This window comes from Micromonospora parva, from assembly GCF_000718515.1.
GTDB lineage: Bacteria > Actinomycetota > Actinomycetes > Mycobacteriales > Micromonosporaceae > Micromonospora > Micromonospora parva.
On the sequence record NZ_JNZS01000005.1, the window covers coordinates 114,114 to 171,784 of the forward strand.

General features: G+C 67.7%; 50 protein-coding genes and 4 tRNA genes (2 of these 54 cut by a window edge). 47 read left to right on the forward strand and 7 right to left on the reverse strand.

The window, feature by feature from the left end; genetic code table 11:
• A protein-coding gene (locus tag IF22_RS0107495) for a hypothetical protein (RefSeq protein ID WP_030329812.1) crosses the window boundary here: on the reverse strand, nt 1-529 show its 5' portion. Its footprint begins 395 nt before the window's first position; only the first 529 of its 924 coding nucleotides appear in the window; the start codon lies at nt 527-529; its stop codon lies off the left edge, out of view.
• 177 nt (nt 530-706) lie between these two features.
• Between IF22_RS0107495 and IF22_RS0107500 the strand changes: the two genes are divergently transcribed.
• On the forward strand, nt 707-2,023 hold the full coding sequence (locus tag IF22_RS0107500) for a DUF2252 domain-containing protein (RefSeq protein ID WP_030329813.1): 1,317 nt from the start codon (nt 707-709) through the stop codon (nt 2,021-2,023).
• Nucleotides 2,024-2,039: 16 nt separating this feature from the next.
• Here the strand turns inward: IF22_RS0107500 and IF22_RS0107505 are convergent, their stop codons facing one another.
• Nucleotides 2,040-3,086: a glucose 1-dehydrogenase gene (locus IF22_RS0107505; protein WP_030329814.1), complete on the reverse strand. Its 1,047-nt coding sequence runs from the start codon at nt 3,084-3,086 to the stop codon at nt 2,040-2,042.
• 105 nt (nt 3,087-3,191) lie between these two features.
• Between IF22_RS0107505 and IF22_RS0107510 the strand changes: the two genes are divergently transcribed.
• Both IF22_RS0107510 and IF22_RS0107515 read left to right on the forward strand, forming a co-directional pair.
• Nucleotides 3,192-3,950 carry an NADH-quinone oxidoreductase subunit C gene (locus tag IF22_RS0107510; protein ID WP_081883738.1) on the forward strand — a complete coding sequence of 253 codons (759 nt, stop codon included), beginning with the start codon at nt 3,192-3,194 and terminating at the stop codon, nt 3,948-3,950.
• On the forward strand, nt 3,950-4,912 hold the full coding sequence (locus tag IF22_RS0107515) for a complex I subunit 1/NuoH family protein (protein WP_030329816.1): 963 nt from the start codon (nt 3,950-3,952) through the stop codon (nt 4,910-4,912). The genes IF22_RS0107510 and IF22_RS0107515 overlap by 1 nt, the downstream gene beginning before the upstream one ends.
• Before the next feature lie 521 nt (nt 4,913-5,433).
• Here the strand turns inward: IF22_RS0107515 and IF22_RS0107520 are convergent.
• Nucleotides 5,434-6,453, reverse strand: a complete 1,020-nt coding sequence (locus IF22_RS0107520; RefSeq protein ID WP_030329817.1) for a glutathione S-transferase family protein — start codon at nt 6,451-6,453, stop codon at nt 5,434-5,436.
• 89 nt (nt 6,454-6,542) lie between these two features.
• Between IF22_RS0107520 and IF22_RS0107525 the strand changes: the two genes are divergently transcribed.
• From IF22_RS0107525 to IF22_RS0107565, 9 genes are all read left to right on the forward strand, one after another.
• A complete protein-coding gene (locus IF22_RS0107525) occupies nt 6,543-6,971 on the forward strand; it encodes an ester cyclase (RefSeq protein ID WP_030329818.1) in 429 nt (142 codons plus the stop codon).
• Nucleotides 6,972-7,074: 103 nt separating this feature from the next.
• Entirely contained in the window at nt 7,075-7,671 is a 597-nt protein-coding gene (locus IF22_RS0107530) for a NuoI/complex I 23 kDa subunit family protein (protein ID WP_030329819.1), read from the forward strand.
• Between the two features lie 25 nt (nt 7,672-7,696).
• Entirely contained in the window at nt 7,697-8,290 is a 594-nt protein-coding gene (locus tag IF22_RS0107535) for an NADH-quinone oxidoreductase subunit J family protein (protein WP_030329820.1), read from the forward strand.
• A complete protein-coding gene (gene nuoK / locus IF22_RS0107540) occupies nt 8,287-8,649 on the forward strand; it encodes an NADH-quinone oxidoreductase subunit NuoK (RefSeq protein ID WP_030329821.1) in 363 nt (120 codons plus the stop codon). Before IF22_RS0107535 ends, nuoK begins: the two co-directional genes overlap by 4 nt.
• Nucleotides 8,646-10,577, forward strand: coding sequence for an NADH-quinone oxidoreductase subunit 5 family protein (locus IF22_RS0107545; RefSeq protein ID WP_030329822.1), 1,932 nt, complete (start codon nt 8,646-8,648; stop codon nt 10,575-10,577). Before nuoK ends, IF22_RS0107545 begins: the two co-directional genes overlap by 4 nt.
• Nucleotides 10,574-12,082: a complex I subunit 4 family protein gene (locus tag IF22_RS0107550; protein WP_030329823.1), complete on the forward strand. Its 1,509-nt coding sequence runs from the start codon at nt 10,574-10,576 to the stop codon at nt 12,080-12,082. Before IF22_RS0107545 ends, IF22_RS0107550 begins: the two co-directional genes overlap by 4 nt.
• Nucleotides 12,079-13,566, forward strand: a complete 1,488-nt coding sequence (locus tag IF22_RS0107555) for an NADH-quinone oxidoreductase subunit N (protein ID WP_030329824.1) — start codon at nt 12,079-12,081, stop codon at nt 13,564-13,566. Before IF22_RS0107550 ends, IF22_RS0107555 begins: the two co-directional genes overlap by 4 nt.
• Before the next feature lie 116 nt (nt 13,567-13,682).
• Entirely contained in the window at nt 13,683-14,558 is an 876-nt protein-coding gene (htpX, locus tag IF22_RS0107560) for a zinc metalloprotease HtpX (protein WP_030329825.1), read from the forward strand.
• A gap of 137 nt (nt 14,559-14,695) precedes the next feature.
• On the forward strand, nt 14,696-15,955 hold the full coding sequence (locus tag IF22_RS0107565; RefSeq protein WP_030329826.1) for an MFS transporter: 1,260 nt from the start codon (nt 14,696-14,698) through the stop codon (nt 15,953-15,955).
• Nucleotides 15,956-16,134: 179 nt separating this feature from the next.
• Here the strand turns inward: IF22_RS0107565 and IF22_RS0107570 are convergent, their stop codons facing one another.
• Entirely contained in the window at nt 16,135-16,629 is a 495-nt protein-coding gene (locus IF22_RS0107570; protein ID WP_030329827.1) for a YajQ family cyclic di-GMP-binding protein, read from the reverse strand.
• Between the two features lie 147 nt (nt 16,630-16,776).
• Here IF22_RS0107570 and IF22_RS0107575 point away from each other — a divergent pair.
• From IF22_RS0107575 to IF22_RS34240, 4 genes are all read left to right on the forward strand, one after another.
• Nucleotides 16,777-16,860: transfer RNA gene (locus IF22_RS0107575), tRNA-Tyr, on the forward strand.
• A 976-nt stretch (nt 16,861-17,836) separates the two neighbouring features.
• Entirely contained in the window at nt 17,837-19,738 is a 1,902-nt protein-coding gene (locus tag IF22_RS34920) for a Druantia anti-phage system protein DruA (protein WP_167337276.1), read from the forward strand.
• 345 nt (nt 19,739-20,083) lie between these two features.
• Entirely contained in the window at nt 20,084-21,391 is a 1,308-nt protein-coding gene (locus tag IF22_RS34925; RefSeq protein ID WP_167337277.1) for a hypothetical protein, read from the forward strand.
• Between the two features lie 2,193 nt (nt 21,392-23,584).
• Nucleotides 23,585-27,406 carry a DNA translocase FtsK gene (locus tag IF22_RS34240; protein WP_167337278.1) on the forward strand — a complete coding sequence of 1,274 codons (3,822 nt, stop codon included), beginning with the start codon at nt 23,585-23,587 and terminating at the stop codon, nt 27,404-27,406.
• A 206-nt stretch (nt 27,407-27,612) separates the two neighbouring features.
• On the opposite strand, the gene IF22_RS36415 is transcribed toward IF22_RS34240, so the two are convergent.
• Nucleotides 27,613-28,032 (reverse strand): GntR family transcriptional regulator, encoded by a 420-nt coding sequence (locus IF22_RS36415; protein WP_167337279.1) that lies wholly within the window; start codon nt 28,030-28,032, stop codon nt 27,613-27,615.
• 551 nt (nt 28,033-28,583) lie between these two features.
• Here IF22_RS36415 and IF22_RS35830 point away from each other — a divergent pair.
• The 4 genes from IF22_RS35830 to IF22_RS0107625 all read left to right on the forward strand — a co-directional run bounded on the left by IF22_RS35830 (nt 28,584) and on the right by IF22_RS0107625 (nt 30,991).
• Entirely contained in the window at nt 28,584-28,919 is a 336-nt protein-coding gene (locus tag IF22_RS35830) for a hypothetical protein (RefSeq protein ID WP_245233563.1), read from the forward strand.
• A gap of 91 nt (nt 28,920-29,010) precedes the next feature.
• A complete protein-coding gene (locus IF22_RS0107615; RefSeq protein ID WP_030329831.1) occupies nt 29,011-29,256 on the forward strand; it encodes a hypothetical protein in 246 nt (81 codons plus the stop codon).
• 149 nt (nt 29,257-29,405) lie between these two features.
• Nucleotides 29,406-30,227 (forward strand): GntR family transcriptional regulator, encoded by an 822-nt coding sequence (locus IF22_RS0107620; RefSeq protein WP_030329832.1) that lies wholly within the window; start codon nt 29,406-29,408, stop codon nt 30,225-30,227.
• Entirely contained in the window at nt 30,215-30,991 is a 777-nt protein-coding gene (locus IF22_RS0107625) for a glycosyltransferase family 2 protein (protein WP_030329834.1), read from the forward strand. The genes IF22_RS0107620 and IF22_RS0107625 overlap by 13 nt, the downstream gene beginning before the upstream one ends.
• On the opposite strand, the gene IF22_RS0107630 is transcribed toward IF22_RS0107625, so the two are convergent.
• Nucleotides 30,981-31,430 (reverse strand): hypothetical protein, encoded by a 450-nt coding sequence (locus tag IF22_RS0107630; RefSeq protein ID WP_051708246.1) that lies wholly within the window; start codon nt 31,428-31,430, stop codon nt 30,981-30,983. The two genes, IF22_RS0107625 and IF22_RS0107630, sit on opposite strands and share 11 nt — an antisense overlap.
• A 761-nt stretch (nt 31,431-32,191) precedes the next feature.
• On the opposite strand from IF22_RS0107630, the gene IF22_RS0107635 reads away from it, so the two are divergent.
• The 5 genes from IF22_RS0107635 to IF22_RS0107655 all read left to right on the forward strand — a co-directional run bounded on the left by IF22_RS0107635 (nt 32,192) and on the right by IF22_RS0107655 (nt 35,349).
• A complete protein-coding gene (locus IF22_RS0107635) occupies nt 32,192-32,587 on the forward strand; it encodes a hypothetical protein (RefSeq protein ID WP_030329838.1) in 396 nt (131 codons plus the stop codon).
• Between the two features lie 175 nt (nt 32,588-32,762).
• On the forward strand, nt 32,763-34,358 hold the full coding sequence (locus IF22_RS0107640; RefSeq protein ID WP_030329840.1) for an FtsK/SpoIIIE domain-containing protein: 1,596 nt from the start codon (nt 32,763-32,765) through the stop codon (nt 34,356-34,358).
• Complete coding sequence (locus tag IF22_RS0107645) at nt 34,355-34,621, forward strand: hypothetical protein (RefSeq protein ID WP_030329842.1); 267 nt, start codon at nt 34,355-34,357, stop codon at nt 34,619-34,621. Before IF22_RS0107640 ends, IF22_RS0107645 begins: the two co-directional genes overlap by 4 nt.
• Before the next feature lie 3 nt (nt 34,622-34,624).
• Nucleotides 34,625-34,813 (forward strand): hypothetical protein, encoded by a 189-nt coding sequence (locus IF22_RS0107650; RefSeq protein WP_030329844.1) that lies wholly within the window; start codon nt 34,625-34,627, stop codon nt 34,811-34,813.
• Nucleotides 34,810-35,349: a DUF2637 domain-containing protein gene (locus IF22_RS0107655; RefSeq protein ID WP_030329846.1), complete on the forward strand. Its 540-nt coding sequence runs from the start codon at nt 34,810-34,812 to the stop codon at nt 35,347-35,349. The genes IF22_RS0107650 and IF22_RS0107655 overlap by 4 nt, the downstream gene beginning before the upstream one ends.
• A 26-nt stretch (nt 35,350-35,375) precedes the next feature.
• Here the strand turns inward: IF22_RS0107655 and IF22_RS0107660 are convergent, their stop codons facing one another.
• The gene (locus tag IF22_RS0107660) at nt 35,376-35,729 is read right to left on the reverse strand and encodes a hypothetical protein (protein WP_030329848.1); all 354 of its coding nucleotides are present in this window, start codon (nt 35,727-35,729) and stop codon (nt 35,376-35,378) included.
• Nucleotides 35,730-35,824: 95 nt separating this feature from the next.
• On the opposite strand from IF22_RS0107660, the gene IF22_RS0107665 reads away from it, so the two are divergent.
• The 22 genes from IF22_RS0107665 to IF22_RS0107760 form a co-directional block, all read left to right on the forward strand.
• Nucleotides 35,825-37,579: a replication initiator gene (locus IF22_RS0107665; RefSeq protein WP_030329850.1), complete on the forward strand. Its 1,755-nt coding sequence runs from the start codon at nt 35,825-35,827 to the stop codon at nt 37,577-37,579.
• Nucleotides 37,576-37,761, forward strand: a complete 186-nt coding sequence (locus tag IF22_RS0107670) for a helix-turn-helix transcriptional regulator (RefSeq protein ID WP_030329852.1) — start codon at nt 37,576-37,578, stop codon at nt 37,759-37,761. Before IF22_RS0107665 ends, IF22_RS0107670 begins: the two co-directional genes overlap by 4 nt.
• Nucleotides 37,758-38,075 carry a hypothetical protein gene (locus IF22_RS35835; RefSeq protein ID WP_245233564.1) on the forward strand — a complete coding sequence of 106 codons (318 nt, stop codon included), beginning with the start codon at nt 37,758-37,760 and terminating at the stop codon, nt 38,073-38,075. The genes IF22_RS0107670 and IF22_RS35835 overlap by 4 nt, the downstream gene beginning before the upstream one ends.
• Nucleotides 38,027-39,193, forward strand: a complete 1,167-nt coding sequence (locus IF22_RS32920; protein ID WP_245233565.1) for a tyrosine-type recombinase/integrase — start codon at nt 38,027-38,029, stop codon at nt 39,191-39,193. The genes IF22_RS35835 and IF22_RS32920 overlap by 49 nt, the downstream gene beginning before the upstream one ends.
• 738 nt (nt 39,194-39,931) lie before the next feature.
• Nucleotides 39,932-40,435, forward strand: coding sequence for a hypothetical protein (locus IF22_RS34930; protein WP_156057380.1), 504 nt, complete (start codon nt 39,932-39,934; stop codon nt 40,433-40,435).
• A gap of 1,042 nt (nt 40,436-41,477) precedes the next feature.
• Entirely contained in the window at nt 41,478-44,009 is a 2,532-nt protein-coding gene (locus tag IF22_RS0107680; RefSeq protein ID WP_030329854.1) for a putative bifunctional diguanylate cyclase/phosphodiesterase, read from the forward strand.
• Between the two features lie 93 nt (nt 44,010-44,102).
• Nucleotides 44,103-44,175 (forward strand) — tRNA-Thr (locus IF22_RS0107685).
• Between the two features lie 24 nt (nt 44,176-44,199).
• Nucleotides 44,200-44,272 (forward strand) — tRNA-Met (locus tag IF22_RS0107690).
• Nucleotides 44,273-44,404: 132 nt separating this feature from the next.
• Nucleotides 44,405-44,572: a 50S ribosomal protein L33 gene (gene rpmG, locus IF22_RS0107695; RefSeq protein ID WP_007073056.1), complete on the forward strand. Its 168-nt coding sequence runs from the start codon at nt 44,405-44,407 to the stop codon at nt 44,570-44,572.
• A 126-nt stretch (nt 44,573-44,698) separates the two neighbouring features.
• Nucleotides 44,699-45,145, forward strand: coding sequence for a MaoC family dehydratase N-terminal domain-containing protein (locus tag IF22_RS0107700; protein WP_030329856.1), 447 nt, complete (start codon nt 44,699-44,701; stop codon nt 45,143-45,145).
• Nucleotide 45,146: 1 nt separating this feature from the next.
• Nucleotides 45,147-45,539: a MaoC family dehydratase gene (locus IF22_RS0107705; protein ID WP_030329858.1), complete on the forward strand. Its 393-nt coding sequence runs from the start codon at nt 45,147-45,149 to the stop codon at nt 45,537-45,539.
• A gap of 129 nt (nt 45,540-45,668) precedes the next feature.
• A tRNA-Trp gene (locus tag IF22_RS0107710) sits at nt 45,669-45,741 on the forward strand.
• 213 nt (nt 45,742-45,954) lie between these two features.
• Nucleotides 45,955-46,344, forward strand: coding sequence for a preprotein translocase subunit SecE (secE, locus tag IF22_RS0107715; protein WP_030329860.1), 390 nt, complete (start codon nt 45,955-45,957; stop codon nt 46,342-46,344).
• A gap of 38 nt (nt 46,345-46,382) precedes the next feature.
• Nucleotides 46,383-47,105: a transcription termination/antitermination protein NusG gene (gene nusG / locus IF22_RS0107720; protein WP_030329862.1), complete on the forward strand. Its 723-nt coding sequence runs from the start codon at nt 46,383-46,385 to the stop codon at nt 47,103-47,105.
• Between the two features lie 186 nt (nt 47,106-47,291).
• On the forward strand, nt 47,292-47,723 hold the full coding sequence (rplK, locus tag IF22_RS0107725) for a 50S ribosomal protein L11 (RefSeq protein WP_030329864.1): 432 nt from the start codon (nt 47,292-47,294) through the stop codon (nt 47,721-47,723).
• A 78-nt stretch (nt 47,724-47,801) separates the two neighbouring features.
• Nucleotides 47,802-48,518 (forward strand): 50S ribosomal protein L1, encoded by a 717-nt coding sequence (rplA, locus tag IF22_RS0107730; RefSeq protein ID WP_030329866.1) that lies wholly within the window; start codon nt 47,802-47,804, stop codon nt 48,516-48,518.
• Between the two features lie 80 nt (nt 48,519-48,598).
• Nucleotides 48,599-49,474 carry an ABC transporter ATP-binding protein gene (locus IF22_RS0107735; protein WP_036411012.1) on the forward strand — a complete coding sequence of 292 codons (876 nt, stop codon included), beginning with the start codon at nt 48,599-48,601 and terminating at the stop codon, nt 49,472-49,474.
• Nucleotides 49,471-50,160 carry a hypothetical protein gene (locus IF22_RS0107740; RefSeq protein ID WP_030329870.1) on the forward strand — a complete coding sequence of 230 codons (690 nt, stop codon included), beginning with the start codon at nt 49,471-49,473 and terminating at the stop codon, nt 50,158-50,160. The genes IF22_RS0107735 and IF22_RS0107740 overlap by 4 nt, the downstream gene beginning before the upstream one ends.
• Before the next feature lie 340 nt (nt 50,161-50,500).
• Nucleotides 50,501-51,046, forward strand: a complete 546-nt coding sequence (rplJ, locus tag IF22_RS0107745; protein WP_030329872.1) for a 50S ribosomal protein L10 — start codon at nt 50,501-50,503, stop codon at nt 51,044-51,046.
• A gap of 54 nt (nt 51,047-51,100) precedes the next feature.
• The gene (gene rplL, locus IF22_RS0107750) at nt 51,101-51,490 is read left to right on the forward strand and encodes a 50S ribosomal protein L7/L12 (RefSeq protein ID WP_030329874.1); all 390 of its coding nucleotides are present in this window, start codon (nt 51,101-51,103) and stop codon (nt 51,488-51,490) included.
• Nucleotides 51,491-52,060: 570 nt separating this feature from the next.
• The gene (gene rpoB, locus IF22_RS0107755; protein ID WP_030329876.1) at nt 52,061-55,492 is read left to right on the forward strand and encodes a DNA-directed RNA polymerase subunit beta; all 3,432 of its coding nucleotides are present in this window, start codon (nt 52,061-52,063) and stop codon (nt 55,490-55,492) included.
• An 80-nt stretch (nt 55,493-55,572) separates the two neighbouring features.
• Nucleotides 55,573-57,671, forward strand: partial view of a DNA-directed RNA polymerase subunit beta' gene (locus IF22_RS0107760; protein WP_030329878.1) — the 5' portion only. 1,789 nt of this gene lie beyond the right edge of the window; the window shows 2,099 of its 3,888 coding nt (coding positions 1-2,099); it begins with the start codon at nt 55,573-55,575; the stop codon falls past the right edge of the window.

Consider the following 57,671-nt stretch of genomic DNA (forward strand, 5'->3'; position numbering starts at 1 on the left):
CCTGCACGTACGTCTGCGGGCGGGCGAGCTTGCCGTCGAGGGAGCGGAACTGCGCGCTGAACGGAACGGTGCCCAGCGATCCGGTTTCGTACGAGTAGGCGGTGACCAGGCCGCCCGCCGCGATCATCGGGTAGCTCCGGGGGGTGGTCAGCACCTGGAATTCGACAGTTGCCCGGCGGGACTCACCCGGGGCCAGGTCGTTGCCACGCGGCAGGGCGCAGGTGCGGACCAACAGCCCTTCCTCCACGCCGTCGGATTCGCAGCGTGACTCCGCACCCCCGGAGAATGAGCCCGCCACCGCCTCCCGGATCTGGAAGTAGAAGCCCTGGGTGCTGTCGCTGTTGTTGGTGATCGTCACCCGAAGGCTGCCCCGGTAGCCGCGTTCGGTCGGTTCGAGCACCAGCCGGCTCAGCGAGAAGGTGGGCGCATCCGCCGCGGCCGGTGCGGCCGTGGCCGGTACGGCCCAGCCGATCGTCGCGGTCAGGCCGAGCAGTGCGGCGGTGAGCAGGGTCCCCGTTTTTCGGTACATGTATCTGGTCCTCCAAGGTCGACGCCCGGCGAGGGGACCTGCCGCCGCCCGTGGCGACGACACGATCGACGGACGTAACCGTGGAATCCGGGCCCCCGCTCCGTGACCCAGACAGCATCATCGATGGCCGGGTCGTTCGCCACCCCGTTATGGACCCGCCGCACTAGCCTGCGCAGTATGAGCAGCTCAGCTGACCAGCGCTCCGCCCACATCGTCGACGTGCTCACCGAGGAGTTCGGCGCGTCGATGGCGATCGACCCGGCCGCCTTCCGCCGCAAGTTCCGCAAGATGGCGGCTTCGCCGTTCGCGTTCTACCGGGGCAGCGCCGCGCTGTTCTACGCCGACCAGCTCGGCGACTTCGCCGATGACAGGTATCTCGACGAGCGGACCAGCCGGGTGTGGATCCACGGTGACCTGCACGCGGAGAACTTCGGCACCTACATGAACGCCTCCGGGCAGCTGGTGTTCAACGTCAACGACTTCGACGAGGCGTACGTCGGGCCGTTCACCTGGGACCTGCGCCGGCTGGCGGCCAGCGTGGCGCTGCTCGGCTACGGCAAGGCGCTCTCCGACACCGCGATCGGGGAGTTGGTGGCCGGCTTCGCCAGGTCGTACCTGACCGAACTGCGGGCCATCGCCGCCGGCGGTGACGACGCGATCGGTTCGATCACGCTGGACAACGCCGACGGGGTGCTGCGCCGGGTGCTGCAGCGGGCCCGGCTCAACACCCGCGTCGACCTGCTCGCCGCGCAGACCACCATCGACAACTACGAGCGACGCTTCTCCATCGGCGACGGGGTCTTCGAGATCGACGCCGCCACCCGGGACCTGGTCAGCGCCGCCTTCCACGACTATTTGGGCACCCTGCCGGCCGCCTCGACGCAGCTCCGCCCGGTGGCGGCCCGGATCAAGGACGTGGTGCTGCGCAAGGGGGTGGGCATCGGCTCGGCCGGGCTGCCGTCGTACAACCTGCTGCTGGAGGGGCACACCCAGGCGCTGGAGAACGACGTCGTCATCTACATGAAGCAGGCGCAGGTCCCGGCCGTGGCGCGGTACGTCACCGACGAGTCGGTCCGCGGCTACTTCCAGCACCAGGGGCACCGGACCGCCGAGTCGCAGCGGGCGTTGCAGGCGCACGCCGACCCGTGGTTGGGCTTCACCGAGCTGAACGGGGCCGGTCAGCTCGTCGCCGAGGTCTCCCCGTACGCCGCCGACCTGGACTGGTCGGACGTGAACGAGCCGGAGGAACTGACCGGGGTGCTCGTCGACCTGGGTCGGGCGGTGGCCCGGATGCACTCGGTGGCCGACGACGAGTCCAGCCACGACCTGGTGGACTACTCCACCGAGGAGGCCATCGTCGCGGCGGTGGACGCCGACGAGGCGGGCTTCGTCGACCACCTGGTGGACTTCGCGCACGCGTACGGGGTGCGTGCCCGCCAGGACCACCAGCTCTTCGTCGACCTGTTCCGCAACGGGCGCCTGCCGGGCATCTGATCGGGCGCGGCGTCGCTCAGGAGGCGAACTCCAGCACCACCTTGATGTCGTCCGGCCCGGGGGTGTACGCGTCGGCGTACCGGTTCACCGGCACCCGCCGGGTGATCAGTGACTCGAGCCAGACCTGGTCGGCGCGGGCGAGCGCCTGCGCGGCCATGTTCCAGTGCCGCCGGTTCGCGTTCACCGAGCCGAACACCACGTTGTTCTCCAGCACCAGGGACCGGTTGAGCGCCCCGGCGTCGAAGTCGATGATCCGACCACCGCTGGACACCCCGGCCAGGCAGACGATCCCGGTCGGGCCCGCCTTGCACATGACGTCGAGCACCACTGTGGGCGCGCCGGTGCACTCGATCACCACGTCCGGTTCGAAGGGCAGGTCGTTGACCGGCACCGCGTGGTAGGTGGCGCCGAGCCCGGCGACCAGCTCCGGCTTCGGCCCATCGGTGGCCCGGTCCAGCACGTGCACGGCGAGCCCACGTTGGGTGCCGAGCAACGCGGCCAGCAACCCGATCGGCCCGGCCCCGGTGACCAGGACGGTCTGCGGCTGCCACTCGGCCCGGTGCCCGATCCGCTCGATGTGGTCCCACGCCTTCGCCACCACACTTGTCGGCTCCAGCAGCACCCCGACCTGGGCCAGCGCCGGGTCGAGCTTGACCGCGAACTGGGGTTCGATCCGCCACCTGTCGCGGGCGAACCCGGGTAGCGCCTTGATGCCGTGCTCGGTGTACTGGCCGTTGCGACACATGTCCCACTCGCCGACCGCGCAGTTCGGGCAGGGCACCGGGTCGGGATGCCGGACGATCCCGGCCACCAGGTCGCCGGGTTGCACGGTTCCGCTCGGGTCCTCGATCACCCGTCCCAGTGACTCGTGCCCGATGATCAGGCGGTCCGCGCCCGGCGGCGCATCGCCGTACTCCCCGGCGATGATCTCGTGGTCGGTGCCGCAGATCCCCACCGCCAGCGCCTCCACGAGGACAGCGCCCTCCTCGGCAGGCGGTTCCGGCTGATCCTCGACGAGGCTCAGCGAGTTGGCGACCCCGGGTCTCACCGTCACAGCGCGCACGCCCTCATCTTTCCCCGCCGGGACGTGCACCGCGTCCAAAGCCGCGAGATCGGCTGGCGTCGGCGGCGGGCAGGTGCGGGCCCGGCCGGCACTAGGATCAGCGGCATGACTCCCGAAGAGGTCGGCGCTCGACTGGTCGCGCTGCTCGCGCCGGTCGCGGTGACCCCGTCGGTCTCCGGCGGGCAACGGTTCGCCCGGGCCACCGTCGACGTACCTCCGGCGAGCTGGCTGGCCGCGGTGTCCGCCGCCCGTGACGACACTGAGCTGGCCTGCGACTTCTTCGACTGGCTCTCCGCCGTCGACGAGTTGGCCGACGGCTTCGACGTGGTGGCGCACCTCTGGTCGAGCCGACTGCGCCACGGGGTGCTGCTGCGTACCCGGGTGCCGCGCGACGCACCCACCGTCGACTCGGTGGTCGACGTCTACCCCGGTGCCGCCTGGCACGAGCGGGAGACGCACGAGATGTTCGGCATCGACTTCGCCGGCCACGGGGAGTTGCTGCCGCTGCTGTTGCCCCCGGAGTTCGAGGGGCATCCGCTGCGTAAGGAGTTTGTGCTCGCTTCCCGGGTGGCGAAACCGTGGCCGGGTGCGAAGGAGCCGGGCGAGTCGGAGGCCGGCGGAGGGCGCCGACCGATCCGTCCGCCGGGCGTTCCCGCTCCGGGCGAGTGGGGGCCCACGCCCACCCCGGCTGGCGCCGGTGGTGTGGGGGAGGGCCCGCGTGGCGGCACCCCGGCCAGACCGGCCGGTGAGCGTCCGGCCCGGCCCGCCCCGGGGGCCCGTCCGGCGCGTACTCCCCGGCCTGCCGGCACCGCCGACGCCCCGGCTCCCGCCGACCGCAGCGACCGCGACGGGGGTACGCCCTGATGCCGCTCTGGGTGGAGTTGGTGCTCCGGATCGGCGGCGTGGTGGTTGCGTTCCTCACCCTGCCGTTGCTCGTCGGCCAGGCCGAGCACAAGGTGATGGCGCACATGCAGGGCCGGCTCGGCCCGATGTACGCGGGCGGCTTCCACGGTTGGGCGCAGCTCGTCGCCGACGGGGTCAAGTTCGTGCAGAAGGAGGACATCACGCCGCGCGAGGCGGACCGGGCGGTGTTCCGGCTGGCGCCAGCGGTGGCCCTGGTGCCCTACCTGCTGGTGCTGCTGGTCATTCCGCTCGGCCCGAACGACCTGGTCGGGCAACCGTTGGACATCGGCCTCTTCTTCGTGCTGGCGGTGGTCGGCGTCGGTGTGGTGGCGGTGCTGATGTCGGCGTGGGCGTCGGCCAACAAGTACAGCCTGCTCGGCGGCCTGCGCGGGGCGGCCCAGTTGCTCGGGTACGAGCTGCCGCTGGTGCTGGCCGCCGCGTCGGTGGCGATGGCCGCCGGCACGCTCAGCCTGTCGGGAATCGTCGAGGCGTGGCAGCCGTGGTGGCTGCTCTGGCAGGCACCCGCGATGATCATTTTCTTCGTCGCCGGGCTGGCCGAGATCCGTCGGCCGCCGTTCGACATGCCGGTGGCCGACTCGGAGCTGGTCTTCGGCTACATGACCGAGTACACCGGGCTGCGGTTCGCGTTCTTCCTGCTCGCCGAGTACGTCGGCATCGTGGTGATCGCCGCGCTGACCACTGTGCTGTTCCTGGGCGGTTGGCAGGGCCCGTTCGCCGATGACCAGCTCGGCTGGCTGTGGACGCTACTCAAGATCTTCGCGGTCTCCTTCGTGATCATCTGGCTCCGGGTGTCCTACCCCCGGCTCCGCGAGGACCAGCTGCAACGCCTCTGCTGGCTGGTGCTGGTCCCCGCGTCCCTGGCTCAGCTGGTCCTCACCGCGGCCGTCCGCATCGCCCTCTGACCTAGCGCGGCAGTGCCTGGTCTCCGCGCGGCACTGCCCGGCCCTCGCGCGCCGGGTGATCGCGTTCGATCCTGGTTGCAGTGGTGTCGGTCGGCGCGGACAACCACTACATCAGTGATCGAGCGCGATCATCCTGCGCGAGTCGGGCCGGATCGCTCGACGCGGCGCTCTGAGGTGGTCCCGAGAGCCGCTTTCGAGCTGATGTCGTAGACGAATCGTTCGCTGCGGCTGCGGCTGCGGCTGCGGCTGCGGCGGCCGAGATACCGCCCGATGTCACAAACGATTCAGCTCGAAAGCGTCCTTAGCCCACTCCCCGCCCAGGCCCAAGACTGGCGAGCCCGGCCGCCCTCACGTCCCACGCCTGACGACCCCACGCCCCACGCCCGACCCCCGAAGATCCGCGCAACTTCCCCGATGTTGCTGCCTCCGGCAGGCGGGAGACACCAACATCCCTGATGTTGCGCGGATCTTGACGACGAGCCGGGGCGACGAGCGACGAGCCGGGCGGCGAGGTGGGCCGCTCAGCGCAGCGGGGTGTGCGCGGGGTCCACCGGCTCGGCCGGGGGTGGTGGCGGGGTGCCGTCGCCGAAGGGGCGGCCACCGAGCGTTTCCCGGCCGTGCGGGGTGAGCCAGTTGGACAGGTCGGGGCCGAGCGGAACGATGCCGGTCGGGTTGATGTCGCGGTGCACCTCGTAGTAGTGCCGCTTGATGTGGTCGAAGTCGATGGTGTCGCCGAACCCGGGGGTCTGGAACAGGTCCCGGGCGTACGCCCACAGCACCGGCATCTCACTCAGCTTCTGCCGGTTGCACTTGAAGTGGCCGTGGTAGACCGGGTCGAAGCGGACCAGCGTGGTGAACAGCCGCACGTCGGCTTCGGTGATGGTGTCGCCGACCAGGTAACGCTGGTCGGTCAACCGCTCGGTGAGCCAGTCCAGCCGGTCGAAGAGCTGGTGGTACGCCTTGTCGTACGCCTCCTGGCTGCCGGCGAACCCGCACCGGTAGACGCCGTTGTTGACGTCCCGGAACACCACGGCGTTGACCTCGTCGATCTGCTCCCGCAGGTGCTCGGGGTAGAGCTGCGGGGCACCCTCGCGGTGGTACGCCCCCCACTGCGTGGACAGGTCCAGGCTCATCTGCGCGTAGTCGTTGGTCACCACCTGCCCGGTCGGCACGTCCACGATCGCCGGCACGGTGATGCCGCGCTCGTAGCCGGGGAAGCGCTTGAAGTACGCCTCCTGGATGCGCTCGATGCCGAGCACCGGGTCCCGCCCGTCCGGGTCGAGGTCGAAGGTCCAGCTCCGGGCGTCGTGGGTCGGGCCGGCGACCGCCATCGAGATGGCGTCCTCCAGGCCGAGCAACCGCCGCACGATGATCAGCCGGTTGGCCCACGGGCAGGCCCGGCTGACCGCCAGCCGGTACCGGCCCGGCTCGACCGGGTATCCGTCGCGCCCGTCCTCGGTGATCCGGGTGGCGATGTACCGCTGGTCGCGGGTGAATTCGCCGCCCGGCTCGACGTACTTGCCGCCTTTTTCCTCGCCCACGTCAGCCTCCCGGTCGTGTTGCTGCCCTGCACCCCATCCTTACCGATCTCCGACCGATCGACGCGGTGAGCCCGGATACCCTCGCCGGCATGACGGATGTGGAGGCGGCGGCCCGGCGGTTCATCACCGATGTGTGGAACGCCCGCCGAGAGGAGTCGGCGTACGAGTTGGTGGCCGAGGAATGCCCGGGGCTGGGCGGCACCGGCCCGGAGGCGACGTTGGCCTGGCATCGCGAGCGCCGCGCGGCCTTCCCCGACCTGCGCTACAAGATCGTCGACGTGGTCGCGGCCGGTGAGCGGGTGGCCGTGCACTGGCGGGCCGCCGGCACCCACGTCGGGCAGTTCGGGCCGGTGCCGCCGACCGGGCAGGTGGTCAGCTACTCGGGGGCGACGTTCCTGCGCTTCGACCCGGCGGGCCGGATCGTCGAGGTGTGGAGCTGCAACGAGCTGTTCCAACTGCTGCAACAACTCGGTGTCGAGATGCTCCCACCGGCAGCCGTCGGCGGACCCGGGGCGTGATCCGGTTGATCCGCAGCTGACCGTGCTCCTCGGGTGAGCCCTCCGTTCGTGGACCTGTGGGTGGTGGTCGCGCGCGCCGGGGCCACAGGGCAGGATGGTCGACATGAGCGACCCCAGCGAGCGTGGTGACACCAGCGAACGCGGCCTTCCCGGCGCGGGCCTGGTGAAGGGGCTGGCGGTCACCCTCAAGACGATGACCAGCCGTTCGACCACCCAGCAGTACCCGGACACCGCTCCCGACCTGCCGCCGCGCTCGCGCGGTGTGATCGCGTTGTCCGAGGAGAACTGCACGGTCTGCATGCTCTGCGCCCGCGAGTGTCCGGACTGGTGCATCTACATCGACTCGCACAAGGAGGAGGTGGCGGTGCCCGGCGCCGCCCGCCCCCGCCAGCGCAACGTGCTCGACAAGTTCGACATCGACTTCTCGCTCTGCATGTACTGCGGCATCTGCATCGAGGTCTGCCCGTTCGACGCGCTCTACTGGTCGCCGGAGTTCGAGTACGCCGAGTACGACATCAAGGACCTGCTGCACGACAAGGACCACCTCGGTCAGTGGATGGCCACCGTTCCGCCGCCGCCCGCGCACGACCCGAACGGCGAGCCGGCCAAGGAGGAGACCTCCGCCGCGCGCAAGGCCGCCGCCGCACGTCCCGCTCCGCCAGCGGTACGCCCCGACGCCGACCAGGACCCGGCGTCGTGACCGCCCGAGCTGCAGGGGCGGCCCGGTGACCGGCGCGGATGTGCTGCTGCTCGCCCTCGGTGCGGTGGCGGTCGGCGCCGGCGTGCTGGTGGTGACCACGAAACACCTCGTCCGGGCCGGGCTCTACCTGGTGGTGTGCCTGGGCGCGTTGGCCGGTGACTTCCTGGTGCTCAGCGCCGAGTTGGTGGCCTGGGTGCAGGTGCTGATCTATGTGGGCGCGGTGGTGGTCCTGCTGCTGTTCGCGGTGATGCTGACCCGGGCTCCGATCGGCGCCTCCGACGACCTGGACCGGCCCGGCTGGCCGGCCGCGCTGATCGGTGGCGGCGCCGGGCTGGGGCTGACCGTCCTGCTGGTCGACGCGTACCGCTGGAGCACCGTCACGCTGCCGCCCGCCGGCACCGCCGAGCGGCTGGGTGAGCAGATCTTCCAGTCCTGGGTGTTGCCGTTCGAGGTGCTCTCGGTGCTGCTGCTCTCCGCCCTGGTGGGCGCGATCGTGCTGTCCCGGCCGGACATCGGCCGCGCCGGCCCGCCCGGCGACGGCCGGGCAGGCCGCGCCGGCCCGCCCGGCGACGGCCGGGCAGCCGACCTGGTCGACAGCGAGCCCGGGGGGCGCCGGTGAGGCCGGTCATCCCGTACGTCACCGCCGCGCTGCTGTTCGGTCTCGGCGTGTACGGCGTGCTGCGTCGCCGCAACGCGGTGCTGGTGCTGATGTCCGTCGAGTTGATGCTCAACGCGGTCAACCTGATCCTGGTCACCGCGGACACCACCGCCCGCGCCGTGCTCCCACACTCGGGGCAGGTCTTCGCCCTGTTCGTCATCGTCCTCGCCGCCGCGGAGATCGGGGTGGGGCTGGCGATCGTCCTTCAGCTCTACCGGCTACGCGCGACCGTCGCCGTGGATGACGTGCCGTTGACCGAGCCGTCGCCGCCGGTCGGCGGGCGCGAGCCGGCCGTCCTGGATTCGGAGGCGGGCCGGTGAGCGGGCTGCTCGGGGCGCTGCTGCCCGCCGTACCGCTGGTCGCCGGGCTGCTCGGCCTGTTGCTGCCCGCGGCCTCCCGGCGCGAGAACGCGACCGGCGGCGACCGGGCCCGGGCGGCGGCCGTGACGCTCGGCGTGACCGGTGCGGCCGGCGCGTTGGCGCTGGCCGTCGCGCTGCTGCTCACCGTCGACCGGCCGACGGAGACGTCGGCCACCTGGGTCGACTTCGGCGGGCTGGCGGTGACTCTCGGCGTACGGCTGGACGGCGCCGCCGCGCTGGTCGCGGTGGCGGTCACCGCTGTCGCCCTGGCCGTGCAGGTCTACTCGATCGGCTACCTGCGGCGCGGCCCGCACGACGATGTCGACGTCGATCACCGCTATCCGCCCTACGCCGCCCAGATCAGCCTCTTCACCGGTGCCATGTTGCTGGTGGTGGTCGCCGGCGACCTGATCATGTTGTTGGTCGGCTGGGAGGTGATGGGCCTCTGCTCGTACCTGCTCATCGCCCACGACCGCCGACTGGCCGGCGCGCCCGCCGCCGCCATGAAGGCGTTCCTGGTGACCCGGGTGGGTGACGTCGGGTTCCTGCTCGGCATCGCGCTGCTGGGTGTGTCGACGGGCAGCTTCCGGATCGCCGACGTGCTCGCCCACGACCACTCCGGCGCGACGTTGACCGCCGCAGGCCTGCTGCTGCTCGCCGGTGTGGCCGGCAAGAGCGCGCAGTTCCCGCTGCACACCTGGCTGCCGGACGCGATGGCCGGTCCGACCCCGATCTCCGCGCTGATCCACGCCGCGACGATGGTCGCCGCCGGGGTGTACGCGGTGGCCCGGCTCTACCCGCTGTTCACGGCAGCGCCGGTGACGCTGACAGTGCTGGGGGTGCTCGGCGCGATCACGCTGCTGCTCGGCGCGCTCGCCGCCACCGCCCAGGACGACATCAAACGCGTGCTGGCCTGGTCGACAGTGTCCCAGTTGGGCTACATGACCGGGGCGCTGGCGGTCGGCTCACCGTCGGCCGCGTTGTTCCACCTGCTCACCCATGCCGCCTTCAAGGCGCTGCTGTTCCTCGCCGCCGGCGTCGTGATCCACGCCGTCGGCACCACCCTGATGTCGGAGATGGGCGGGCTGCGGCGCAGCATGCCGGTGACGTTCTGGTGCACTGTGGTGGGCCTGGGTGCGCTGGCCGGAGTGCCGCCGTTGGCCGGTTTCTGGAGCAAGGACGGCGTACTGACGGTCGCCGAGTCGGCGGCGTTGGAGGGCACCGGCCCGGCGCCGTCCTGGGTGGGCTGGATCGTCTGGGTCGCCGGGCTGGTCGGCGTTGCCGTCACCGCCTGGTACGCCGGTCGGCTGCTGCTGCGCGCCTTCTTCGGCACTGCGCGCCTGCCCCTGGTTCGGCCGCACGACCCGCCGGCGGTGCTGCGCTGGCCGGTGGTGCTGTTGGCCGTGCCGGCCGCGCTGCTCGGTCTGGCCGGGTTCGTCGGGGCGTTCGCCAACCGCCTGCGGTTCCCCACCGTCCCGGTGGCGGGTTCCGAGGACGGCCTGGTCCACCTGGGTTCGGGGGTGCTGCTGCCGCTCGCGTTCCTGCTACTCGGCGCCGGGCTGGTGACGCTGGGCTGGCGTCGTGACCGGGCGGCCGACCCGGCCGCCGCGCTGGGTCCGCTGCGGCCGGTCTTCGCCAGCGCGTTCCGGCTCGACGACGTCCAGCACACCCTTGTCGTACGCCCCGTGCGCGCACTGGCCCGTGTCGTGCACACCGGTGACGAGGTGCTGGTGGACGGTGCTGTCGAGGGCAGTGGCCGAGCCGCGTCGGGTCTGGGTGCGGGGCTGGCCGCGCTGCACCGCGCGGCGCTGCCCCGAGCCGCCGCCGGTGTGCTGGCCGGCGCGCTGCTCATCGGCCTGGCCGCTGCGGTCATTGGAGGAACCCGATGAGTGTCGGGCAGGGGTTGCTGGTCGCGGTGCTGGCGCTGCCGGCGCTGGGCGCGGTCGCGGTGGCGGCAACGCCCCGGGACCGGGCAGCCCGCCTGGTCGGTACGATCGCGGCGGCGTTGACCCTGCTGGCGGCGGTGCCGCTGGTGTTCGGCGGTCGAGGTTGGGTCGCCTGGTCGGCTGGCGCTCCGGCGGTGCTCCCGTGGCACCAACTGGATCTGCCGTGGGTGCCTGGCCTGGAGTTGCGCTTCCACCTCGGCGTCGACGGCATCTCCTGGCCGCTGGTGGTGTTGACGGCGCTGCTCACGCTGCTCTGCTGCGCGTACACGATGTGGCGGGTGCCCGGCGGCGGCAGTGGCCGGGCGTTGGTCGCGTTGCTGCTGGTGGTCGAGGTGGGCATCCTGGGCACCTTCCTCGCCCTGGACCTGGTGCTGTTCTTCCTCTTCTTCGAGGTCGTCCTGCTGCCGATGTACGCGATCATCGCCGGCTGGGGTGGCGCGGACCGGCGTCGGGCCGCCCGGAAGTTCGCCCTCTACACACTGTTCGGGTCGGTGCTGCTGCTGGTCGGCGTGTACGTCGTGGTCGCCGCCGCCGGCACCGCCGACCTGGTGACGCTGACCGGTGGGGCGGGGTTGTCCAGGGGCACCCAGTTGGCCGCGTTCACGCTGTTGGCGTTGGCTTTCGCGGTGAAGAGCCCGCTGTGGCCGCTGCACTCCTGGCTGCCCGATGCGCACACCCAGGCACCCACCGTGGGCAGTGTCGTGTTGGCCGGTGTGCTGCTCAAGATGGGCACGTACGGTCTGATCCGGGTCGCGGTCGGGGTGGCGCCGGAGGGTGCCCGCTGGGCGGCGCCGGTGCTCGGCGTGCTGGCCGTCGCCGCGATCCTGATCGGTTCGCTGGTCTGCCTGGCCCAGTCGGACGTGAAGCGGCTCATCGCGTACTCCAGCGTGGGGCACATGGGTTTCGTACTGCTCGGCGTCGCCACGCTGACCGCCACCGGCATCCAGGCGGCGTTGATCGGCAACGTCGCGCACGGCGTGATCACCGGCCTGCTGTTCTTCCTGGCCGGGGCGGTGAAGGACCGTACCGGCACGGGTGCGCTCGCGGAGCTGTCCGGGCTGCGGGAGACCGCGCCCCGGTTGGCGGGTCTGCTCGCGTTCGCGGCGATCGCGTCGCTGGGCCTGCCCGGGTTGGCCGGCTTCTGGGGTGAGGCGTTCGCGGTGGTCGCCGCACTGCAGGTGGGCGGCCCGCTCTGGACCACCCTCGGGGTGCTGGCGGCGATCGGGGGGGCGCTCACCGCCGCGTACTTCCTGCGGTTGCTGCGCCAGGTCACCCACAACCGACCGAGCCCCGCCGTCGGGCAGGTGGGCGCCGGCCTGGCCGGGGCGGAGTTGACCGCCTGGGTGCCACTGGTGCTGCTCGCGTTGGCCATCGGGCTGGCGCCGACACTGGTCCTCGGTGTCGCCGAGGCCCCCGTCGACGCCCTCATCGGGGTGGTCAAACCATGAACGTCGTGCAGAGCGTGGACAGCGTCGCGCTGCTCCCGGCCTACCTGGCCGCCGGCACGGCCGTGCTCGTCCTCATCACCGACCTGCTCGTGGCGCGGCCACGGGCCACCATCGCGGTGGCAGCGCTCGGCGCGCTCGGCACCGCCGTCGCTTCCGCGCTGGTCGGGGCGGGTGCCGAGCGGCGCACGTTCTGCGTGGGCGCCGACTGCTCATGGATCTTCGGCGGTCGCGCGGCACTGGTCGGCGCGGTGGTCGCACTGCTGACGCTGGGTGTGCTCGGACTGTCGGTGCCGGCGCTGCGGGCCGGGCGGTCACCGGTTGGGGAGTATGCCTTCCTGCTGGCCTGCTCGATGACCGGCGGCGTGGTGCTCGGCGCGGCCGGTGACCTGATCACGCTGATCGTCGCCCTGGAGACGTTGACCCTGCCGCTGTACGTGCTGGTCGGCCTGCGTCGGGGGAGCCTCGCCAGCGCCGAGGCGGCGTTGACCTTCTTCGTGGTCAGCGTGGTGGCGACGACGCTGACCCTGCTCGGCGCGGCGCTGCTGTACGCGGTGACCGGCGGGCTGCACCTGGACCGGCTCGGCGGTTTGCTCGCCGAGCAGCCTGAGCTGCGGGACCTGCCGTTGACCAGCGCCGCGGTGGCGGTGTTGCTGGTCGGGTTGGCGTTCAAGGTGGCGGCGGTCCCGTTCCACGCCTGGGCGCCGGCCACCTACGACGGCGCGCCGCTGCCGGTGGCCGCGTACCTGTCCACCGCGTCGAAGCTGGGCGGCCTGATCGCCCTCCTCGCCGTGGTGCAGCGGGCGTTGCCCGCCGACCAGACCGGCCCGGTGCTCGCGGTGCTCGCGGTGCTCACCATGACCGTGGGCAACCTGGTGGCGCTGCGTCAGCGGCGGACCGTCCGGCTGCTCGCCTGGTCGTCAGTCGCGCAGGCCGGCTACATCCTCGCCCCGCTGGGAGCGTTGGCGTTGGCCGTCGGGCGCACCGACGAGGCGCGGTCCGCCGCGTACGCGGCCGCCGTGGCGTACGCCGTCTTCTTCGTGGTGTTGGAGCTTGCCGCCTTCGCCGGGTTGACGGCCCTGCGGCCGGCGGGCGCGGACGGCGGCACGGTGGACGACCTGCGCGGCGCGGCCCGCCGGCATCCGTGGCGGGCTGCGGCGTTCGGTCTCGCGCTGGTGGGTCTGGCCGGTCTGCCGCCGGGGCTGGCCGGCCTGTTCGCGAAGGTGACAGTGGTCCGGGCGCTGTTGGACGGTGGCGCGGCGTGGCTGGCGCTGGTGGTGGCGCTGAACGCCGTGATCGGCCTCGCCTACTACCTGCGGGTGGCCGCCGCGCTGTGGGCACCGACGCCCCTCGCCGCCCCGAACGTCGGGGGCGCTGCGGCCGTACCCGTGGTGGGTGTGGTGGCGGTGGTGCTGGCGGTGGCGACGGTGGCCGCCGTGGTGCTGGGTGTCGCCCCGCAACTGGTGCTCGACCTGGCCGGCCGTTGACCTGACCTGCGACTTCGGTCTCAGTGAACTCTCAGCGTTGTAACGGATGGTTGGTGGGTACCGGGTTGTTACACCGGTCAGCGGATCCCGGCGATCCGTGCACCGAAGGAGACATCGTGCACCACAACCGTCTGAAGACCGCAGCGCTGCTTGGCCTGCTCAGCGCCCTGATCCTGGCGGTGGGCTACTGGTTCGGCGGCAGCGGCGGCCTGGTCATCGCCGTCCTCGTGTCTCTGGTCATGAACGGCGTCACCTACTTCTACTCCGACAAGCTCGCGCTGCGCTCGATGGGGGCGCAACCGGTCACCGAGGCGCAGTTCCCCGAGCTGTACCGGATGGTCCGGGAGTTGGCCGCCGACGCCCGGCAGCCGATGCCGCGCCTCTACGTCAGCCCGACCGCGCAGCCCAACGCTTTCGCCACCGGTCGTAACCCGCAGCACGCGGCCGTCTGCGTGACCCAGGGCATCACCGAGATCCTCGACTACCGCGAACTGCGCGGTGTGATCGGGCACGAGCTGTCCCACGTCTACAACCGGGACATCCTGATCTCCAGCGTGGCGGCCGGCCTGGCCAGCATCATCACCCTGCTGGCGAACCTCGCCTTCTTCATCCCGCTGGGCGGCGGGGACGACGAGGACCGCCCGAACCCGGCTGTGTTGCTGCTCACTCTGATCCTGGGCCCGATCGCCGCCACGGTGATCCAACTGGCGATCAGCCGGAGCCGCGAGTTCCAGGCGGACGCCTCGGGCGCCGAGTTGAGCCGCGACCCGCTGGCCCTGGCCAGCGCGCTGCGCAAGATCGACGCGGTGGCCCGACGCCGGCCGTTGCCGGCCCAGGGCCAGCTCACCAGCACCGCCCACCTCATGATCGCCAACCCGTTCCGGGGTGGCGGCATGGCCGCGCTCTTCTCCACGCACCCGAAGATGGAGGACCGCGTGGCCCGGCTGGAGCAGATGGCCCGCAACTCGGGGCCGGTCCAGTTCCAGCGCTGACCCGCTGATCGACCGCCTCCGCCCGTACCCGGCCACGCCGGGTACGGGCGGACTGCTGTATTTCCGTTGTCTACCCGCCCGGCGGTGGCGTTAGGGTCATAACGGCTCACGCTCATTACACCCTCGGGAGGTTCACGGTGACCGCGCTGCGTCAGTACCTGGGTGTCTGGCGGATCCCCGGGGCGCCCATGCTGCTGGTCACCGGCATCATCGGGCGGCTCGGAATCGGTATGACCCCCCTGGCGCTGCTCCTGGTGGTCGAACAGGTGACCGGGCGCTACTCGCTGGCCGCCATCGCGGGCGGTATCTACGCCCTCGCCGGTGCCGCGCTCAGCCCGATCGCCGGACGGGTCGCCGACCGGGTCGGCCCCACCCCCGTCCTGCTGCTCACCGCCGTCGCCCACCCACTGGCGCTCATCGGGTTGCTGCTGGCCAGCCGCTCCGGCGACGACGCTCTCCCCGTCATCTACCTCGCCGCAGGCGTGGCCGGCGCCACCTACCCGCCACTCACCGCCGCCATTCGAGGCGCCTGGAACGACCTGACCAGCCCCAACTCCGGCCGTTCCCACCTCCGCAACACGGCAATGGCCGCCGAGACCACACTCTTCGAGATCGTCTTCGTCCTCGGCCCACTGCTCGTCGCCGGCTTCGTCCTCGTCGCCGACGCGTCAGCCGCGCTGATCGGTGCGGCGGTGGTCACCCTGTTCGGCACGACCGCCGTGGCCCTCGGCCGGGTCATGCGCGGCTGGCGCCCGCACCCGCGCGAACACCACGCCCGCGGGCTCGGCCCGCTGCGGGTCCCCGGCTTCCCGGCCCTGCTGATCTGCGTGGCCGGCCTGGGCATCGCGTTCGGGGCCGCCGGGGTGATCGTGCCGGCGTTCGCGAGCGACCACGCCACCGACGACCCGGAGAGCCTCGCCGGTGTGCTCCTCGCGGTCTGGGGGATCGGCAGCGCCCTCGGCGGGCTCTGGTTCGGCGTCCGGCGGCCAGCACCGAACATGACCCGGCAGTTCGCCTTCCTGCTCGCCGCGCTGGCGGCCACCTTCGCCGTGTTCGCGGTGATGCCCACCCCGCTGGCGTTGGGTGTCGCCCTGGTCGCCGGCGGGGCCACCATCGCGCCCGCGTTGACCCTGGAGAACACCCTGGTCGGCCGGATCGCCCCGACCGGCATGCTGAACGAGGCGTACACCTGGGTGGTCACCGTCGCGGTGGCGTCCAGCGCGGCCGGCGGCTCGGTGGCCGGCGTGATCGTGGATCACGCCGGCGGCGTCCGCTGGGCGTTCCTGTTCGCCGGGGCGGCGGTCGCCGTCGGTGCCGTGGTCGCCGCACTGCCCGCCGGGCCCATCGCCCGCGCGGAAACCACAGCGGTACGCACCGAACAGCCCGTCCCCGCCTGACCACGTGCGTACCTAGCGGGCGTCTCGGTCGGCCCGTGCCGTAGTCGGATCGTGCTTGATCGACTCAGGTTTCTGAATGTCGCGGTGACCCAGTCGCTTGGATGCCCCGACTTTCAGGAACCCGAGTCGATCTCACCCGGATGCGCTGCGTCCCCAGGTCGGCTCGCCGTGGACAGCCGTCAGCGGTAGTTGTTGAACTGAAGGGCCACGCCGAAATCCTCGCCCTTCAACAGCGAGATGACGGCCTGCAGGTCGTCGCGCTTCTTGCCGGTCACCCGCAGTTGGTCGCCCTGGATCTGCGCCTGCACGCCCTTGGGACCCTCGTCGCGGATCTTCTTGCTGATGGCCTTGGCCTTGTCCGCCTCGATGCCCTGGATCACCTTGCAGTCGATCTTGAAGATCTTGCCCGACGGGCGCGGCTCCCCAGCATCCAGCGACTTCAGCGAGATGTTCCGCTTGACGAGCTTCTCCTTGAACACGTCCAGCGCGGCGCGGACACGCTCCTCGGTCTCCGCCTGAAGACCGATCGCCTCCTCGCCAGACCAGGAGATCTCAGCGCCGGTGCCGCGGAAGTCGAACCGCGTCGCAAGCTCCTTCTCCGCCTGCCGAAGGGCGTTGTCGACCTCCTGACGGTCAACCTTGCTCACGATGTCGAACGACGGGTTCGCTGCCATGTTTCTGCTCCTGCTGTCCGGCGGTCTGGGCCTGCCGTCGGCCGCCGACCAGCGGCACGACCCCCTGACGGTACCCGGTTGCGTTGGTGCCGGGGGGAGCCGCTATTCTTGCTTCCGCCGCCGCGTTGCGACGCGGTGGGGTGCCCTGGCGGGTTGCCCGAGCGGCCAATGGGAGCGGACTGTAAATCCGTCGCGAAAGCTTCAGAGGTTCGAATCCTCTACCCGCCACCAGGTGCGGACAACGGCCCCTGACCAGCAGAGATGCTGATCGGGGGCCGTTGTCGTTGATCTAGCCGAGTCCGGCTGAGTCCAGCCTTTGACGACTGGCTGTGGGCAGATGGTGGGCAGGTCGATCTTGCCCGTCAGGGCTTCTCTGGGGCTGGGAACGCTCGTGCTCTGGGGAGTTGTCGGCTCGGCGTGAACACGCCTGGAGTGACCGGCTGAGGGCTGCTTGTGGGCTTCGCTGACTGCGGGGCTAGGCCGGGGGCAAGCCAGTCCCGGGGTTGGACTGGCGCGGCAGTCGGAAGCCCTGGCCCTCGATCAGGTTGACTCGCCGGCTTCCGTGCCGCCTGGCCGTGGTCGTGCTGCGTCTGGATCAGTGAAGTTCGGGGCGGCGGTCCGGCGGTAGTCGGTGGCTCTCCGCCCCGGCGCCGGAGGCGGCCGGGGCGGCTTGCCGCCGGCCGGCTCACCGCCCGCGCCGCGCGAAGCGCGGCGCCTTGATCCAGAAAAGAGCAAATCGGCAGCAGCGTGGTAGCAGGGAGAGGGGAACCGGTACCTGATCTGTCCCTCAACGGTCGTCCCGGCTCCCGCTGTGCGGTTGCTGCTGACTGACGTGTTGCGGCCCGTGGTACCGGCGCTGCCGGAGCGGATTTCCCTGAGCCGGCGGGCGGGGCGAGCCATCAGACGACGAGGATTAGAAGGCCAGAAGGCTTCCGAGGGGAAGCCCGTCTCGAGCCCAAGATCGGGTATGGCGTGGCGCTTCTAGACGTCCGACCTCCTCCTGGTGTCCGGCGCCATCGCCGACCACCCGGTTACAGGACCTCGTCGCACCTGGCCGCTAGAGTGCCGGGGTCGGGCAGTCCCTGCCCGCCGCAAGACGAACCGAGGAGTGCGCCGTCCTGTGAGTACCGAGGATGTACAGGGAACGGTCCGCCTGGCAGCGAAGACGTTGCTTCACACCCTCGACCTGAGCAGCTACCCTCATGGGGTGGACCAGCGCGACGAACTCATTATCCCCGTCAACAAACTCATTGATTTTACGCCGGCAAAGCTCGGTGCGCGGATCATCGAGTTTGACGATGTGGTGTGTTCAATCACGGGGCTTCCACAGTCGCAAATCTCGGCACGGCTGGAAAGTGCCGTGGTGGGCATCGGTGGCGACAATACTTCGTCGCGAGCGCTCCGTTTGTCGCTGCTAATCCTTCGCGACTACATTAACTCCGGATACTACCCACTTGTCCAAGACCGGAAGCTGGTCCTTGCTCCGCTCCTCGAGGCTCAGAACCTAGATGAGGTCCGCAGGCGGCACGCACTGAGGATGCTCTATCGCCAGGCGCGCCTCAACGCGGTAAGAGAGGCTAGTCAGCGGAAGGCGCTTGAAAAGTTCATTACCAGCCTGACCATGGTGGATTATCAACCGGGTAAGGTCGTGTCCGCGCTGGAGGAGGCTCCTCCCGATCTCTCCATCCAAATCGCGCAGTCGGGGTCTGCTCGCCTGCTTTGGCGGGGCGTACGGACAACCTGGTCCATGACACCAGACGCCAGTGCGCCAGGTCGCGAAGTGTCAATCGTGCTGACTGATCGGCGTTGGCCGAGCACTCCGATGGCCGTCGCTCAGTTCCGCAATGTCGTTCCAGGTGTTCGGCAGCGAGACACCTGGCTGGGGATGACAGCCCGCAACGCGACTGGGGGAGCAGGCGGCTATGTCGATCGGCTTGCAAAGCAACCCGACGAACGAGCCGCAGTCGAGGCAACCGCAGCAGTGCTCCGAAACCTCCTCGGATCAGTGAACCTGGAGGGACTTCCCAGTATCTCGATGAAGGGCGGTGTGGATCAGGCGGATCAGTTGGCCGCGCTCGCCAGCGCGTCCCGTGATCGTTACAACCGCCTTCGCCAAGAGGGTCGCCCAGCCGAAGCACGCAAGCATCTGGCCATTACGAAGCGCGCAGAGACAGCCGCCAACCTTAGCCTAGGGCTTGCTGGTCTTTCTGAATGTCAGTCCGATCCCTATCCGAGTCGACTGATGCGGACCGATTCAGAAATCCGCCGGAGGGTTGACACGGGTCTGAGGAAACTCTGGCACTACCACATGGGATTTGTTGCGCTCGAGATGAGCATCTGCGGGGCGGCTCCGCCATTCGGGGCACTGCGTGTTGGTAAGTTGGCTGCCGCTCTTGCCGGAAGTGAAGTCGTGTTGAACGCTTGGGGCAGGGATCGTCCACTGGGGGAGATTGCCACCACAGTGTATGAGCCCCACGTGCGAGATAAGGTGCCCAACCCTGGCCCCCTTGTGGTTTTCACGAGTGGTTTGTATCCAGGGCACAGTTCTCAATATAACCGCGCTTCCAGCGGCGCACGAAAGTGGCGCCGAATCGGCGAGACCATGGGGTATGGCTCTTTTCATGTGGCGGCCGACACGGTCGATGCAGTGGACGCCTTCAATGAGGCGGTAGATGGTTACTCTCACATCACACGAACCTTCGGAGAGGGGGCTAGCGCTCGTTTCCGGGCAATCGGGAAGGCGCTCTCGGGACTGGGTCTTCCCGACCTCCGCCGCCACGACACGCGAAGGCCTCTGTACGCCTTGTCGTTGGTTGAGGACCCCGGGGGAGTGTTGCTGGGATGGCGCCCTGCGCCGGCACCTGGCCGATTGGGTATCTCTGCCCAGGAGATCGCACATCAGTGGTGGGAGCGGTGGGTCAGGGGGCAGGTCTCTCAACTCGCCCGAGAAGCCCGTGTGGCACCTGACCTCCTGGATGAGCTACACGGGCTGCTACGCCAGGTCAACGAACTGGAAGCGGCGACGCCGCAGCCTCAATTTGCGGCACGCCAATTGTCGCTTTTGGACCAAATGGGACAGCGGCCTGTTGGTCTCGGCGAGGTCGGGTAGATTCCCCGGACCGGTTCTTCAGAGGCTGAAGGGGTCGTGGTTCCGACGAGCGAGAGACTTGAAGCCCTCACTGCGCTGTTCAGACGGGGCGAGATCTACGCCGACTCATGGCCCGAGGACGTACGTCGGCGGCTGAACGTCGAAGACCCTTTGGCTGACCTCCTGGCCAGCGCTCTCGACAGTGGACGCCATGTAGTTCTCACAGGGAACGCCGGAGACGGTAAGAGCCACCTTGCTGTTACTGCTATGGCCGCAGCGAGGCGACGGAACACTCTAGAGCCTGACTCGGACGAGCCGCCACGTGTAAGACCTGGCGAGAGGGTGTTCATCCGTGATGCCGCGGCCGTGAGCGATGAGGCAATCCTTGCTTGGACCTCGGCTGCGCTCAGCGCAAGCGCTCAACTCGTCATTACCTTGAATGAAGGCCCCCTAGCCTCGCTGGCCGCTCTTCAACCTAACGGTGTCTATGCTCTGTTGCGGGACGTGGCCCACGCACGGGCGCGAGGTGACGAAGCCCCGGACCCTGATGGCTTCTTGTTGGTCAACCTTGCTGGGCGCCAACTGGTCCATGGCGAATTCGTCGCGAAGGCCTTGGACCGGTTGCTACCCGCCGTCGTGGCTTGCGAAGGTTGCCAAGATGTCACCACATGTCCACGGACTGTCGGACGCGACCTGCTTCAATCCTCTAACACAGCAGCAGTTCGTCTAACAGAGTTGCTGCGCCTGTTGGCTCACTCCGGTACACGGATGACGGCTCGGGACCTCTGGATGTTCCTGGTCGACCTATTTTTCGGCTGGGAATGCCCTCCCGCCGCCAGCGACATGGAGAGGCTTCCGGGATGGTGGTGGTCCCGCGTCTTCTCGGATGAGAACTGGCTCGGGAAGGCAATCTCCAGGGAATTTGACCCGGTCAACGCAGCTGAGGGCTCGGTCGACGTTCAGTTGTGGCTCGGAGATGCCATAGGAGCGGCCGTGCCACCTGCAGCCTTGCTGATTGCCCCGTTCCGCCAGCATGCCGAAGAATCAGGTGAAGCTCTCCGCGCCTTCAGTGCAGCAAAGAGGGCCTGGTTTTTCCTTTCGCCTCATGTTGACGCTGCAGCATTGGTGGCACGGCAATCCCGGATCCCAGGCTATACGAGCCTCCTAGAGGTGGCGCGGGAGGATTCTCTCGCTGCCGCTCGCCGCATCGTTGCCCTCATCAATAGGTACCGACTTAACGATAACGACGACCGGCGCCTCTACCTGAGCCAGCATCACGTGCTCACTGCTGTCGAACGCCCACGCGTCCTGGCAGCCAGTCAGACATACAATAGCGATGCTGTTCAGATCAGAATCCCCTACGCATCCGAAGACCACGGAGTGGATTCCGCTGGGTTTGTTCCTACTCGCCTTGAATTTGGATGGCCAGGGCAACGGGGCAATGTTCTAGTCGTCGACTACCCAACCTGGCTTCAGTTGCAGGAACAAAGGTCGATTCACGCAGATAGACGCCAAGAGGCGTTGGATGCTGCGCTAGACCTGTTCATCGGCAGTGCACCTGCCCGGCCTGACGGTGATCCCCAGATTTCTGTATTCGACCACCGAACCGGCATTAGGACACGGATCACTGCCTTCAGCGGTAAGCATCCCGCATTCGAGGTGAACCGATGGTAGAGGTGTCCGGTCTCGAACTGACACCCTGGTTTCAGAACAATGTATCCATGAAGCTTGGGTTTAGTACTGCGACTACAAGTGCAGATCCAGTCCATGTTCTTAGCGGCTTCCTTGGCGCTAGCTTCAAGGGGCCTCGTGCTCCACAACTAGCCCGGCAGATGGTCGCAAAGAAGGAGCGGTCCTGGTCCATCCCGAACGAGGATATCGCTGCGGTCGCCGCTGCCGCCGAGCGGCCGGTCAACCTATCAGGCAGTCTCGGAGAATTAGAGGTCCTGCGTCAGGTAGTCCGTTCGCTCATTGCCAGCGACGGTGCCGTCTTTCCCTCCAATCAGTCGTATCAAGTAGCGCATCCTGGGTTTGTTACGAATGATTGGACCGGAGGGGACATCGGCAAGCAGTGTGCGGCGCTTCTCCTGGAATACGGGGACGGCACTAAAGCGATGTCGTCGCTGATTGAGAGACTCTGCTCTCCGCAACCGAACCCGCTATGGGCGCTCCAAGCGGTTTTTTCCGGCCAGCCTAGCCCATCGGACTTCTCGATAGCGACACCTGTACGGGTACCGTGGGCCGAAGCAGAACCATGCCGTCAGTTGGCACGTAACTTAGGCCGCCTCCTGCATCGCTGCGTAACCCTAGGCGCGACTGGTGTTGATAGCCTCTCCGGCTTGCGAGTCCTGGCAAACGCCTGCGAGTTCGTCTCTATCCTGATATACGCTCAAGTCCCTAGTTTGATGGGCCGGAGTCGCTCCCTCGCACCCCTTCTTGTCGCGGTGTCGGATGAGGCGCCAACTGTCAGAGAGGTTTCGGCGCGCGTCTCGGTCCCAGCAGTGCATGGGGCAATGGATACGTGGATTGCCGAGATGCTTCAAGCTGAGGTTGTCGAGCGTTTGGGTGGGGCGGTATCAGACCGCAGGACCGTCGAGAGGTTCCTGTTAAAAACGCTGCCTTACTCACGAGGCGCAAAGATTGCCCGCTCGGCCCGGAGCGAACAGATGATAGCGAACGCTCCGGCAATGCTAAGCCAACTGGAATCTGGCCATCAAAATGAGGACCTGGCCTTTCCGGCGGCTCTCGTGTTGCTCGACCTTTTGCGGACAACTATGTCCCAGAGCTACGATGGATGGTTCGATCACCATGCTCGTCGCTGCGGTTTTCTTGCGCCTCGCCGCGGCCGGTCAGCCAAGCGTTTGTGTGTAGAGGCACCGCTTGTCACAACGTTGGTCTTAGCGGGGCTCGACGACGATGAAACCCAAGTGGAGTACGGGCTGTGGCTCGAACGGCTCTCGTCGCGATTCGGTATTCACGTGGGGCCGAATGACGTTACGAGGACAATGGTTCCACGGGCGTCTGAGGCTGACTTAGAGTCAAACCATGATGCCCTCTCCTTGCTCCTGGCACGGGTCGGTCTGGCGCGTGCGTACAGCGACAATACGGTGGAAGTACTAAGCCCGCTTCCGGTTCGAACGGAGTACGATGGCTCCTAATGCATCCCCGGTCACCGGAGGTAGCTTGCTCGCCCAAGCAGTTACCGAAACAATCGTTCGCCGCCTGAAATCGGGACTAGGGTTCCTGCGACTTCCGCAGATCGCAACTCCGCTTCCAGTGGGCGAAATCCTCGGTCGAGTCTCGCTATCCGTTCCGGAACTTTGGATCTGCGATTTTACTGAATCTGTAGCGTCGAGCGACCGATCTACCAGCGATGTCCGCACCACCGTTCGGTGGCGCAACGAGGGTCGAATGCCCTTGCTGATAGTTGGAGATTTGAATCGAAACCGTGCTCGCGGCCTAGCGAACGTCGCTCAGGTCTCGGCGACTGAAGTGCGGGGACGCATCTTCGATACCCTCACAGAGAGTACAGCCTCTGACTTTAGTATCCAGATTCGACCGCTACTTCGATCGCTGCGTTCATGGGACTTGCCCTTGGACATGGTTGCAGACTACTGCGCGTCCCTTTTCCCCCTAGGAGCTGGCAGCGGCGACCAAGCGCGACAAGAGCTTTGGCGTCTTGGCTTCTTGCCGGATCTCTCATTCGCAAAGATCGAACGGAGCCGACTGCGACTGAACCAACAGACGGTGGACCGGATTAGATCCTCGGATCTGGCCGAGTTGCAGCGACTAGTCTCTTCTAGCGCCCCAAGCTATTCTGTACTCCGCAGGTTCGCCAGGACTAACGACATTAGGCTCCTCGCTCGCTTGAATCTCGACGACGTGATAGAGGCGCTCTCAAAGTCGAAGCGCCGGCCGGCCGGGGGCCGCTCTGAGAACAAGCCGAAGCAGACACCAGAGCCTTCCCGTACGCCCGACCTTGTTGATTTGGTCTTGGGCGACGGTGTTGAGGAAGAGGCGCTTCTGCACGCCGTGCAGTCTCAGTCTGGGCAGACGCTTGAGGTTGGCGGCGACCGCGTTGCGTGGTCTGGCTCTACCCTTACGGACATCCTAGATGACCCTTCTATTTCCGAAGCGGCTGCAAGTACTCGCGAGACGGGTGCCGTAGACAGCACAATGTCCGAAATTCGGCCTGACGAAAATGGCGCAGGTCTTGAAGGATCGGATGAAAGCGGCCTGACGGACACTGAGGAAATCTCTGACAACTGGCAGGCGGACTTCTACTCCCAGGTTGCCGGAGGCGTCAAAAGTGGGGGTGGGGTTCAATGGGTTGGAATGAGGGAAATCGCTGAATTCATTGAAGAGCTCGCGCTAGATGCCCCTGCTCCTGCATCTGACGCATTGGCAGCATTCCAGCAAATCGCAAACGCTCGTGCGGACCTGTCGCCTTACGCAGGATCGATCGCCAGCGAGGGCGTCCGCCTCCTGTTTGCCTCAGACAAACTACTGAGTCAAGCCGATAACCTAATCTCCGGCTGGGACGACTTGTGGGATGCCCTACGCCGGCTGCAGGATGGTTTGCCTGCCGAGGTCCGTACAGAAGTCCGCCGCATAGCGAACGCCCTTACTCTCGTCGATCTCGTTGTTGAGTCGCCTGGTGACGGCCTCCAGGTACGGCTTTTGCCGCTTCATCCGGCTGTTATTGAACCACGAGCCCGCGCCGCGCGACTCTTCCTGGATGAGGCAAGGTCGGGAGAGGTCGACCCCGAATTCGTCGAGACCGTCTCCGTGAATCTTGACCCTGCTGCGCCGTCCATCGGAATTGTGTATCAAAACACGCCAGAAGCGTTGGCCTTTGCCGGCATCCACGGGACGGGTCTCCCGATGTACGCTAAGCGCCGGCTTGCGTCGGGGACGGACGAGACTGTTCGGCTGGTGAGGCAAATAATCGATAGATTTGTTGCTGTTCATCCATTTGCCGAGGTTAGCTTCAGCGTAGCTCTTGTCAACCCCACGGCAGCGGTGGTCTCTCGTCTGTATCAGTCTTATGCGCACGATCCTAAGGCGCGATTCGAGCAGATTCGTGTCCGAGTCTTTGCTGAGATTGGAGCTGCTCAAGTTCGTGAAGACATCGCTAAGACGGCAGCCAGCGACGTAGACGAACCCGCAGGCAAAATCTTCATCGATGTGGTCGAGGGGTCACCCAGTCCCGAAAGCCTACGGGCCGGAGGCTCACCTCACCTACTAGTGATGTTTAACGTCTCCGACAAGGGTGACGCGACGTTCGGGGCGCTCTGGGAGTCTCCGCAGCAGGGCAGTGTTGTTTCGGAATGGAAGTTTGTTCCGCTACGCAGGATGACCGTCATCAAGCCGTCGCCGTCCGGACGTCTAGCGACGCTCCTCAACAAGCAGGCCGAGCTCGCCGCCGGTGGGCAGGCTGAGTTGCAGCGAAGCCCGTTACTTAGGGATCGAGAAGAGGTGGAACTCGCCTCCCTTGGAGGAGAGGCCACTTGGCTCGTTCTCGTCGAGCCGACTAGCGCCCTGGCGGCACCTGAGAAACTTGACGATCGCCTGACTCTGGTCGGGAGACTGGGCAGCGGTGCCCATACTGCTTACGTATATGGTCATAGCGCCCGCCTACTGGTTCAGCCGGCATTGTCGATGTTGCAGGGCAACAGTTGGTTGGATCCCGAGCCGGACGCTCTTCTGACATTTCTCACAACGACCGTACAGAGAGCGTTACCGGAGGGGCTGCTCGGATTTTTCGGATCCAGCGGGGCATTTCGGGATGACGCGGTACTCGGACGAATTGGCGTAGCGGCGGTGTTGGCTGATCTCCAAGACCGCGATGACGATGCGCTGGTGATCAGCCTTGATACGGAAACCGCGAGTCAATGGCTTCAGAGGCGTCCCACCAACAAGCGAGCCGACCTTCTTTCCTTTAGTTGGCCAGATGGTCGGCCACGGGTCGAGGCGATCGAGGTAAAGGCGACTAAGGATCTTCATCCTGATCGCATTCCGGGGCCAGTTTTTGAAGCAGCGAAGCAGGTGCGCGAGATGCTCGATGTGCTTCGGGGCATCTTCGGCGCATCCACTGGTGATCCGTTCGCTGCGAGTCGTCGTGAGATCTTGAAGAGACAGGTTTTCCTCGAGGCCCTGCAACAGTGGGAAGTTCTGCGTCTTGCCGACTGGGAGAGATACCGTCAACGCATCGCCAAGCTGAACGCGGCGTTTGAGGTAGGCCCGCCGAACACTTCTGTTGAGATTGCAGGTCGCGTTGTAGTCGTTGGTCCAGATGCCCCGAAAGGTCCCTACCCTTTGCATGTAGGGGACGATAAGTTGCCGCTTGAGGTGCTTGGTGGAGAGTGGCTTCGGCGCGCCCTGCGGCATGGCCGTAGCTATACGGTCATCCCTGCCGAACTCGGTGATCTGCTGCCGGATGACGTCAACCCGCTCGGGGAGTTGTCGCACGAACGAGCTTCCAACTCCGGCGGTAAGGGCGATCTAGCTGACCCTGCAAGCGGCTCCGACACGAGAAATCTGGCGCAGGCAACAGCGGAAAAAACTGGCGAAGCGACCAGTCCGGCGGCCACGAGCAGCAGTAGCGAGGCGCTTTCCCGACGCGTCGCTGCCGCTTTGCATGCTCGACAGGTTCCTGTACGTCGACTGGACCCGGCTGACATCACGGAGGGTCCGTCCGTCGTCCGAGTCCCGTTCGAGCTAGAAGCTGGCGCCCGCCTCTCCACGCTCGCTTCCCAGGAAGCGGATCTAGCTCGTGATCTGGGAGTGCCAAGCATTCGGGTTGATAACCTACCCGGGCGGGCACGATATGCCGTTCTTGAGTTGCCGCGGGAGAGCCGTACTATCGCGGATGTAGCTTCATTGAATCGGCCAACTGGACCTGCTGTATCTATAGCCTTGGGAAGCGACCTTAGCTTCAGTCCGTTCTGGCTTCAGCTTTCGGAGCTACCGCACCTGCTTATCGGTGGCACTACCGGTAGCGGCAAGAGCATGCTCATCCGATCGATACTGTGGCAACTGACGCGATTGTACGGGCCGGACGACCTAGATCTTGTCCTGATTGACGCCAAGGGCATGAATGACTACCGAGACCTTGCCCGTGCGCCGCAGGTCAGGAGTTCGACGGACTACCATCTCGGTGCGACCGGGGCGTTTGATCTTCTCCTGGATATCGTTGATCGTCGACTGCCTGAGAGGGTCGCAGAGTTTAATCGATATGCGGAGGAAGCTCTTGGGCGTCCGGTGCCTCAACTATTCACCGACATCGTATCGCTTGCCAAGGATTCACTGGATCAAGGCATTCGTCCGCCGATGCGTCCTTTCGTCGTAGTGATTGATGAATTCGCCGAACTTGCGCTGTCGTCTGCCGATAAGCGGCGGTTCGAGACAGTTGTTACGCGATTCGTTCAACGGGCGCGGGCGGTCGGTGGGCACTTGATTGCAGCCACCCAACGTCCGAGTGTTGAGATCGTTCCTGGGATCATGAAGGCCAACTTCGCTCGAGTCAGCTTGCGCGTTCAAAGTGCGGTAGACAGCCGAGTAATCATCGACTCAGCCGGCGCCGAAACTCTCCTGCCGCGAGGTGACATGTTGTATTCATCGCCAGAGCTTGGGCTCGTGCGGCTTCAAGGGTTTGCTGCTCACGGGCCTTATCCGCCCGTGGTATAGGACGGACGGGCTTCGGTTTGAAGGCTGCCAACATGCAGTCTTCTCGCGCTACCGTCTTGCATGGTTGCGGTCTGCTATCTCTCGCGGTGGGCCGCCGCCGGTCCAGCCACAACGGCCCAGGCGTTGACGGCTTATGCGGGCAACTGCAGCAGGTGCGGCCCTGTCTGGCTTCGCAGCAGGGTGCGACGCCATGAATACTGAGGGTCCTACGGCGTGCTGAGCAGCCTGTAGGTCCTGATGACTTCCCTGACGTCGCCATTCGTCCGACTAACGCTCTCTTGTTCGATTAGGGTCGTGCCCACCTCAACAGCGAAGAGGGCGGCGAGTTCCGCATCAGCAGCGACTTGACGGTGTCGCACTTCCGATTCGGCGCGCTTGTCTGACCCGCTCGGTTGCAATCGAGGCTTTGCGTAGGTGCCGCGACCGTGTTGGGTAGCAACCCAGCCTGCTTCTCGCAAGACCGAAATGGCTTGGCGAATCGTGCCACGACTTGCCCGAAACTCGGCGGTGAGCACAGCCTCAGTTGGAAGTAGAGCGCCGGGCGGGATTCGGCCGCATTCGATTTGTTCTCTCAACTCGTCTGCGATCGAGCGGTAGCGGGGCTGTCCGTAGTGCGGGGTGGGCACCTGCTCACCGTACCTGGCACTTGTCTTACCAAGTGCCAACCAAATGACCCGTTTCGACGCCTAGACAACTCATCCACTTGTAGATACGTTTCCTGGTGTGCGGCTGGAGTGACGGCCCGTGTCAGGGGTGGTTTCGCGCCCGCCCTGGTCGCACCTGATGCGCGGCGTCCTGTCGGACCGGTTGCGGTAGCCGCGCGTACAAGTTGGCTCGGCGATACCCGACCCGTCCGGCGTCGGACGGTGCGCCGTGCCTTCATCCGGGCCGGTGGCCGGCCCCATTCCCCCGTGGCTGGCCACCGGTCCCCGCCTACCTGTGGAGGTGCGATGTCCGGCTTTCATCGTCGGCACCATTGGCTCTCGTCCTGGTGGTCTCGGAGGCGCCTGTCCGCCCGGGGTGCCGGCAGCAACGTTCCGTCGAGTCCGCGCCCGGCTTCTACGGCCTTCTCGCCGCGGTGGTCGACCGGCGCCACCCGTGAGTTGCCTGTGCTCCGGTATGCGCCCTTGATGACGCGCGCCCAGTTCTTCCGAGGTAACGGCGGGCGGTGGCCGCGATGAGTCGTACGAACAAGCCGGCCGACGTCACCAGCCACCCGGACTGGTGCGCCCCGGATCGCTGCGGCTACCTGGTGCCGCCGGTGATGACGCACATGGCCCGCCGTCATCGCGGCCCAATGCAGAGGGCTGGAGACAGTCGGGCGGGCGGCCTTGTCGTCACGTACCTCATCAGCAGTGAGGCTCTGGGCGGTCCCATGATCGGTGTTCATGTGACGTGCCGCGCAGGGAACGCCTGGGCGGAGTTGTCCTTGCCGCAGGCAGCTCAACTGGTTGAGCAACTTCGCGGATCGCTGGCCCAGGCCACCGGGCAGCAGGGGGCCGGCGATGAGTGAGGGTGCTGCCATCCCAGAGAGGCCGTCGCCGTCGTCGATCGCGCCGGTCGTGTGCCCGGAGTGGTGTCGAGGCTGTGGACCGAACGACCCGATGCACCGAGGGCTTCTCTCCACCATTGGACGGGAGCGGACCGGCTGGGTCACCGTCCAACTGATCGTTGACCGGTTCGCCTGCCGGGACCTGGCCGTGAAGCTCGACGCGACCCGTTACGGTGCGTCGCAGACCGTACTCCTGTCGGCCGCGCAGGTGGACCGGCTCATTGACGAGCTGGTGTACGCCCAGTTGGAGATGCTCACACCAGCAACTGGCGGCGAGCGTGCCGGAGAGACGCGGTGAACGCCAACACCCGTCGGGGCTCAGCCGTTCCTCGTACTCCTGGCCTGCGCCCTGCGAGGCCGCCGCGAGCAGCGGTAGCCGTACCGCCGGTTCCTGAGCGGCCCGCCGGCGGGACCACCTGGCAGACGTTGGAACGTCTAGGGGGTACGGTGACCGGTGTGCAAGGCCGGGACTGGCGCCCTCGCTACCTGCAACTCGCGGAAGAGTTGCGGGCGAAGATCGTGAGCGGGGAACTTGCCCCCGGCACCCTGATGCCCAGCGAGACCGAGCTGGCCGACACCTCGGGCCTGTCGCGCACGAGCGTCCGCAACGCCATCCGGCAACTCCGCGAATGGGGCTTGGTCCGCGCGGAGCAGGGGCGCGGCACCTACGTGCGGGCACCCCGCCAGCGGGTACGCCGTCGCAACACCGAGCGGTACCAGTGGGAGAAGGATCGCGTCCTGCTCGACGAGGGCGAGCGGTTGAAGACTGGCGCCACCGAGCACGACACCGGCCTGACCGTCGATGATCTGAAGTTCCACGCCGAGTATTCGCGGGTGGAGGCTGATGCGGAGATGGCGGCGGCCTTGCAGGTCGAGCCGGGCACTTCGCTGCTGCGCCGGGTCTACTGGACGTCGTCACGGCACGAGAACGCGCCGCTGACCGTGTCGTACTCCTACCTGCCGTACGACCTGGTGGCCGCGAACCCGGACCTGCTCGACGCGGGCAAGGAACCGTGGCCGGGCGGCACGCAGCACCAGCTCTACACGCTCGGCATCGAGCTGGACCGGATCGACGACGAGATCCGGGCGCGTCCACCGTCGCCCGATGAGGCCGAACTGTTGGACATCGACCCGGGCGTCTCCGTACTCACCGTGCGGAAAACCTCGACCGACACCACCGGCCGGGTCGTTGAGGTCGCCGACGTGGTGATGCCGGGCGACCGCACCGAGCTTGTCTACTCCCACAAACTCCAGCGGTGGAAAACTTGACGCAGCTCGTCTCGGTCATCACCCCGGTCCACGCGCCCAGCATCGAGCACCTGCCTGGCGCCTACGAGTCGTTGGCCAAGCAGGAGATGCCTGACGGCTGGGACTGGGAATGGCTCGTCCAGGAGGACGGGCAGACCGGCGCCCTGGCCGACGCGCTCCCTGACGATCCCCGGATCAGTCTGGGCACAGGCCGCCCCGGTGGGCCTGGCGTTGCCCGCACCCTCGCGCTCTCCCGAGTCTCCGGGCAACTCATCAAGGTCCTGGACGCCGACGACCAGCTGACCCCCGGCGCGCTCACCCGCGACATCGCCGCGTTCGACGCGCACCCACAGATCGGCTGGACCACCTCGCGAGTCCTCGACCTGCTACCCGATGGATCGACCGCCGGATGGGACAAGGACCCAGCCGGCGGGGTCATCGACCGCGGCTCGGTCCTGTCGTTCTGGAAGGCCAACGACTACCGGGCATCGGTGCACCCGGCGACCCTGTGCCTGCGGCGAGATCTCGTTTTCGCCCTGGGCGGCTGGATGGCGCTGCCCGCCTCCGAGGACACCGGCCTCCTGCTCGCCGCCAACGCGGTAAGCGCGGGCTACTTCACCCGGGAGTACGGCCTGCTCTACCGCAAGTGGCCCGGTCAGGTCACCAGCCAGTCTGCGCACCGGGAACCGGCCGAGTACCAGGCACGAATGAGGATCATCGAGGCCCGAGCCAACGCCCTGACCTCGATGATCCCGAACGGCTTCGACGGCAGCGCTACGGCGTAGCCTCGTGCCCCGGCATCCCGTGGGTACGCCGCCGCTCCTTCATCTCCGCCTCGAAGATGTGCCGCCGACCGCCGGCCAGCTTCTCCCGCGCGTCCCGCTCGATCTCCTGAAACGCGGCGTAGTAGCCGTCGTCGAACTCCTCCACGATCTGAAACGTCCACCGGCCGGGTAGCACGTTGCGCCCCAACAGCTCCTGCTCGACCCGGTCGGCCATCCCATCGTGTCCGGCCTCGCGGAGCAGCTTGACCACTCGGTCGAGGGTGAGGTCTGCGCCGCCGACGAGCTGATGCGCTGAGTACAGGTGACCGCGCACCCGGTGGATGGTCTCCAGCGCCTTGCTTAACTCGCCAAGCGCTTCGACGGTCGTGCTGTCCACTCCGATCGGGCGTGAATGTGCCTCGTCTGCTGCCTGTGCAGCCACTCCAGATTGATCTGCCACAGAGTGACGATATCCAAGATCGCGCCACACTGCCGCTCGACCCAAGTTCCTATTTAAGAGAATCCGCAAATGGTGCGCCTAAAGCCATTTCTGGCTTCGGAAAGTTATTCGCGAATTTCGGTCCGCAGTAATTTGGTGGGCGGCGTCACAGTGGACGATCCAATTACTGGTCGACAGATAAAGTGATATGGCCGCCACGTTGTGCAGTCACCGAAGGCAGGGTCTAGGCATCCCCTCCGAGGCGCCGGGAGGGGGAAGCAGCCGGCTTCTTCCCTGCTCAAGGAGGAGGTACAGCATGCCGACCGATGATTCACCCAGTCCCCGAGACCACGGTGGTGCCCGACGGGCGAAGCCGACGGGGGCTGGCGAACTCGTCGACCTCGTATTGAGGATCGCGGTTCGGGTCATTGAGTTGGTGGACCTTATTTGGTCCGGCGGGGACGTGATGTAGCTCCTGCTTGGCCAGCAAGAGCCACATCACACCATCCAGATACGGGCCCCCAGCCTCGACGTTTGGCCTGCCGAGAGGTTGGGGGTTCGTTTCTCTTACAGTCCAAACCTTACAACCTCATCCATGTTATTGCGAGTGAAGTTGTCTGCGCCGGGGGCCACGCCTGGGCGGCGAATGCGTCAGTGATTCGGCTTCACCCTTGAGGCCGCGCCGTCGTGCCGCTTCTGGACCTACTTGTTGACTTGTCTGCCAAGTGCCGTCTACCTTGGATGCAACTTGGCAGACAAGTTAACAAGCTGGAGGTTGAGCGATGGCTCTGCGCGGCGGTACGAGGTTCGCGGTGCGGTGTGAGGACGTGTTCCCGGCGGGGTGCGCGTTGGTGCCCGAGTCTCTGGGCGAGGTCGAGGACTACGACGAGAAGACCGGCCGGCGTAGCCCGGCGAAGGACAAGCTGACCGGCCAGCGGGTGTGGCAGGTCCGGGTGATGGACCTGGATCCGGAGCTGGGGAAGCGGTCGCGGGAGACGACGGTGAAGATCTCGGCGGACTACCAGCCGGTGCCGCCGACGGGTGGCCTGTTCGAGGCGGTGGAGTTCGACGGCATGACCGTGACGCCGTACGTGGGCAACAACGGTCGGATGGCGTATTCGCTGCGGGCGACCGGGATGCGTGCGCCGGCGGGCGTGGCGTCGAAGGCGGCGCAGTAGCCGCATGTGGTGGGGGCGGGGCTGTCAGGTCTTGGCGGACGGCAGCCCCGCCCTCTGTCTCTTTCCCCTGCTCTGTCGAGAGAGGTAAAGACATGTCCAAGCGTATGCCTGCCGTCCTGGGGCGGCCCACAGTGGCGGGTGTTCGATGATGCGGCGGCCGCGCGGTGAGGTCGTGATGACCACCGCCGGGGACCTGATGGTGATCCGCCCGCGCCGGCTGGAACTGCCGGTCTGGTTGATCGCGTTCGGCCTGGTGCTGCGATGGCTGTGGCGGGGCATCTGGTGGTGCCTTCGCCACCCGGTCGCCGTCGCCCTGGTCGTGGCCGGGGTGAGCCTCTACCGCGAGTTCGGCCGGACGGGCGTGATCGTGCCCGTGGTCCTGGCCGCTGCCGTGTCGGCGGTGTGGCGGTGGCGGCACGAGTCGTCCTGGTGGACCTGGTGCGCCGGTCCGATCCTCGGCCGCTTCCGTCAGCTCTTCGTCTACCAACGGGCGTGGCGTGAGGCAATGACCCTCTGCGGCCTGGTTAAGGTGTACGACCACCGCACGGTCCTGCCGGAGTTGCTGCGGGTCCGTTCGGATCAGGCGCTCGACGTGCTGACCATCCGCATGGTCCGTGGCCAGACACCGGAGGAATTCCAGAAGACGACGGCGAACCTGGCGTACGCCTTCGGCCGGCGGCACGCCCGGGTCTACTCCGAGCGTCCCGATGACCCGCCGATCCGGTCGGGCTACTGGGCGCTGGTCCTGGGCGCGGTGGACCGGCTGCGGTTCCGGGACCGGCCCTCGGTGGTCTACCTCGTGGTGGTCCGCACGGACGCGCTGCGCACACTGGTCGACCCGTTCGACGTCCCATCGGTGCCCGACTTCACCGCCCTACCCCTGGCGCGGCGCGAAGACCTGCGGCACTGGTACCTACACCTGCTCGCCACCCACGTCCTCATCGGCGGCGCCACCCGCTCCGGGAAAGGCTCGGTGCTGTGGTCGCTGGTCCGGGTCCTGGCCGGTGGGATCTCCTCCGGGTTGGTCCGGCTGTGGGTGATCGACCCCAAGGGCGGCATGGAATTCGCCATGGGTCGGCCGCTGTTTGCCCGGTTCGCCTGCAAGTCGTTCGAGGCCATGGCCGACCTGCTCGACGAGGCCGTCACCGTGATGCGGGAGCGGCAGACCCGGCTTGCCGGTGCCGTGCGGGTGCACACTCCGACCCTGGCTGACCCCCTGGTCGTGGTCGTCATCGACGAGATGGCGGCACTGACCGCGTACCTCCAGGATGTGGACCTGCGCAAGCGCATCGCCGGCTCGCTCGGGCTGCTGCTGTCGCAGGGTGCCGGTGTTGGCGTCCTGGTGGTGGCCGCGTTGCAGGACCCCCGCAAGGAGGTTCTGCCGTTCCGGGACCTGTTCCCGACCCGGATCGCCCTCGGCCTGACCGAGGCTGCTCAGGTCGACCTCGTGTTGGGCGACGGTGCCCGCAACCGGGGTGCCCTCGCCGACCAGATGCCGCGCTGGGCCAAGGGCGTCGGCTACGTGATCCTCGACGGCACTCCAGAGCCCGCGCGGGTGCGCTTCTCCTACATCTCCGACGATCACATCCGGGAGTTGGCCGCCGAGTATCCGGCGCCGGCCGACGCGGCGGACATCCTCGCCCAGGTCGGCCGGGAAACCGCCACCGAGCCAACCCGGCCGCCCCTGCCCCGGCAGCGTCGCGGACCGCTGCTGCCGGATTCGCTGCTCAACATCCTCGACCGAGACACCGACAGGGGTGAGCCGCGGTGACCGCCCCGACCGACGGCCGAACCTTCTACCGGCTCCGTGCACCAGGCGTCGACGGTGCCACCAGCACGGCGGTATCCGTGCGCGTCGACCCCGCCCGGCCCGACCCGTACCCGGTCTATCTGGCGGTCGGTGGCGGCCGGCGCCGCATGTACCTGACCCCCGACGAGGCGTGGGCGCTGTGGCGCTGCCTCTCCGAAGCGGTGGCCTCCCTCGGCGAGCCACCCGACCACATCCATACCCGCGTCGCCCCGGCCCGGAGGTAACCGATGTCTTTCAAGAGCTTCTTCCTCGGCACCCACCGCCTCAAGCCGCTGCACATCGAACTCAACGGCTCCCCGGACCGGCTCGCCGGTGCCCTGCACGGCCTGGCGCACATGGTCAACCGCCGCCGCGACCTCAACGGCCAACGAATCTGCATCATCCTGACCGTCCGCGACAACGGCAGCGGCCGATGATCCGCCAACGCGCCGAGTCCGGCGTCCGGGTGCTGATCCTGCTCGCCATCGGCACCATGGCCGGCGCCGCCGCCTTCACCCACGTCCACGACCTGACCGTCGCCCACGGACAGCCCGACTGGATCGGCTGGGCCAACGCCGTAGCCGTCGAGCTGATGGCGATCTACCTCGGCCTGGAGATCCGCGCCCGCCGCCGTGATGGTCGACCCGTCGGCCTGGTCGGCGTGCTCCTGATCGCGTTCGCGCTGCTCTCCCTCGCCGCCCAGGTCGCCGAAGCCGAACCGTCCGTCTGGGGCTGGATCGTCGCGGCGGTGCCGTCGCTGGCCTTCCTCGCTCTGGTGAAGGTCGTCCTGTCCAGCGAACCCACCGCCGCGCCGGCTCCTGAGGCCGATCAGCCGCAGGGCGATTGGTACGACGAGCCGCAGCCCGTCGAACCCGCGCCGGTTCCGGTGATGCCGCCGGCATCAGTTGCGGTGCTGCCTCCGGTCGGGGTCGTCCAGTCCAATCGGCCCCAGGTCGTCGGGATCATCCGATGACGGCCACCCTCGCTGCCGGGCGGCGGCTACCGGAACTCGTGCACAACCTCGATCAGTCCGACGATGTGGGCGTTGAACTCGTCCAGATCCTCGGCCGGTACCCACAGCTCCAGAATGGTCTTCCCGCCGGCCTGGCGGACCGGGTAGCGGCTCAGGAACTCCGACTGCACCCGGAAGCGGGTCACGTAGCCGACGCCGGACGCGGGCACGTTCCAGTCTCGGGCGATCATCACTGCGTAGTCCTCGTTCAGGACCGGGTAGAAGATCGGCTGATCCGGCAGGCGCGGCGGCCATGCCCGCCATCCGGACTCGCGGACGAGATCCAGCTCTTTCGGCCCGGTTGGGCGCCACAGCACCGTCGTACCGTCATCGCTGTTCATGTCGACCTCGCCGTTCGGGTTCTTGGTGAGCCCGGACAGTACCGGCGGACCTGCATCCGGGACCACCGCATTCGACGCGCGGCAGGGGCGGGCCGATGACGGCTCCGACCCTGCCCGGTCTCGAACCCGCCCCGACCCCGGTTGCTCCTCGCCCGGGGTCGCGGGCAGCCCGCATGGCGCTGCCCCGCTCGATCGACGTCCTCAAGGACATCGCCATCGAGTACGGCGTCTGCGTCCGCCCGCTCGCCATGCGCCGCACCGACCTCGACACCGGCCTGACCGAAGTCATCGACCTGCCCTGCGGCGCGACCCGCGAGGACAAGTGCCCGCCGTGCGCCAAAAAGAACCGGCGACTGCGGCAGGCCCAGATCCGCGAGGGCTGGCACCGCGACGACGAACCACTACCCGGCCCAGAACCCGAAACCGAAGCGCAGAAGTCCCTGATCCTGTTCCGCGCACACCTGGAGTTCTCCCGCGACGAGGCCGTACGCGCCGCTCAGTGGGACCAGGTGACCGACCTCGACGAGGCTATCCGCGAGGTAGAGGAAGCCATCGCCGCTGAGGGCCTGCGCGGGCGCGTCGGACCACCCCACGTCACCGAAGACGAGGACCAGGACGACGAGCCCGGCCCACGGCGCAAGCGCTCCACCAAGCGGCGCCAGGACGCCCCCGAACTGCCCCGGCGCAGGGTCGAGCGCCGCACCGTCGGCAAGACCTACACCGCCCCGGACGGCTCGACCTACCAACCGTCGATGTGGCTGACCCTCACCCTCGACTCGTACGGCCCGGTCCGCCCCGATGGCACCCCGGTCAACCCGGCCAGGTACGACTACCGCCGTGCAGCCTGGGACGCCGTGCACTTCCCCCGGCTGCTCGATCGGTTCTGGCAGAACCTTCGGCGGTGCGAGGGCTGGAACGTCCAGTACGCCGGCTGCGTCGAGCCGCAACGCCGACTCGCCCCGCACGCTCACTTCGCTATCCGGGGCACCATCCCTCGCGACGTGCTCCGCACCGTGGCGGCGGCCACCTACCACCAGGTGTGGTGGCCCTCGGTCGACGTCCAGCGCTACACCCTCGACCGGCTCCCGGTCTGGGACGAGCAGGCAGCGGCATGGGTCGACCCCGACTCTCGCGAACCGCTGACCACCTGGACGGAAGCCCTCGACGGCATCGACGACGACCCGGACGGGGAACCGGTGCACGTCGTGCGCTTCGGCGCCCAGGTCGACGCCCGCGGCGTCATGCCCGGCACCGAGGACGCCGAACGGACCATCCGGTACGTCACGAAATACATCACCAAGCACACCGGAGACTGCCACAAGGCCACCACCGACCGGCAACGCAAGCACCTCGACCGGCTCTGGCAGCAACTCCAGCTCACCCCCTGCACCGACCGGTGCGCCAACTGGCTGCTGTACGGCGTCCAGCCCAAGAAGGCGCACGCCAAGCTCAAGCCCGGCCGCTGCAAGGGCAAGGTCCACCAGCGCGACACGCTCGGCATCGGTGGCCGACGCATCCTCATCTCCCGCGACTGGTCCGGCAAGACCCTCGCCGACCACAAGCACGACGCGCGGGCATGGGTCCGGGCACTGCTCGGCGTCACCACCGACGGCACGCGGCTCGTCGACGACCAGGGCGACACCACCGAACGGGTCCGGCACGCCTGGGAACTCGCCCGCCCCGATGACCCCGACGTCGGCCCGATGACCCACCGGCTCATGCGCTCGATCAGCGAACGTGCCCGCTGGCGGTCCGAACTGCTCGCCGCCAAGGACCGGGCCGCGCAGGGCTCCGCAGATCTTTCGGCAACTCAGCACAGCGCACAGCACGACGGGGAGGAAACGCAGTGAATGAGGAGTTGTTGACCGTGCCGGAAGTGCTCGCCGAGCTGCGCGTACCGCGCTCGACCTGGTTCTACTGGCGGCAGACCGGCAAGGGACCACGGGTGATCAAGCTCCCGAATGGGCAGCTGCGGGTCCGCCGGTCAGCGCTCGGTCGGTGGCTCGGCGACCTGGAGCAGGACGCCGCGTGAAGAGCTACGAGGTCCAGATCTGGGAGATCGTTAAGCGCGCTGACCGGAAGGCTCGACCGTGGCGGGTCCGCTGGGCGGTGAGCGGCCAGCGCTTCGAGGACTTGTTCCGTACCAAGGCCCTGGCGCACTCGTTCCGCGCCGAACTGGTCCAGGCGGCCAACGCGGGGGAGCCGTTCGACCCGGCCACCGGCCGCCCGGTCTCCGAGGCCAGAACCAAGAACCCCACCACCTGGTACGCGCACAGCCGCGCGTACGTCGAGATGAAGTGGTCCGGGCGGCGGCCAAGACCCGGCGCTCGATCGTCGAAGCGCTGACCTCCATCACGGTTACCCTGACCCGCCCGGCGAAGCGGGGTCGACCGACTGACGCCCTGCTCCGGGAGGCGCTGTACCTCTACGGCCTCAACCCGCGCCGCTGGTCCGACGAGATACCCACTGAGCACGCGGCGGCGCTGGCCTGGCTGGAAACCGCGTCTCTCCCGGTAGTCGAGCTGGACTCACCCGCGATGGTCCGCCGCGTCCTCGACAGCCTCTGCGTACGTCTTGACGGCAAGCCCGCGGCCGCCTCCACCGTCCAGCGGAAGCGGGCGACCTTCTACAACGTGCTCGGGTACGCCGTCGAGCTGGAGCTGATCGCTTCCAACCCGGTCGACCGGGTCCAGTGGACCGCCCCCGAGGTGGCGCAGTCCATCGACCGGCGGGTGGTGGCGAACCCGGCCCAGGTCGCCACGCTGCTGGAGGCGGTGAGATCTCTCGGCAAGCGCGCCGACAAGGTCACCGCGTTCTTCGGCTGTCTCTACTACGCAGGCATGCGTCCTTCGGAAGCGGCAGACCTACGGCGGGAGGACTGTGACCTTGCCGGCCGGTGCGCCGACTGCGGTACTGACTTCGACGATCTGGCGGCGGTCAAGCCTTCCCGGTCCTGTGACCACGAGAAGATCGAATATCGCTGGGGCCGCCTGGTGCTCGCCGGCACCTCGCCGCGCGCGGGGTCGCACTGGACCGATGACGGCGGTTCGCACGAGCGGCGCGGCCTCAAGCACCGGGGGAGGGCTGAGACTCGTACGGTTCCGATCCCGCCCCGGCTCGTCGAGCTGCTGTCCGCGCACGTCGAGAATCACGGGGTCGGCCCGGACGGTCGATTCTTCCGGGGCCTGCATGGCGGCCCGCTCTCCGAGTCGGTGTACGACCGCTGGTGGAAGCTCGCTCGCGAGAAGGCGCTGACCGAATCGCAGGTCGCCTCACCGCTCGTCCGCCGGCCCTACGACCTACGTCACGCGGCGGCCTCACTCTGGCTGAATGCCGGCGTCCCACCGACCGAGGTCGCCCGGCGCCTGGGGCACGGCGTCGCCGTCCTGCTCCGCGTCTACGCCAACTGCATCGACGGCGGAGATGACACCATGAACGACAGGATCGGCGATGCGCTCGGATGACAGCGTGCTGGACGTGGTGTGCCAGTCTGGAGCCGTGTCGAAGCCTCGCCGGTTCGCCCTTTGGGTAGTGCCTCCCCTGCTGACAATGGGGGCGGCCGTCGCAGCAGGTCTCGCGGGGCCCGAGGCTTCGGTGACAGGCCCGCACGTCTGGCTGCTCGGGGTCTCAGCTCTGCTCAGTTCTCTGGCGGCCACGGCGGGGCTGTCTCTAGGTGGTCTGCCACGTGACATTAAAAAAAACCTCACGGCGACATACGTCGTTTAGCCGCGGCTGGCTGTGGGCAGACCGTGGGCGGCGTGAAGGCTGTCGTGAGCTGTCAGGATTGAATCGCCAGGTCAGGGACCCTGGCGGTGGCAGTAATGCCGACGCCCTGTAAATCCGTCGCGAAAGCTTCAGAGGTTCGAATCCTCTACCCGCCACCAGGTGCAGACACGGCCCCTGACCAGCAGAGATGCTGATCGGGGGCCGTTGTCGTTGATCTAGTCGAGTTCGGCTGCGTCCAGCCGCTGACGACAATGCTGCCTCCGGGTGAAGCCTCAGTTTGGAAGAGCGCGCTCAGCCGGCTGTGATGTCCGAAAGGTCTGCTCGCGGGGGCCGGCCGCCCAGTGACGTCTAGTGCCCGCCGGTGACCACCCGGCCCTGCGCCGACTGATCGGGAACGGTCCAGGATTGTCTGTCCGTTCGGCGTTGTTGACCTTGAGCCCCACCCATGCGCGGGTCGGCCGGCCTACTGTGTCGTCGTGCCTGGACCCGACGATGCCACTGACACACACGTCAAGGTTCGTTCGCGACGCTGGCGTATCTGGCTGCTGTCAGTTGTCGCCGTTGCCGCCTGCTGTTTCGGCGTGCTCAAGGTGAGAGACGCCCCTGCGACTGAGGCGCAAGGCTATGTGTCTCAGATCAGCGTGCGCGGTTACGAGCGGGTGCACGACCACATCGATCCTGGTACAGCACCCGCCGAGCAGCGCGCCGCAGTCGCGATCTTCGTCGGCCCTCCGGACGACAACGTCGTCGCCCGCGTGTCCGGACCAGGGCTCGTTGTCGGCACTCCAGCAACGGATCCGGCCTTCCCTGACTTCGAAATGATCGGCTACGGCAGTTGGCGCGGCTGTTTCGTGCACGTCGATCGCTGGAAGACGAGTGATCCACCCATGTCGTACCAACTGACGACCGAGCATCTGACCGCGTTCCGGGCGGGACGGCTGTCCGTGCTGTCCATCGCTGTTGGATGTGGCGGTGGATGACCGCGCGCTCCGGGCGGCCTCTCGAGTCCTCGCTGCTTCCGTGCCGCCTTGCCGTGGGCGTCTTTTCGCTTCGAGGGCAAGCCATCAACGCGACATCGCCGTGCGCCGATATTTTCGCCGGCACGAGTCAACACGGGGCCCGATCGCACGAGCGGTCGGCCGGACATGTCGCCGCCTCCGGCCCAACAGCCGGCACCGTGTCGGCCTGCGGCCAAAGTCGGCTGACCGCCGAATTCTCCCGCTGCGGGCGCACGCTGGCGAAGCACTGAAGCCGAGGTGCGGGCGTCGCGGTGGTCAGTGTTGGTGCGCGTGGCGGTAGGTCGGCGCCCACATCGATGGCGACTTCGCCACACCAGCGCTTATCGTATCTGCCGTCATCGATGAAAGTTCCACGCCTAGCTGCGCATACCTTGCCTGTGGTCAGCGTTCGTTCTGCTGGCAACCAAACTGAAATGAACCCGACGAGGTACTAGCGGGATGGCGGAGAGCCGGTATGGTGGTCGATGGCCGGATCGGAGGCGCACGTTCGTCGCGGGCTGTTGAGCGTTGCTGACGGTGACCGTCGTACCGGATGTGGCAGTGCCTACAGCTGGACCCGAATTGCGTTGAAGGTCGCATTCAACACTGGGTGAAACGGTTAAGCGACCTGCAGGCTCGTGATCTGGCCCGGTGCGTTGGGGGCGGTAGGCCGAACGGCGGGAAGTAACAGACGGTGGGGCCAGTCAGGCGACCACCACTTCTCTGGCTGCCCGCGCTGTGGCACGATCGTGGAACCTCCATCAACGCTGTACATCTCCCGACAGGAGCGATCATGTCTGGTCGAAGGCTAGGCCGACTCGGTGGGTCTCTCCTCCTTGTTCTTGCTGCCGCCGCCATCGTCGCCTTCCCCGCTGGCCTCTATGACAGCAGCGCTCGCGGAGCTCAGGCCATCGATCTCATCTGGACCGTCGCTCCGGAAGGCACTATCGTCGGCAGCGGTCGCTGACTCGTTCAGCTCACCCCAAGCCACGGGCGGTAAACCGCAGGCGCCGTAGGGAGCGGTATGGCTCCGCGTGATCGATCGCGACGTCGTTCGGCGGATCGTGCATGGTTCATCACCGCGCCACTGGTGTTCTTCGCCGCGATCTGTTCCATCGTCACGGGGCTGGTGTCGTCCCAGCCCTTCGGTGACTGGCTCCTCGCGCTCCTGTTGCTGGTCGCCATGGCCGCCGTGGGTATGCCGGTCCTCAACTTTGTGGTCCGGCGGCAGTCGTTCGGCATGACCCTGACCGAGATTCCGCTGGTGTTAGCGCTGTTTCTGCTGCCACCGCTGACCGTCGTCGCGATCTACACGGTGGCGTCCATGCTCACGCAGACGCGGCACCGGTTCGCGCCTGTCAAGTTCTGGTTCAACGTGGCCAAGGCTGCCGCCGGGACCTCTCTCGCCGTCCTCCTCCTTCAGGCGCTACCGCCGTCGAAGGAGGTGGACGACCCCGGCACCTGGCTGAGTCTCTTCGCGGCCGTGACCGCGGTGATCCTGGTCAGCCTTCTCGGCATCGTCGGCGTGCACACCCTCCTACAGGGTTGGCAGGCGGGACGGGACTCTCTCCGCACCGCACGGCCCGCCCTGCTCACTGCGGCGATCAACGTCTCGCTCGGTCTGATCATCCTGATCGCTGTCACCACCACCTGGTGGTCGTTGGTGCTGCTGGCCGCTCTCGGTGCGGCACTGGTCCTGGTCTACCGCTCCTACGCGGAGTTCTTCCGGCAACACCGGACGCTGGCCGCGATGTACGACCTCACCCGCGCTATCGGGGAGCGCGGCCAGGACGGCACCCTCGTCGATGCGCTCCTGGGTCGGGTCCGGGCCCTGATGCAGGCCGAGTACGCCACGCTGTGGCTGCCCGCCCAGGGCCGCCATCCCGAGGTGCTGCTCACCGCCCGGGTCGACGACTCGGGGCTGTTGGACGTCGTACCCACGCCGGCGTCCCTTCGGCAGCGAGCGTCGGACGAGGGGCGGACCATCGCGGTGGGGCGCGCTTTCGACGAGAAGGCGAACGAGCGCCAGGCGTTGAGCCACAGCAAGATCAAGGACGTCATCGTGGTGCCGCTCCGGTCCGGCCAGGCGGTCATCGGCACCCTGGAGGTCGCCAATCGGCTCAGCGATGTCGGTCATTTCACCCGTGGTGACATCCCCATCTTCGAGACGGTCTCCGCGCACGCCGCCGTGGCCCTGGAGAATTCGCGACTGGTCGACCGGCTGCGGCACGACGCGCACCACGACACGTTGACCCGGCTGCCCAACCGGCGACGGATCACCGGAGCGCTGGACGAGTCGGTCAAGATTCGCGCGCCGGGCGAGGTGGTGGCGCTGCTGCTCTTCGACGTCGACGGGCTGCGCCAGGTCAACGAGTCCCTGGGTCACGCCGCCGGCGACAAGGTCCTCACCGAGGTCGCCAACCGGTTGCGGGCCAGCGCACCGTCGTCGGCTCTGGTGGGCCGTGCCGGCGGGGACGAGTTCCTGGTGACACTGCGGTTGGAGAGCGCCGAGGCCGCGCTCGAGTTGGCCGCCCAGCTGCGCGACCAGATCCGCGACGAGATGGTCTTCGACGCGCTCACCCTCGACGTGAACACCGCCGTCGGGGTGGCCGTACACCCGGATCACGGCAGCGACGCGGCGACCCTGCTGCTTCGGGTCGACCTCGCGGCCACCGCGGCCAAGTCGGTGCCGGGCAGTGTGCAGCTGTTCAACCCCGCGCTCGAGTCCCGTTCACTGCGCCGGCTGGGCCTGGCCGGCGACCTGCGCCGAGCACTGGACCAGGGCGAGTTGGAGGTCTACTTCCAGCCCAAGGTGACGCTGCGAGACCGGCGCCTGGTCGGTGTCGAGTGTCTGGCCCGCTGGGAGCACCCGGCGCACGGCACCGTCGCACCGGAGGACTTCGTGGCGGTGGCCGAGCACACCGGCCAGTTGAGCCGGCTCACCGAGGTGGTGCTGCGCGAGGGCCTGCGCCGCAGTCGGGACTGGGCCCTGGCCGACCAGCCGCTGCCCATCGCGGTCAACCTCTCGGCTCGTACGCTCATCGACCAGCACTTCCCGGACCGGGTCCAGGAGTTGTTGACCGAGTACAAGGTGCCGGCGCAGCGCCTCACCCTGGAGATCACCGAGTCGGGGGTGCTGGACGGCACGGACCGACCCATTCCCACCCTGCAACGGCTGCGGGATCTCGGCGTACGGCTGTCGGTGGACGACTTCGGCACCGGCGACTCGTCCCTGGCGCACCTGCGGCGGCTGCCGGTGCACGAGGTGAAGGTGGACCGCTCCTTCGTGCAGGGCATGGCTACCGATCCGGGGGACCTGGCGATCGTCAACGCGGTGGTGACTCTCTCCCAGCAGTTCGGCCTGGCGGTGGTGGCCGAGGGGGTGGAGAGCGAGTTGACCCTGGAGCTTCTCCAGGACATCGGTTGTGAGATCGGGCAGGGCTTCCTGTTCAGCAGGCCGCTGCCGTACGAGCGGTTGGCTGCCTGGTTCGGTGCCCAGGTCGAGCCGGAGACGATCTCCAACGGGGAGCTGCCGCGCCTTCGAGTCGTGCCCTGAGCAGGGCGCGGACGATCACGGGGGATCCGATTTCACCTGTCGAGCCGGGCCGTGTACTCTTACTCCTGCGCGCCCCACGGGGAGATCGCGCAGGCCCCCTTAGCTCAGTCGGCAGAGCGTCTCCATGGTAAGGAGAAGGTCTACGGTTCGATTCCGTAAGGGGGCTCGAGGGTTCAGCTGGACCCATCGCAGCGGTGTAGCTCAGATGGTAGAGCAAGCGGCTCATAATCGCTGTGTCGCCGGTTCAAGTCCGGCCACCGCTACTCTCGTCTTCCGGGCTAGTTGCCGGTGGTCGTAAGAATGGGCGCTTCTGGCGCCCACTTTGCATGTCCGCGCTGTCAGCGTCTAGGCTGGCGCGTCGTAGTTGTTTCCGTTAGCGAGGAAGGCACTCCGCCGTGGCGAAGGCTACCGATGTCCGGCCGAAGATCACTTTGGCGTGTGTGGAGTGCAAGGAGCGCAACTACATCACGCGCAAGAACCGGCGCAACGACCCCGACCGCATCGAGCTGAAGAAGTTCTGCCCGCGCGACGGTCGGCACACGGTCCACCGCGAGACCCGCTGATCGCTGGCCGGCCTTTGGCCGGCCACCGTCGAAGCTTTTCCGATCGCCGATCTGACCGGTGTGGTGCGGCTCAGCCGCCGCCTACCGATCAGGTCGGCGATTGGGCTTTCCGTGTAGGTTCGCCGCATGCCTCTGGACGCCTCCTTCGTCGGCCGGACCTATCCGCCGACCGCCCCCTACCAGGTGGGCCGAGAAAAGATCCGCGAGTTCGCCACCGCCATCGGCGCCACCGATCCGGCCCACCACGACCCGGAGGCCGCGCAGGCGCTGGGCCACCCCGACGTGGTGGCTCCGCCGACCTTCCCGGTGATCGTCACGATGGCCGCGAGCCGCCAGATCATCGAGGACCCGGCCCTGGGTGTCGACTACAGCCGCCTGGTGCACGGCGACCAGCGGTTCGCGTACACCAGGCCGGTGTTCGCCGGCGACGAGCTGGTCTGCACCAACACCATCGAGGACGTCAGCACCCGGGGTGGGCACGGCTTCCTGACCACCCGCACCGACGTGAGCACCGTCGGCGGGGAGCCCGTGGTGGCGGTCTGGGCCAGGTATGTCATCCGTGGGGAGGCGTGAGATGGAGTTGCCAGCACAGACGTTTCGGGTGACCCGTGCGGACCTGGTCCGTTACGCCGGCGCCTCGGGCGACTTCAACCCGATCCACTGGAGCGACCGGGTCGCCACCTCTGTGGGTCTGCCCGGGGTGATCGCCCACGGCATGTTCACCATGGCTCTGGTCGGCCGGGCGGTCACCGAGTGGGCCGGTTCGCCGGACGCGGTGGTGGAGTACGGCGTGCGGTTCACCCGGCCGGTGGTGGTCCCGGACGACGACCAGGGGACCGAGATCGAGGTCACCGCGCGGGTCCGCGAGGTGACCGAGGATGGTCTCACCCGCCTGGAGGTGACCGCCACCTGCCTGGGGGAGAAGGTGCTGTCACAGGCGCGGGCAACCATCCGGTCGGCGCGCTGAACAGAGCCCGCCACGCGTGGCGGAGAGACCGGTTGGGAAAGTCGGGCGGCTACCCGTACACTGGTCCGCCGTGGGGCAAGTGACCCCTGCTCGGTCGTCTGTGGCCGCGTGGGGCGAGTGTTGCCGCATAGGGGTGTAGCTCAATTGGCAGAGCAGCGGTCTCCAAAACCGCAGGCTGCAGGTTCAAGTCCTGTCACCCCTGCGCCTCAGGCCTGACCGTTCCCGTGGGTCGCGCCGCCAGCTCGGCGGCGTCCGGCCCGTGGTGGTGGCATCGGCGGGGTGGTTCCGAGGCAATCGGGCCCTCCGGCTGATCCACCGGCCGCGGCCCGTCGCGGGACGGTTGGGTCCGGCCGGCGTGACCAGCGCCGCGTACGCCACTCGGCGTGCGACCCAAGATTCCGCGACGGAGGGCGAAGTGGCCGACAACAAGCGGCGCGACGACGACGGCGACGATCGTCTGGACGACGAGATCGTCGACGACGTGGCCGACGACGACGCCTCCGGCGCGGACGAGCCGGTTTCCCGGGGTGGCACCGCCACGCGGTCCCGCGCCCGGGCGGAGTCGGCGGACAGCCGGCCGACCACCCGGTCGGAAACGGGTCGGGTGGGCGTCTTCGGGCGCATCGCCCGGTTTTTCCGCGAGGTTGTAGCCGAACTGCGTAAGGTCATCTGGCCGACCCGCAAGGAGTTGCTGACCTACACCGCCGTGGTGGTGGCGTTCGTCGCGGTGATGCTGACGATCGTGGGTGTGCTGGACTTCGGCTTCGCCAAGGTCGTGTTGTTTGTCTTTGGCAACTCGGACTGACCGGCTGCCTCCAGCCATAGTGACGGAAGTGAGCGAGCGTGCCTGAGTACGACGAGACCGCCGGAGAAGTGGACGAGCAGTCCACGGTCGCGACGGCGGCTGGTGACGAGTCGGTTGAGGCCGCCAGCGAGCCGGAGTTCCCAACGACCGAGCCCGCACCGGACGAGGACTACGACCCGGTCGCGGAGCTGAGGCAGAAGCTGCGTTACGCGCCGGGTGACTGGTACGTGGTGCACTCTTACGCCGGCTACGAGAACAAGGTCAAGACCAACCTCGAGACCCGGATCACGAGCCTCGACATGGAGGACTTCATCTACCAGGTCGAGGTGCCGACCCGGGAAGAGGTCGAGGTCAAGAACGGTAAGCGTTCGCAGATCCAGGCGAAGGTCTTCCCGGGTTACATCCTGGTCCGGATGGAGCTGACCGCCGAGTCCTACTCGTGTGTCCGCAACACCCCGGGGGTGACCGGCTTCGTCGGCGCTACCGACCGGGCTGACCGGCCCGCTCCGCTCTCGCTCGACGAGGTGCTGAAGTGGCTGGCGCCGGCCGTCGAGACCGAGCAGAAGAAGGCGAAGCCGGAGATCAAGGTCCTCGACTTCGAGGTGGGCGACTCCGTCACCGTCACCGACGGCGCGTTCGCGTCGCTGCCGGCCACGATCAGCGAGATCAACGCCGACCAGCAGAAGCTCAAGGTGCTGGTGTCGATCTTCGGTCGGGAGACTCCGGTGGAGCTCAACTTCAACCAGGTCGCCAAGATCTGACTGGTCGTCGGCGGCGGGTCCGGCCCGCCGCCGACGTCGGCGTACGCGCTCTCGCTCGACCTCGGCGGACGAGTGGGCTGCGGCCTGCGCTACTCTTGAATGTCGCCGCTGTCGCACCGCGCTGACCGTGCGCGCCCGAGGGCGGCGACAGCCGCTTTTTCCCAGCTCCAAGCCCCAGGAAGTGACATGCCTCCGAAGAAGAAGCTCGTCAAGACGTTCACGCTTCAGTTGCCGGCGGGCCAGGCCACGCCGGCGCCGCCGGTCGGCCCCGCGCTCGGCCAGCACGGCGTGAACATCATGGAGTTCTGCAAGTCCTACAACGCGCAGACCGAGTCCCAGCGGGGCGACATCGTCCCCGCCGAGATCAGCGTGTTCGAGGACCGGTCCTTCACGTTCGTGCTGAAGACCCCGCCCGCCGCCCGGCTGCTGCTCAAGGCCGCCGGTGTGCAGAAGGGGTCTGGCGTTCCGCAGTCCGACAAGGTCGGCGCGGTCAGCCGCGGCCAGCTCCGTGAGATCGCCGAGAAGAAGATGGCCGACCTCAACGCCAACAGCATCGAGCAGGCCGAGAAGATCATCGCCGGCACCGCCCGGTCGATGGGCATCACCGTCAACGACTGACGTCGGCCCAGGCCGTCGACCCAACCGTGGGAGGGCTCGCGCCGAGCGGCCCGCCAGAGACCACAGGAGTAATCAGCAATGCAGCGCAGCAAGAGCTACCGCAAGGCCGCCGATGTCATCGACCGGTCGAAGCTCTACACCCCCACCGAGGCCGTGAAGCTGGCCAAGGAGACCACCAACGTCAAGTTCGACGCCACGGTCGAGGTCGCCATGCGCCTCGGCGTCGACCCCCGCAAGGCGGACCAGATGGTCCGCGGCACGGTCAACCTGCCGCACGGCACCGGTAAGACCGCCCGCGTGATCGTGTTCGCCAGCGGCGCGAAGGCCGAAGAGGCCGCCGCCGCGGGTGCGGACGAGGTGGGCACCGACGAGTTGGTCGCCCGGATCCAGGGTGGTTGGCTCGACTTCGACGCGGCGATCGCCACGCCGGACCAGATGGCCAAGATCGGCCGGATCGCGCGGATCCTGGGCCCGCGCGGTCTCATGCCGAACCCGAAGACCGGCACGGTGACCATGGACGTCACCAAGGCGGTGCAGGACATCAAGGGCGGCAAGATCACCTTCCGGGTGGACAAGCACTCCAACCTGCACCTGATCATCGGCAAGGCCTCCTTCACCGAGGGCCAGCTGGTGGACAACTACGCGGCGGTGCTCGACGAGGTGCTGCGCGCCAAGCCGTCCGCGGCCAAGGGCAAGTACCTCCGCAAGGTCATCCTGACCACCACGATGGGCCCGGGTGTCCCGGTCGACCCGAACCTGGTGAAGAACCTTCGGGAGGACCAGGCCGAGGCCTGAGTCGACAGTTCGCTCCACCGGGGCGCCGCCACGACCGTGGCGGCGCCCCGGCGCGTTCGAGGTGTGGCAGGCTCGGGCCCATGCGGCTGGAGAACGTCTGGTTGCGGTACCACCGGCGGGGGCCGTGGGTGCTGCAGGGCATCGATGTGCGGATCGGCCCCGGCGAGGTGGCGATCGTCCTGGGCCGCAACGGGGTGGGCAAGTCGACACTGCTCCAGGTGGCCGCGGGGGTCCTCCGTCCGGGCCGGGGCCGGGTCTCCGGCCGGCCGGCGCGGGTGGGCTGGGTGCCGGAGCGGTTCCCCGCCGACCAACCGTTCACGGTGGCCCGCTATCTGACCGGGATGGCCCGGGTGGCGGGGCTGGGCAGGGCCGCGGCCGACGAGGCGGTGACCTCCTGGATCGACCGGCTCGGGCTGTCCGCCTTCCGCTCGGTCCGACTGCCCGAGCTGTCCAAGGGCACCGCGCAGAAGGTCGGCCTCGCCCAGGCGATGCTGCGCCCGCCGGGCCTGCTGGTCCTCGACGAGCCGTGGGAGGGGCTGGATGCCACCACCCGTGAGCTGGTGCCCGAGCTGATCGCCGAGGTGCTCGCCGCCGACGGGTCCGTCCTGGTGAGCGACCACCGCGGCGAGACGGTCCGGCTGCCGGCCGCGCGTCGCTGGTTGGTGGCCGACGGCTCGCTGGCCGAGGAGACGTCGTCGACGGACGAGACGATCGCCGTGGTCGAGGTCGCGGTGCCGGCCGCGCGGGTCGCCGGCACCGTCGCCCGGTTGCGCGCCGAGGGCCATCAGGTGCTGCGGGTACGCTCCGACGCCGCCACCGCCGTGCCCCAGGGCGGACCCGCCGAGCCGCTCCCGGCAGCGGGCGCCGCCCCACCCGCCGAGCCGCCGATCAGCGTGACCGGGCAGCCGGAGGCCGCCGACGCGGCGGTCGAGCCGGCGGCGGGGGAGGCCCGGTGAGCGCCCTGATCCGGATGCGGTTGGCCGGTTTCCTGCGTACCGGCCGGGCGGTGGCACCGCTGCTCGCCGGCCTGATCACGCTCGGCATCCTGTACGGCGGTGGCCGTGCCCAGCCGGCGGAGGCGTACGGCGTCTCCGCTGTCGTGCTCTTCCCGGTGCTCGCCTGGCAGACCAAGATCCTGTTGGACGTCGAGCCGGACGTGCAGCGTCGGCTGGCGCAGGTGACGGTCGGGGTGGCGCGGGAGCGGCTGGCCGGGCTGCTCGCCGCAGCGGTGGCGGCGCTGGTGACGGTGGCCGTCGCGTTGCTCTTCCCGTGGCTGGTGGGCGGGGTGTCCGGCCCGGTCGATCCGGGGGACCGGTCGATTCCGGTCGGGCTCGCGCTGGGGCTGTGGGCGCACCTGCTGGTCGTACCCGCTGCTGTTGCTCTTGGTGCGCTGGCCAGCCGGGCATCGGTGGGCGGCGCCGGGTACGGCGTCGCGGTGTTGGCCCTCGGCGGGGTCGGCGCCGTGGTGCTCGGCCTGACCGGTTCGGTGGCCCCCTGGCTGGCTCCGCCGATCATGGCGGCGGCGCGCACCACCGGCGGCGAGGCCGCCGCGCTGACACTGCTGGGGCTGAGCGGGTGGGCGTTGGCCTGGAGTGGTGCCGTCGTCGGCGGCTACCTGTGGCGGCGGCGGGCCCAGGGCTGACCGCCACCGGCGTCGGTGGCGCGGCTCACAGGGGGCGATTTGGTGCTGGTGACCCGGGCGCGTAGTCTTCAACAGTCATCCGTGTTCTCATGGATGAGGAACCACCCAGAGACCGCTGGTCACCGTGCTCCGGCACGGTCGAAGGTCCCGCGACAACGGGCGACCCGCGTAGGGCGGCAAGCGTAACTCGGCAGTGCACGTGGTCCGCCGACCATGATGATCTGCCGGCCCTCGCCCCGTGCGCCCTGCGCCGGGGCTTTTTCGTTGTCGTGCTGCCTCCGCCCCCGTTCCGGCTTCGGCCGAGACGGGGACCAGCCTCGAGTAACGAGAGAGGAGGGACATGGCGGACAAGCCGATCCGGGCCGACAAGGCCACGGCCGTCGCTGAGCTGACCGAGAGCTTCCGCAGCTCGGGCGCCACCGTGCTGACCGAGTACCGCGGTCTGACGGTTTCCCAGCTCACCCAGCTTCGGCGCTCGCTCGGCGCCGACACCAGCTACACGGTCGCGAAGAACACGCTGGCCAAGCGTGCTGCGACGGACGCGGGCATCACCGGCCTCGACGAGCTGTTCACCGGTCCTACCGCGCTGACTTTCGTTTCGGGCGACGTCGTCGAGGCGGCGAAGGGGCTTCGCGACTTCGCGAAGGCCAACCCGAAGCTCGTCATCAAGGGCGGTGTCTTCGAGGGCAAGGCCATTTCCGCGGCCGAGGTCACGAAGCTTGCCGACCTGGAGTCCCGCGAGGTGCTGCTGGCCAAGCTGGCCGGCGCGATGAAGGGCAACCTGAGCAAGGCCGCGGCCCTGTTCCAGGCCCCGCTGTCGAAGACCGCCCGTCTGGCGGCTGCACTGCAGGACAAGCGCGAGAAGGAGGGCGCCGAGGCGGCCTGAGGCCCCCACGGCGCACCAGTTCTTACTTAACAGAAACAGGAAAGGACGCCAGACATGGCGAAGCTCAGCACCGACGAGCTGCTCGACGCGTTCAAGGAGATGACGCTGATCGAGCTCTCTGAGTTCGTGAAGCAGTTCGAGGAGACCTTCGAGGTCACCGCCGCTGCTCCGGTCGCGGTTGCCGCTGCCGGCGGTGGCGCCGGTGGCGCTGCTGCCCCGGCCGAGGAGGAGAAGGACGAGTTCGACGTCATCCTCGAGGCTGACGGTGGCAAGAAGATCCAGGTCATCAAGGTCGTGCGTGAGCTGACCGGCCTGGGCCTCAAGGAGGCCAAGGACGCGGTCGAGTCCGCGCCGAAGGCCATCCTGGAGAAGGTCAACAAGGAGACCGCCGACAAGGCGAAGGCCAAGCTCGAGGGCGAGGGCGCCAAGGTCACCCTCAAGTGACCTGACGTTCCACCTACGCGTACCCGGCTCGTGAGCTGGGACACGATTCGCGTGGCGGCGGGCGGTGATCCGACACGGATCACCGCCCGCCGTATTGGTGGTGTTGGCTCCGATCGGCCCTGAGCTGGGGCTCCGACCTGCGGATCCAGCGACCGGAACGAGGGCGGCCGGTCGCTCTCCAGGGGGAAACACGGGGCGAGGGCAATACCGGCCCTTGACGCGGCCCGGGGCTGCCAGGCACGCTGACACCAGCAAGACACCGCGCTTGCGACGGCCACGACGTGGGTATGACAGCGGCGGCACCATCGGCCGCGGTAACCCGAGCGGCCCAGTGGGGAGTTGCGTTCTGAGCGGCCCGGCTGACCCCGGTAACGGGGGCCGAGGAGCGCTCCGCAAACAACCTGCGGGGTGGGCTGGACAGCGGTTAGCCTCTCGGCTACACTGCTAGTTTGCGCTGCCTTCCGACTTGACCCCTGCTCGGAAATGTCCGTTTACGGATATTTCTGGTGGGGTCATTGGAGTGCACGCGTACCAGCCGTTCTGCAGCACCGGTCCTCGGAAGGACGCATCTTGGCAGCTTCCCGCCCTGCGAAGACCAGTCGTACGTCGAGCGCATTCGCTCCCCGCCGAGTTTCATTCGGCAGGATCACCGAACACCTCGAGGTCCCCAACCTCCTTGCCATTCAGAACGAGTCCTTCGACTGGCTCGTCGGCAACGAGGCTTGGCAGGGCCGGTCGGCGGACGACCCGCACGCACGCTCGGGTCTCGCGGAGATCCTTGAAGAGATCAGTCCCATTGAGGACTTTTCCGGCACCATGTCGCTCTCCTTCTCAGCGCCGCGCTTCGACGAGGTCAAGGCCTCGATCGAGGAGTGCAAGGAGAAGGACCTGACCTACTGCGCTCCGCTCTTCGTGACCGCGGAGTTCACCAACAACACCACTGGCGAGATCAAGAGCCAGACGGTGTTCATGGGTGACTTCCCGATGATGACGCCCAAGGGCACCTTCGTCATCAACGGCACCGAGCGCGTCGTGGTCAGCCAGCTCGTCCGGTCTCCGGGCGTCTACTTCGACAAGCAGCCGGACAAGACCTCCGACCGCGACCTCTCCAGCGTCAAGGTCATCCCGAGTCGGGGTGCCTGGCTGGAGTTCGACATCGATAAGCGCGACACGGTCGGCGTACGTATCGACCGTAAGCGTCGCCAGGCCGTCACCGTCCTGCTCAAGGCCATCGGATGGTCGGCCGAGCGGATCCGTGAGCGGTTCGGGTGGTCCGAGCTGATGATGACGACGCTCGAGAAGGACCACATCGCCGGCGCCGATGAGGCGCTGCTCGACATCTACCGCAAGCTGCGCCCTGGCGAGCCGCCGACGCGCGAGAACGCCCAGACCCTGCTCGACAACCTCTTCTTCAACCCGAAGAGGTACGACGTCGCCAAGGTCGGGCGCTACAAGTTCAACAAGAAGCTCGAAGTCGACGTGCCGATCACCACCGGCACGCTGACCGAGGACGACATCGTCGCCACCGTGGAGTACCTGTGCCGGCTGCACGCCGGTGAGGAGGGCTACGAGGCCGACGACATCGACCACTTCGGCAACCGGCGGCTCCGTACCGTGGGCGAGCTGATCCAGAACCAGGTTCGGGTCGGCCTGTCCCGGATGGAGCGGGTCGTCCGTGAGCGGATGACCACGCAGGACGTCGAGGCGATCACCCCGCAGACCCTGATCAACATCCGCCCGGTGGTGGCGGCGATCAAGGAGTTCTTCGGGACGTCCCAGCTGTCCCAGTTCATGGACCAGACCAACCCGCTGGCGGGCCTGACCCACCGGCGCCGGCTGAGCGCGCTCGGCCCGGGTGGTCTGTCCCGGGAGCGGGCCGGCTTCGAGGTCCGCGACGTGCACCCGTCCCACTACGGCCGGATGTGCCCGATCGAGACGCCGGAAGGCCCGAACATCGGCCTGATCGGCGCGCTGTCCACCTTCGCCCGGGTCAACCCGTTCGGCTTCATCGAGACGCCGTACCGGAAGGTCGTCGACGGTCGGGTCACCGACCAGATCGACTACCTGACCGCGGACGAGGAGGACCGGTTCGTCAAGGCCCAGGCCAACGCGCGCCTGAAGGCTGACGGCACGTTCGCCGAGGACCGGGTGCTCTGCCGTCGTAAGGGCGGCGAGACCGAGGACGTGGTCCCCGCCGCCGTCGACTACATGGACGTCTCGCCTCGGCAGATGACCTCGGTCGCGACCGCCATGATCCCGTTCCTCGAGCACGACGACGCCAACCGGGCACTGATGGGCGCGAACATGCAGCGCCAGGCGGTGCCGCTGGTCAAGGCCGAGGCGCCGCTCGTGGGTACGGGCATGGAGTACCGGGCCGCTGTCGACGCTGGCGACGTGGTGGTCGCCGAGGTCGGCGGTGTGATCGAGGATCTCTGCGCCGACTACGTCACCATCCACCAGGATGACGGCCACCGCCGGACGTACCTGCTGCACAAGTTCCGCCGCTCCAACGCCGGCTCCTGCGTCAACCAGAAGCCGGTGGTCTTCGAGGGCGACCGCGTCGAGGCCGGTCAGGTCATCGCCGACGGTCCCTGCACCGACGAGGGCGAGATGGCGCTCGGACGCAACCTGCTGGTGGCGTTCATGTGCTGGGAGGGCCACAACTACGAGGACGCGATCATCCTGTCGCAGCGCCTCGTGCAGCAGGACGTGCTCACCTCGATCCACATCGAGGAGCACGAGGTCGACGCCCGGGACACCAAGCTCGGTCCGGAGGAGATCACCCGCGACATCCCGAACGTCAGCGAGGAAATGCTCGCTGACCTCGACGAGCGCGGCATCATCCGGATCGGTGCCGAGGTCGTCCCCGGCGACATCCTGGTCGGCAAGGTCACGCCCAAGGGTGAGACCGAGCTGACCCCGGAGGAGCGGCTGCTCCGCGCGATCTTCGGTGAGAAGGCGCGTGAGGTTCGGGACACCTCGCTGAAGGTGCCGCACGGCGAGACCGGCACGGTCATCGGTGTGCGTACGTTCTCCCGCGAGGACGGCGACGAGTTGCCGCCGGGTGTCAACGAGCTGGTCCGGGTCTACGTCGCCCAGAAGCGCAAGATCCAGGACGGCGACAAGCTCGCCGGCCGGCACGGCAACAAGGGTGTCATCTCGAAGATCCTGCCGATCGAGGACATGCCGTTCCTGGAGGACGGCACCCCGGTCGACATCGTGCTCAACCCGCTCGGTGTGCCGAGCCGGATGAACATCGGCCAGGTGCTGGAGACCCACCTCGGTTGGGTCGCCAAGACCGGTTGGAAGGTCGAGGGTGACGACGCCGACTGGAAGCGCCAGCTGCGCTCGATCGACGCGCACGAGTCCGAGGGGGACACCAACGTGGCCACCCCGGTCTTCGACGGTGCCCGCGAGGAGGAGATCTCCGGCCTGCTCGAGTCGACCCTGCCCAACCGGGACGGCAAGCAGCTGATCGGGCGTACCGGCAAGGCGCAGCTGTTCGACGGTCGTTCCGGTGAGCCACTGCCGGACCCGATCGCCGTCGGCTACGTCTACATCCTGAAGCTCAACCACCTGGTCGACGACAAGATCCACGCTCGGTCGACCGGACCGTACTCGATGATCACGCAGCAGCCGCTGGGTGGTAAGGCGCAGTTCGGTGGTCAGCGTTTCGGTGAGATGGAGTGCTGGGCGATGCAGGCGTACGGCGCTGCCTACGCCCTGCAGGAGCTGCTCACGATCAAGTCCGACGACGTGCTCGGCCGCGTGAAGGTCTACGAGGCCATCGTCAAGGGCGAGAACATCCCGGAGCCGGGCATCCCGGAGTCGTTCAAGGTGCTGCTCAAGGAGCTGCAGTCGCTGTGCCTCAACGTTGAGGTGCTCTCCAGCGACGGTGTGGCCCTGGAAATGCGCGAGACCGACGACGAGGTGTTCCGGGCCGCTGAGGAGCTGGGCATCGACCTGTCCCGGCGCGAGCCGAGCTCGGTCGAAGAGGTCTGAGGTGTGCGGTCGGGGGCCGGCTCGCCGGCTCCCGACCCCGCCCGAGAATTAGCAGTACAGACGACGACATAGGGGACATAGTGCTCGACGTCAACTTCTTCGACGAGCTGCGCATTGGTCTCGCCACCGCTGACGACATCCGTCAGTGGTCGCACGGCGAGGTCAAGAAGCCTGAGACGATCAACTACCGCACCCTGAAGCCGGAAAAGGACGGGCTCTTCTGCGAGAAGATCTTCGGTCCGCAGCGGGACTGGGAGTGCTACTGCGGTAAGTACAAGCGGGTCCGGTTCAAGGGCATCATCTGTGAGCGCTGCGGCGTCGAGGTGACTCGCTCCAAGGTCCGTCGTGAGCGGATGGGGCACATCGAGCTCGCCGCTCCGGTGACCCACATCTGGTACTTCAAGGGCGTTCCGAGCCGGCTGGGCTACCTGCTGGACCTCGCCCCCAAGGACCTCGAGAAGATCATCTACTTCGCCTCGTACGTCGTGACGAGCGTTGACGCGGAGTCGCGTCACCGCGACCTCTCGACGATCGAGAACGAGATCCTGGCCGAGAAGCGGCAGTCCGAGAACAGCCGCGACTCGGAGATCGAGAAGCGGGCCGCCAAGCTCGAGGCCGACCTGGCGGAGCTGGAGGCCGAGGGTGCCAAGGCGGACGTCCGGCGCAAGGTCAAGGAGGGCGGAGAGCGCGAGATGCGCCAGATCCGCGACCGGGCCCAGCGCGAGATCGACCGCCTGGACGAGGTGCTGGACACCTTCCGCAAGCTGGAGCCGAAGCAGCTGGTCACCGACGAGCTGCTCTACCGCGAGCTGCGCGACCGGTTCGGTGAGTACTTCACCGGTTCCATGGGCGCCGAGGCGATCAAGGCGCTGGTCCAGAACATGGACCTCGACGCCGAGGCCGAGAGCCTGCGGGAGACCATCCGGTCCGGCAAGGGCCAGCGGAAGATCCGGGCGCTCAAGCGACTCAAGGTCGTCGCGGCGTTCCTGAACACCCGCAACTCGCCGCTCGGCATGGTGCTGGACTGCGTCCCGGTCATCCCGCCGGACCTGCGCCCGATGGTGCAGCTCGACGGTGGCCGCTTCGCGACCTCGGACCTGAACGACCTGTACCGTCGCGTGATCAACCGGAACAACCGCCTCAAGCGGCTGATCGACCTCGGCGCGCCCGAGATCATCGTCAACAACGAGAAGCGGATGCTCCAGGAGGCCGTCGACGCGCTGTTCGACAACGGCCGTCGCGGCCGGCCGGTCACCGGCCCGGGTAACCGCCCGCTCAAGTCGCTGTCCGACATGCTCAAGGGCAAGCAGGGCCGGTTCCGCCAGAACCTGCTGGGCAAGCGCGTCGACTACTCCGGCCGTTCGGTCATCGTGGTCGGCCCGAAGCTCAAGCTGCACCAGTGCGGTCTGCCCAAGCAGATGGCGCTGGAGCTGTTCAAGCCGTTCGTGATGAAGCGGCTGGTCGACCTCAACCACGCCCAGAACATCAAGTCCGCCAAGCGGATGGTCGAGCGTCAGCGCCCGGTCGTGTGGGACGTGCTGGAAGAGGTCATCGGCGAGCACCCGGTGCTGCTCAACCGGGCGCCGACCCTGCACCGCCTGGGCATCCAGGCCTTCGAGCCGCAGCTGGTCGAGGGCAAGGCCATCCAGATCCACCCGCTGGTCTGCACCGCGTTCAACGCCGACTTCGACGGTGACCAGATGGCGGTGCACGTGCCGCTGTCCGCCGAGGCTCAGGCCGAGGCGCGGATCCTGATGCTGTCGTCGAACAACATCCTCAAGCCGGCCGACGGTAAGCCGGTCACCATGCCCACCCAGGACATGGTCATCGGTCTGTACCACCTCACCCACCGCACCGCTGGTGAAAAGGGCGAGGGCCGGGCGTTCAGCTCGGACGCCGAGGCGCGGATGGCCTTCGACAACGGCGAGCTGCACCTGCAGGCGCCGGTGAAGATCCGCCTGCGTGACGTGGTCGGGGTCGACAACGGTGCTGGCGCCGAGGCGTGGACCGCCCCGGAGGGCTGGGTCGAGGGTGACCCGCTGACCGTGGAGACCACCCTGGGCCGGGTGCTGTTCAACGAGACGTTGCCGCAGGGCTACCGCTTCGTGAACTACGAGATCCGCAAGGGTCAGCTCTCCGCGATCGTCAACGACCTCGCCGAGCGCTTCCCCAAGGTGGC

Bases quoted from the DNA above. Each gene is read 5' to 3' on its own strand.
- rplJ (WP_030329872.1), top strand. From the start codon at position 50,501: ATGGCGGACAAGCCGATCCGGGCCGACAAGGCCACGGCCGTCGCTGAG.
- IF22_RS0107655 (WP_030329846.1), top strand. From the start codon at position 34,810: ATGATCCGCCAACGCGCCGAGTCCGGCGTCCGGGTGCTGATCCTGCTC.
- IF22_RS0107660 (WP_030329848.1), bottom strand. From the start codon at position 35,729: ATGAACAGCGATGACGGTACGACGGTGCTGTGGCGCCCAACCGGGCCG.
- IF22_RS0107500 (WP_030329813.1), top strand. From the start codon at position 707: ATGAGCAGCTCAGCTGACCAGCGCTCCGCCCACATCGTCGACGTGCTC.
- IF22_RS0107635 (WP_030329838.1), top strand. From the start codon at position 32,192: ATGGCTCTGCGCGGCGGTACGAGGTTCGCGGTGCGGTGTGAGGACGTG.
- IF22_RS0107680 (WP_030329854.1), top strand. From the start codon at position 41,478: ATGGCTCCGCGTGATCGATCGCGACGTCGTTCGGCGGATCGTGCATGG.
- IF22_RS0107615 (WP_030329831.1), top strand. From the start codon at position 29,011: ATGCACCGAGGGCTTCTCTCCACCATTGGACGGGAGCGGACCGGCTGG.
- IF22_RS0107570 (WP_030329827.1), bottom strand. From the start codon at position 16,629: ATGGCAGCGAACCCGTCGTTCGACATCGTGAGCAAGGTTGACCGTCAG.
- IF22_RS0107640 (WP_030329840.1), top strand. From the start codon at position 32,763: ATGACCACCGCCGGGGACCTGATGGTGATCCGCCCGCGCCGGCTGGAA.
- IF22_RS0107515 (WP_030329816.1), top strand. From the start codon at position 3,950: ATGCCGCTCTGGGTGGAGTTGGTGCTCCGGATCGGCGGCGTGGTGGTT.
- IF22_RS0107510 (WP_081883738.1), top strand. From the start codon at position 3,192: ATGACTCCCGAAGAGGTCGGCGCTCGACTGGTCGCGCTGCTCGCGCCG.
- IF22_RS0107550 (WP_030329823.1), top strand. From the start codon at position 10,574: ATGAGTGTCGGGCAGGGGTTGCTGGTCGCGGTGCTGGCGCTGCCGGCG.
- IF22_RS0107555 (WP_030329824.1), top strand. From the start codon at position 12,079: ATGAACGTCGTGCAGAGCGTGGACAGCGTCGCGCTGCTCCCGGCCTAC.
- IF22_RS0107665 (WP_030329850.1), top strand. From the start codon at position 35,825: ATGACGGCTCCGACCCTGCCCGGTCTCGAACCCGCCCCGACCCCGGTT.
- IF22_RS35830 (WP_245233563.1), top strand. From the start codon at position 28,584: ATGAGTCGTACGAACAAGCCGGCCGACGTCACCAGCCACCCGGACTGG.
- IF22_RS0107735 (WP_036411012.1), top strand. From the start codon at position 48,599: ATGCGGCTGGAGAACGTCTGGTTGCGGTACCACCGGCGGGGGCCGTGG.
- IF22_RS0107650 (WP_030329844.1), top strand. From the start codon at position 34,625: ATGTCTTTCAAGAGCTTCTTCCTCGGCACCCACCGCCTCAAGCCGCTG.
- IF22_RS0107530 (WP_030329819.1), top strand. From the start codon at position 7,075: ATGAGCGACCCCAGCGAGCGTGGTGACACCAGCGAACGCGGCCTTCCC.
- IF22_RS0107700 (WP_030329856.1), top strand. From the start codon at position 44,699: ATGCCTCTGGACGCCTCCTTCGTCGGCCGGACCTATCCGCCGACCGCC.
- rplA (WP_030329866.1), top strand. From the start codon at position 47,802: ATGCAGCGCAGCAAGAGCTACCGCAAGGCCGCCGATGTCATCGACCGG.
- IF22_RS0107705 (WP_030329858.1), top strand. From the start codon at position 45,147: ATGGAGTTGCCAGCACAGACGTTTCGGGTGACCCGTGCGGACCTGGTC.
- IF22_RS0107525 (WP_030329818.1), top strand. From the start codon at position 6,543: ATGACGGATGTGGAGGCGGCGGCCCGGCGGTTCATCACCGATGTGTGG.
- rplL (WP_030329874.1), top strand. From the start codon at position 51,101: ATGGCGAAGCTCAGCACCGACGAGCTGCTCGACGCGTTCAAGGAGATG.
- rplK (WP_030329864.1), top strand. From the start codon at position 47,292: ATGCCTCCGAAGAAGAAGCTCGTCAAGACGTTCACGCTTCAGTTGCCG.